Origin of the sequence: Pannonibacter sp. XCT-53 (assembly GCF_009915765.1) — a bacterium.
In the GTDB taxonomy this organism is placed as follows: domain Bacteria; phylum Pseudomonadota; class Alphaproteobacteria; order Rhizobiales; family Stappiaceae; genus Pannonibacter; species Pannonibacter tanglangensis.
This window is the reverse complement of record NZ_JAABLQ010000001.1, coordinates 2,890,567-2,945,816: the sequence shown is the minus strand read 5'-3', so window position 1 is coordinate 2,945,816 and position 55,250 is coordinate 2,890,567. Positions and strand designations below refer to the sequence as shown.

Sequence of the window (55,250 nt, the reverse complement as noted above, 5' to 3'; positions counted from 1 at the left end):
CCCGATGTCTTGAGAAAGTCGCCAGGCGCGGCGTGGTCGCTCGCATGCGCCAGGATGACGGGATACATCGAGTAGATCATTCCGCCGAAGGCCGAGACCAGCACGATGACGGCCACCGGTCCCATGCTGTCGGCCACCGACAGCGCCAGGCCGGTGACGGTGGCAAGGATGCCCATGCCGACGAGCACCGCGCGCCGGTCGACCTTGTCTGACAACAGCCCGACCGGGATCTGGATGATCGCCCCGATCAGCAGCGCCAGCGACATCATCACCGCAATGTCGCTGATCGACAGGCCGATCTTGCGGCCATAGACGGCACCCAGCGTGCCGAAGGCGCCGTTGGAGATGCCGATCAGCAGCACCGCGACCACGGCGACCGGCGAGTTGCGCCACAGCGCGCCTAGATCGAGTCTGGCCTGGGTCAGCGGGGTCGGCGTGGCGGCCGTCGACAGCGCCGTCGGCAGCAGCGACAGCGAATAGATGATCGAGCCGACGACGAAGAAGACGAAACCCGTCGCATCGCCCAGGGTCAGCAGCATCTGCCCGATGGTCGTCGCCCCGAGGTTGATCATCGTGTAGATGCCGAAGATCCGGCCGCGGGTCTGGTTCGACGCCCGCTCGTTGAGCCAGCTCTCGACGATCATCGCCGCCCCCGCGAAGCAGAAGCCCGTGACCGCCCGGAGCGGCACCCACACGGTCGGGGTCATGAACAGCAGGTTCAGCAACATGGTGATTGCTGCCACCGAGGCCAGCACGCCGAAGGTGCGGATATGGCCGACGCGCTTCACGATCACCGGGACCAGCATGCAGCCGGCCACGTAGCCCACGGCCCACCCGGCGCCGAGCATGCCGAGCGCCGTGTCGGAGAAGCCCTCCGCCAGGCCCCGGATCGGCAGCAGCAGGCCATGCAGCCCCCCGGCCATCAGGAGCAGCGCGGAACCGAGAAGAAGCGAGGCGATCGAGAGGACGGTAGACATCGGGGCGATCCGGCTGGCGGGAGGCGGGCGGAGAGGGTGGGCGAGGCGCGGGCGAAGCAGGCCCCTGCAGGCGTCGATGCTGCCCCAAGGACTGTGGCTGCGACAAGGCAGCACAGACCCTTGACGGATTTTTCAACCGCTCTGTCAGGCTTGCCCCGGGGCAGCGCTTCCCTTCGTCGCCGACTTCCGACAGAGTTTTGCACCACGCCCTGTTTCCGCCCCGTGCCCCGGTGTCCTGCCTGCGCAGCACCGGCCCGCTGCCAGCATCGGATGCTGCCTTGCCAAGTCTTGATTCCGTCGCTTCCCCGGAAAGCTCCCGCGCCCTGGCGCTTCTGTCGTCCGGTGCCGTCCGCGAGCGCTGCAACCGCCTGCTTGCACTTGGTCTTGACGGCGAGCTGCCGCATTTCACCGTCGACCTGGACCGTCTGCCCGCCGTGGCCGCCCGTGTGATCGAGGTCACCCGCCGTCGCTACCCTGATTTCGCCGTGCCGCTGCGATCCTGCTGGCGCCTGTTCGAGGCGGGCGGCGTCGATCGCTGGGACATGCTGGCCGGCGCACGCGGCTTCGCGGATGTGCGCGAGATGGGCCGCACCGCGTTCGATCTTGCCATCCTGGCAGGACTGACCGGCGCTGAGCCCGGACCGGACTGGATCTACCGCGAGGAGGTCACCGGCCTGCCGCTGGCCCGCGCCGAAGGGCTGGCGGTGGCCACGCTGGCCATGCTGGCCGGCGGCTTCTTTTCCGCAGCCCCGGCCGATCCGCTCCGGGCGGATGCCCACGCGCTGATGCGCCTCGATCTGGCCGAGCTGGCGGAGGGCTTCCAGGCCGGGGCAGCCAACCCCCTCGACGGACTGGCCGCCCGCGCCGCCCTGCTCACCCGTCTTGGCGAGGCCACCGGCCTGCGTCCGGATCTCTTTGCCAGCGCCGACGAGCCGCGCCCCGGCGGCCTCTTTGACCTCCTGCTCGACGAGGCAACGCAGGGCCCCCTGCCGGCATCCCGCCTGCTTGACCTGCTCCAGGACGGTCTTGCCCCGGTTCTGCCCGGTTCCCTCACGCTGGACGGCCTTGGGCTTGGTGATACCGGGCGGCATCCGCGTCTCGTCACGGGGGATGCGACAACCGGGCTGGTGCCGCTGCACATGCGCCTGCAGGCGATCGCCTGGTCGCTGGTCGAGCCCTTGGCCTGGGCCGGCCTCGAGGTCTGCGATCTGGACGGCCTGACCGGTCTCGCCGATGCCGACACCGCCGGGCTGTTCCTGGATGGCGGCGTGCTGGCGCTGCGCGATCCTGCGGCTGCGGCCGGTCCCCACGCGCCCGACGCCGAGCTGGTGGTTGAGTGGCGTGCCCTGAGCGTTGCCCTCCTCGACCGTCTTGCCGCCCATCTGCGCGCGGACATGGGAGCGACGGCCGACACCCTGCCGATCGGGTGCATCCTGGAGGGGGGAACCGCGGCGGCGGGCCGCGAGATTGCGCGGGAAAAACGGCCCGACGGCGCGCCCGCGCTCGCAATCCTGCGCGAGGGGACTGTATTTTGAGGCGTCCCCGGGGCATAGGGGAGCACATTGCAGGGTGACCCTGGACGGCCACCCGAAGGCTCGAACAAGGGTATGCCCGTGAGGCGCGAACAAGGCAAAAAGGAGAAGGCCACCATGTCCGGAGCGATTGTCGTCGATCACCCGCTGGTCCAGCACAAGCTGACGATCATGCGCAACAAGGCCACCTCCACCCAGGGCTTCCGCCGGCTGCTGCGCGAGATCTCGACGCTGCTGTGCTATGAGGTCACCCGCGACCTGCCGCTGACCAACATCACCATCGAGACGCCGCTGTGCGAGATGCAGGCGCCGACGCTGGCCGGCAAGAAGCTCGTCTTCGCCTCGATCCTGCGGGCCGGCAACGGCCTTCTGGAAGGCATGCTGGATCTGGTTCCGTCCGCCCGCGTCGCCCATATCGGCCTTTACCGCGATCCGCAGACCCTGACCCCGGTCGAGTATTACTTCAAGGCGCCCGAGGATCTCGGCGAGCGCCTCGTGATCGTGGTCGACCCGATGCTGGCGACGGCAAACTCGGCCATCGCGGCCGTGGAAAAGCTCAAGGGGCGCGGAGCCAACAACATCCGTTTCCTCTGCCTGCTGGCCGCTCCCGAAGGCGTTGCCAAGTTCACCGCCGCCCATCCGGACGTGCCCGTCTACACCGCCTCGATCGATGACCGCCTGAACGACCACGGCTACATCGTCCCCGGTCTGGGCGATGCCGGCGACCGCATGTACGGCACCAAGTAACCTCCGCTCTCCGCCGCCGGAAAGGGCCTGCGATGATCGTCGTCTTCGGTTCGATCAACCTTGATCTCGTCGTGATGGTGAAGCGCCTGCCCCTTCCGGGCGAGACCTCGGCCGGGCCGGACTGCCAGACCTTTGCCGGTGGCAAGGGGGCCAACCAGGCGCTTGCCGCGCGCCGGGCCGGGGCTGCGGTGCGCATGGTCGGGGCTGTCGGCACCGACGCCTTCGCCACGCCGGCGCTCGCCAATCTGGCAGCCGCCGGCGTTGATCTTTCGGCCCTGCGCCGGCTCGAGGGCTCCACCGGCATCGCCATGATCGGTGTCGAGGCCGCCGGCGAGAACCTCATCATCGTCGGCAGCGGCGTCAATGCCCGCGTCTCGGCCAACTGGCTGTCGGGACAGCTGGCTGCGGGCGAGACCCTGCTGATGCAGGCCGAGATCCCGCTGGCCGAGGCCGCGCGGGCGATCGACCTTGCCGAGGCGGCCGGGGCCCGGGTGATCTTCAACACGGCGCCGGCCACCGACCCGGCCGTTGCCCGGCTCGCCGCCCGCGCCGATGTGGTCATCTCCAACGAGAGCGAGGCGGCCGATGTTGCCGCCGCGCTCGGCCTGCCGCAGGTGGCGGCAGCCTATGCGGCCGCGATGGCCGCCACCGGGCGCATCGCGGTGGTGACCCTGGGCAGCGACGGTGTCCTGGCCCATGACGGCACCACTCTTTACAGGGTCGCGCCGCCGCAGGTTGCCGTCGTCGACACGACCGGGGCCGGCGATGCCTTCTGCGGAGCCCTCGCCACAGCCCTGGACCGCGGGGCCGATCTCGGTCAGGCGCTGGCCGAAGGCGTTGCCGCCGGCAGTCTCGCCTGCACAGCCACCGGTGCCCAGTCGAGCGCCCCGGATGCCGCCGACATCGCCCGCCTTGCCGCCACGCTCTCCGTCCGCCGCGGCTGACCTCTCCCGCAGCCGGCTGCAGGAAAGCTGACATCCGCGTTCATGGGGCGTTCAGCTTGATCGTCTATGGTCTGCCCCGGAAAGCCCTTTGAGGGGTTGGATCGGAGGCGGGATGGTCCGGTATCTTTTGCTCGTTCTGGCGCTTGTGGCCCTTGTGCCCTTCGTGCCGAAATGGGTCGAGACCTGGGTCCCCGGCCAGACGGAAACGGCAGCTCCGCAAGCGGCTGTCTCCACCTCCGCCCGAACCCTGAAGATCCCGGCCGATTCCAGCGGTCATTTCGTCACTCCGGCCGAAGTCAACGGCAAGGACGTGGAGATGCTGGTGGACACGGGCGCGACGGTTGTGGCCCTGCCGCAATCCGTGGCACGCCGTGCCGGTCTGTCCTTGAGGAAGGAGGACTTCACGGCGTCCGTTGCAACTGCCAATGGCACTGTTGCAGCGGCACCTGTCGTTCTGAAGGATCTTCGTCTTGGTGCGATCCGACTGTCCGAAGTGGAAGCCATCGTGTTACCTGACGCCTCCCTGTCTAAATCCCTGCTCGGGATGTCCGCCCTGCGCAAACTGGAGCGGTTTGACATTTCAGGTGACACTCTGGTGCTTGTTCAATAAGGTCCGTCCGACCGCCGATCCCCCGAATTGTTTAGGTTTTCCGGTCTGAAGCCCCCTGCGAGGTTTTGCATGTTTCCCAAGCCCGAAGCTCATTTGAAGCCCAACACTTACGCGTATGAATCCCGGCCGATGGTCAAGCCGACCGGCTTCCGCGAGTATGATGCGCGCTGGCTTTTTGAAAAGGAAATCAACCTGATGGGCATGCAGGCCCTCGGGATGGGCATCGGCACCCTGATGCACGAGCGCGGCGTCCGCCCGGACATCGTCGTCGGTCACGACTTCCGCGGCTACTCCGCCTCCATCAAGATGGCCGTCATCAACGGCCTGCTGGCCGCCGGCATCAATGTTCACGACATCGGCCTCGCCCTGTCGCCGATGGCCTATTTCGCCCAGTTCGCGCTCGACGTGCCGGCAGTGGCCATGATCACCGCGTCGCACAACGACAACGGCTGGACCGGCGTGAAGATGGGCATCAACCGCCCGCTGACCTTCGGTCCCGACGAGATGGGCCGCCTCAAGGACATCGTGCTGAACGCGGCCTTCACCCTCAAGCAGGGCGGCAGCTACCGCTATGTCGAGAACTTCCCGGACATCTACATCAAGGACCTGACGGACCGCGCGAAGCTGAAGCGCCCGATCAAGATCGTGGCGGCCTGCGGCAACGGCACGGCCGGTGCCTTTGCGCCGCGCATCCTGGAGATGCTGGGGGCCGAGGTCATCCCGCTCGATGCGGAACTGGACCACACCTTCCCGCGCTACAACCCGAACCCGGAGGACATGAAAATGCTTCATGCCCTGCGCGACAAGGTGCTGGAAACCGGTGCCGAGGTCGGTCTGGGCTTCGACGGCGATGGCGACCGCTGCGGCGTCGTCGACAACGAGGGCGAGGAGATCTTCGCCGACAAGGTCGGCGTCATGCTGGCCCGCGACATCTCGGCGATCTACCCGAACTCGAAGTTCGTCGTCGACGTGAAGTCGACCGGCCTGTTCAACACCGATCCGGTGCTGAAGGCCAATGGCGCCGTCACCGACTACTTCAAGACCGGCCACTCCTACATCAAGCGCCGCGTCACCGAGCTGAACGCCATCGTCGGCTTCGAGAAGTCGGGTCACTACTTCTTCAACGCCCCGATCGGCCGCGGCTATGACGACGGTCTGGTCTCGGCCATCGCCATCCTCGACATGCTCGACCGCAACCCCGGCAAGACCATGGCCGACCTGCGCCGCGACCTGCCGAAGACCTGGGGCTCGCCGACCATGTCGCCGCATTGCGACGACGAGATCAAGTACGGCATCGTCGACAAGGTGATTGCCCGCTTCCAGGACATGAAGGCCAAGGGCGAGAAGATCGCCGGCCACGCCATCACCGATCTCATCACCGTCAACGGCATCCGCGTCGTCACCGAGGACGGGACCTGGGGTCTGGTGCGTGCCTCCTCCAACAAGCCGGAGCTGGTCGTCGTGATCGAGAGCCCGGCGTCCGAGGCGCGCCTGCACGAGATGTTCAAGGCCGTGGATGCCGTGCTCCGGGAGAACCCCGAAGTCGGCGCCTACAACCAGACGATCTGAACGGGAGCGTTCCGGAATGATCCGGCCCTTTGGCACCCTTCACGGCGTGGCCGTCGATGAAGTCACCCTGCGGGCCGGGTCGCTGGAAGCCTGCATCCTGACCTACGGGGCCACCCTGCGCGACCTCCGTCTCGCCGGGCGGCCCCTCGTTCTCGGGCTGCTCACGCTCGAGGACTATCTGACCCACGGTGCCTATTTCGGTGCGCTGTGCGGGCGCTACGCCAACCGCATTGCCGGCGGGCGGTTCTCGCTCGACGGGGTGGCGCACCAGGTCACGTGCAACGAGCGCGGCCGCACCCATCTGCATGGCGGGGCCACCGGCTTCGACAAGCGGATCTGGACGGTCGAGGAACTGGCATCCGATGCGGTGCTGCTGTCGCTGGTCTCGCCTGACGGGGAAGAGGGCTTTCCGGGCACGGTGACCCTCAAGGCGCGCTTCCGCCTGCTGCCGTCCGCCGTCCTCAGCCTCACCGTCACGGCCGTCACCGATGCGCCGACGCTCGTCAACATCGCCCATCACAGCTACTTCAATCTGGACGGCTCGGCCGATGTGCTCGGGCATCGCCTGCAGATCATGGCCGACCACTACCTGCCCGTCGATGCCCTCGGCATTCCGACCGGCGAGGTGGCCCCGGTTGCCGGCACGGCCTTCGATTTCCGCACCCTGCGCGGGGTGGCGGGGCCCCGGACCTATGACCATACCTTCTGCCTCGCGCCCGAACCTGTCGCCGAGCCCCAGCTCGCCGCCGTGCTGGAGGGGGCATCGTCCGGTGTCTCGATGGAACTCTGGACGACCGAGCCGGGACTGCAATTCTATGATGCCGCCGGTCTGGGCCTGCCACAGGATGGTCCCGACGGACGCCGCTTCGGTCCCCATGCCGGTCTGTGCCTCGAGCCGCAGCGCTGGCCGGACAGTCCGAACCGGCCACAGTTCGCGGGGGCTGTTCTTCGCCCCGGCAGGACCTATCATCAGGTCACCGAGTTTCGCTTTCATCCGGGAGACTGACTGGGCATGAAGACCGTATTCTCACTCGCGCAGCTCGCCCATGCGCCGGAACTGGAAATTTCCGACGGGCAGCTCACCCCGGCCGTCGAGATCCCGTCCCGCGCCGAGATCGTGCGCGACGAGGTGATCCGCCGCCGGATCGGTCCGCTCTGGACGCCGCAGGACTTCGGCCGTGCGCCGCTGGAGCGCGTCCATACGCCCGACTATCTCGACTTTCTTGAAGGCTTCTGGGGACGCTGGACCGAGGCTGGCCGGACCCGCGACGCCTTTCCCTATGTCCTGCCGGTCCGGCAGCTGCGCCCGACCCCGACACCGCTTGCCATCGACGGCGCGCTTGGCCGCTACGCCTTCGACACCGGCACGCCGCTGACGGCCCACACCTGGGAGGCCGCCACGGCCAGCGCCAACACCGCGCTCACGGCCGCCCGCTTCCTGCGCGAGGGCGACCGCGCGGCCTTCGCCCTCTGCCGCCCGCCCGGCCATCATGCCGCCGCCGACTACTACGGCGGCTACTGCTTCCTCAACAACGCCGCCATCGCCGCCCAGTGGCTGCGCGACCAGGGCACGGCGCGGGTGGCCATCCTCGACATCGACTATCACCACGGCAACGGCACCCAGTCGATCTTCTACGACCGCTCCGATGTCATGGTTCTGAACATCCATGCCGATCCCCGGCAGGATTATCCGTTCTTCCTCGGCCATGCCGACGAGACCGGCGAGAAGGCCGGCACGGGCTACACCCACAACTGGCCGCTGCCGCTTGGCACCGACTGGACGGGCTATGCGGCCGCCCTCGAGGAGGCCTGCCGCTGGCTCGGGGTCTATTCGCCCGATGTGCTGATCGTCTCGCTCGGCCTCGACACCTACGAGGCCGACCCGATCTCGAAGTTCCGCCTCGTGTCGGACGATTACCTGCGCATCGGAGCCAGGCTGGCGCGGCTCGGCAAGCCGACCCTCTTCGTCCTGGAAGGCGGCTACGCCGTCGACGCCCTCGGCCTCAACTGCGTCAACGTCCTCGAAGGCTTCCTCGCGGGATAGGCCCGGAGCACGGCTCCGGCCTTTCGCCTCGCGCGGCTGCGGGCGGCAGCGTTCAAACGCCGAAGCCCATCCGCCGGAGTTCGACCCTGAGCGCCTCCGCACCGGTGAAGTGGATCGCCGCCATGCCGACATTGCGCGCACCTTCCACGTTCTTCAGGCTGTCGTCGATGAAGACGCAGCTGGCTGCATCGAGGCCGTTGCGCGCCAGAAGAACCTCGTAGATGCGCGGATCCGGCTTCAGCAGCCGCTCCTCCGCCGACACCACCGTGTCGCGGAAGGCGGTGCCGAGGAACGGAAAGCGCGCTCGCGCCTCGACGAATTTCTCGGCCGAGAAATTGGTGATGGCATAGAGCGGAACGCCGCGGTCGCCGAGCTCCGACAGCAGCCGGACACTGCCCGGCACCTCGCCCGGCACCATCTCGTGCCAGCCGCTGTCATAGGCCCGGATCAGGTCGGCGTGGTCGGGATAAAGCGCCACCCGCTCCGCCACAGCCTCGGACCAGCTTCGTCCGCGATCCTGCTCGAGGTTCCAGTCCGGCGAACAGACCTCGGTCAGGAAGTGCCGCCGCGCCGCCGCGTCCGGGATCAGGCGGCGGTAGAGATGCTCCGGGTCCCATTCGATCAGCACGTTGCCGATGTCGAACACGACCGTGGTCACGGGAGAGGGCATGGGAAACCTCGGGGTTGGCTGGCCGGCCCGGCATCGCCAGCGCGGGCGGGGGCAGTGTAGGATGGGGCGGGAATCAGAACTCGTGGCCGCAGCATGACCGCTTCGCTTCGCCCTGTCATCGTCGCCGTCCTGGGTCTTCTGGCCCTGCCGGTGCTCGGGCTGGCGGAGGGCCTGACGCCACTCGTCCCCGATGCCGGGGGGCTTGATCCCTCTGCCGTCGGCGACACGGGACGTCTGCCGGCAGCCGGCGCCGGGGCGCCGCTGTCCGCCGGCCAGCGCCTGCGCCTCGGTGTCGTCACCGGTGCGGAGGAGGGCGTGCGGGAGCGGGTCGAGCCGTTCCGCGAGGAGCTGCAGTACCGCCTGGCCCAGCCGGTTGACCTGTTTCTCATGGACACGCTCGGCGCGGCGACGGATGCGCTGGTGCGCGGCGACATCGACCTCATGCGCCTGTCCGCCTCGGCCTATGGCGCGGCCGAGACCGCCTGTGCCTGTCTTGATCCGCTGGTCGTGCCGCGCGACGGCGAGGGGGCGGAGGGCTTCCACGCCGTGCTCGTCACCCGCGCCGCCGAGGCTGCGACGCTGGCTGCGCTCTCCGGAGGCCGTCTCGCCATTGGCGATCCTGCCGCGACGGCCGCCTTCCGCATGCCGTTGGCCGGTCTGGCGCAGGAAGGCATCGACCCGGCCCGCTTCTTTTCCGCGCTGGTCCGCGTTGAAGGCCCGCGCGAAGGCCTGCGCGCCCTGTTCGACGGCCGCGTCGACGGGGCGCTGGTCTGGTCCACCCTGATCGGCGATCCGGAGTTCGGCTATTCCGCCGGCACGCTCAACGAGGCGTTCCTGTCCACCCGGCTCGACATGGACCGCATTGCCGTTGTCTGGCGGTCGCCGCGCCTGCCCTATGCGGTGATGGCGGCACGCACGGATCTGTCGCCGGCGCTCCGGGCAAGGCTGCGCTCGGTGCTCTCCACCCTCGCCGACGACGCGCCGGGCGCCTATTTCGCCATCGAGCCCGACTTCGGCGGCGGCTATGCCGTCACCGACGCCGCCGCCGTCGCCGGCACCTTGCTGCCCTACCGGCCGGAGGCGCAGGCCCTGCTCACCCGCCTTGCCCGCGCCGCGGCTCCCCCGCCGCCGGCCATGCCGGCCGCGCCCCAGAGTTCCGGCCAGGTCCCCGGCCAGATGCCCGGCCAGCTTCCGGGTCAGCTTCCGGGCCAGCTCCCCAGCCAGCTCCCCAGCCAGCTCCCCGGCCAGCTCCCTGCCGAGATCCCGCAAGCGACGCCGCTCGCCCAGCCGTAGCCCAGTCCCGCCCCCGGGGCCCGGAGCGCCCGGGGGAGGGGCGTCGAAGCAATGTCGCTCCCGCCCGATCCTTTGCGACAGCCGGGTCACGGTCGCCACCCGGCTCTTGCCACCCCGCTCAGGCCTCGGGGGCTCGGGCGTCCGGCGTCTCGGGTCTCAGCCTGGTGCCAGCAGTGCGGCCGTGTGGCGGCGGATCATCTCTTCCTCGTTGGTGCGCAGCGCCAGCACCTGCACCCGTGAACCGGCGCCGGAGATCACCGTCTCGCGCGCGGCGTTGCGCGCCTCGTCCAGCTCCACGCCGAGCCAGCCGAGATCGCGGCAGACGGCCGCGCGCACCGTGGCGGCGTTCTCGCCGATGCCGCCGGTGAAGACCAGCGTGTCCAGCCCCGACAGGATCGCTGCCATGGCGCCCAGTTCGCGCCGGACGCGGAAGACGAAATAGTCGATTGCCCGCTGCGCCTCGGGCGTTCCGGCCGCTTCCAGCTCGCGCATGTCCTGCGACAGGCCGGAGAGGCCCTTCAGCCCGGACTGCTTGTACAGCAGGTCCGAGATGGCGGCCGCATCCATGCCCTTTTCCTGCATCAGGTAGAGCACCACCCCCGGGTCCAGCTGGCCGCAGCGCGTGCCCATCGGCAGGCCGTCAAGGGCGGTGAAGCCCATCGTCGAGCCGATGCTGCGCCCGCCGTTGATCGCGCACATCGACGCGCCATTGCCCAGATGCGCCACCACCAGCCGGCCTGCTGCGGCCTCCGGCATCGTCTGGCGCAGATGCTCGGTGATGTATTCGTAGGACAGGCCGTGGAAGCCGTAGCGCCGCACGCCCTCGTCATAGAGCGCCAGCGGCAGGGCGAAGGTGTCGTTGACCCAGGGGTGGGCGCGGTGGAAGGCCGTGTCGAAACAGGCCACCTGCATTGCCTCGGGAAAGGCCTGCCGCGCTGCGGCAATGCCGGCGAGGTTGTGCGGCTGGTGCAGCGGCGCCAGCGGCACCAGCCGCTCCAGCTCCGCCATCACCGCCCCGTCCACGCGCACCGGGGCCTCGTGGCGGATGCCGCCATGCACCACCCGGTGCCCCACCGCCTGAACCTCAAGACCCGGCAGCGTCCCCCGGATCAGCTCCAGGAGCACGCCGAGCGCCCCGGCGTGGTCGCCGGCCTCCGCCGGGGAAAGATCCCGCGACAGGTCGGCTGCGGTGACCGTGGCGTCGCCCGGCCGCTCGGCCCTGAGCCGCGGATGGGCACCGAGACCCTCGATCTGGCCGCGGATCAGCTCGCGCGTCCCGGCATAGAGATCGAACTTGATCGAGGAGGAGCCCGCGTTGAGAACTAGGATCACGGCCGCGCCGGTCGCGTCCGCGCCGCTCATTCCGCCGCCCCCAGCTCGCCGGTCACCGCCGTCTTCCCCGTGCGCAGCCAGTGGTCGTAAAGCAGCGCCAGCGCGCAGGAGGCCAGCCGCGCCCGGTCGTCATCCGAGCGGCTGGTCAGCATCACCGGCACCTTGGCGCCGATCACCAGCCCGGCTGCTTCCGCATGGGCGATGAAGGTCAGTTCCTTGGCCAGCATGTTGCCGGATTCCAGGTTCGGCACGATCAGCACCTCCGCCTGGCCGGCGACCAGCGAGGTGATGCCCTTGGTGCGGGCGGCCTGCAGGTCGATGGCATTGTCCATCGCCAGCGGCCCGTCCACCAGCCCGCCGGTGATCTGCCCGCGCTCGGCCATCTTGGACAGCACCGCCGCATCGAGGCTGGAGGGAATGGCCGGATTGACCGTCTCGATGGCCGACAGGATGCCGACCTTCGGCAGGTCCATGCCGATAGCCAGCCCGACGTTGATGGCGTTCTGGATGATGTCGACCTTGGTCATGAGGTCGGGAGCGATGTTGATCGCCGCATCGGAGATGATCACCGGCGTCTTTCGGCCGGGCACATCCATCACGAACACATGGCTGATCCGCCGGCTGGTGCGCAGCCCGCCATCGCGCTTGACCACGTGATGCAGCAGGTGGTCTGTGTGCAGGTGCCCCTTCATCACCGCACCGACGCGGCCCTCGTGCACCATGGCCACGCCGCGCGCTGCCGCCTCGGACTCGTCGGCAATGTCGATGATCTCGATCCCGTCGAGCGTCTCGTGCAGCGCGGCGGCCGCCGCCTCGATGCGGGAGCGGGCGCCGATCAGCACCGGCCGGATCAGCCCCTCGCGCGCCGCCAGCAGCGCCCCGCCGAGCGAGTTTGCATCATCGGGGGCGATCACGGCGGTGGTCAGCGACGGCAGCAGCCGGGCATAGCCGATCAGCCGGTCGAAATGCTGGTGCCGTTCCACCAGCAGGGCCGGCAGGTCGGTCATGTCGAAGGTGATGGTCTGGTCCGGCGCGGTCACCTCCGCGAGGCCGTCGGCAACCGGCGTGCCGTCGGCCCGGCTGACCCGCGTGGCCAGCCGCACCAGCCGGTCGGCTTCCTTGGCGAGCACGGTCACCGAGACGGTCAGCGTGTCGCCGAGGATCACCCGGTTGTGGAAGGTGAAGCTCTGGCTGCGATACACCGTGCCGGGGCCCGGCAGGATGTTGCCGAGGACAGCGGAGATCAGCGCACCGATCCACATGGACGGCGCGAACGGCGGGTCGATCTTGCCGTCGCCGGTCCAGTCGGTGTTGGGCAGGTGCAGCGGGTTGGTGTTCCCCGAGGCATGGGCGAAGATGTAGAGGTCATTCGCCGTGCAGACGCGGGTCACGGTTGCGCTGTCGCCGACCGAGATCTGGTCATAGGTCTTGTTGCTGGCCATCAGCCTTGCTCTTTCGCTGTGTCACGTGCGGCGCCGGGAGGAGCGCCCGCCCGCTGTTTATCGCGCAGCTTGATTAGAGCCCCATGACACAGCGCAAAGACACAGCGCAAAGGCCCGCGATGCAATCGCGTCTTGCCGGGCAAGGGGCCAGGCGCGGGCCGGCATCGCCCATGCCGCATGGGGGAGCGGAGTGTCGCGGGCCGCCCCTGTCCCGGGTGCGCAGGGTTGCGGGCTGTGTCGGTCGGCCGCGTGCCGTGTCAGTTCAGGACCACGGCCTCGGTGAAGCGGGGCCGCAGGAAGAAGATGTCTTCCATCGGGATCGTGCCGGCGCGCGGGAAGATGTTGGTGACAAGTCCCGCAAACATCGGCGTGTAGGTGCCCTTGACCAGGCTCACGATCGTCGTGGTGTTGGGGCGGTTCAGGCCGGCCGGGATCGCGACCGGCGGCGTGCTGCCGGTGGCCCAGGGCGTACCGCCCTTCTCGTCCACGCTCCAGGCCACCCGTGCCTTGCCGGTGGCGTCAAACTGCACGCTCGCGGTCACGGTGGTGATGCCGGTGGTCGGGAAGGGGTCCATGATCCACTTGGTGGCGACGTTGAGGTCGCTGATTTCGGCCCGCGAGATCGATTCCGCCTGCGACACCAGGTCCGCGAGCGAGCTGGCCGTCTGGCCAAGCTTCCGCTTGAAGTTCAGCGCTTCGGTCGTCTCTGCCATGCCGATCAGGATGATGAGCAGCATCGGCAGCAGCAGCGCGAACTCGACTGCGGCCACCCCGCGCTTGTCGGACTTGAAACTCTTCAGTCGGCGGCGCGCACTCATGCTTCCGGACCCTTGTTGTCTGGCTCAGTTTCCGGTCTGGAACGGCTCGTTGCGGAACACTTGCGTCGAATAGAGGTAGCGCTTGCCGCCGGCATCTGCGGGGCTGGTCGCCAGCAGCGAGCTGGCCATCGGCCAGGCATAGACGGCGCGGGCCACGATGATCTGCCCTGGCCCGCTCTCGGTGTAGCCGAGCCCGGCCCCGAAATTGCCGTCGACGCCGACCATCGGCGGCAGGTTGGAGATCTGGCCGAAGTTGTCGAAGGTCCGCACGTCGATTTCCAGCCTTGCATTGTCGCACAGCATGGTCGTCAGCCGGTCGCAGACGTCGGCCTTGAAGGCGGCCTTGTCGAAGCCCATCGTCTGGGCCTGCCCCGTCTTGATCAGGCGCGCGCTTTCCATCATCGCGTTGTCCAGCGTCCGGTTGACGAGGAAGCAGACGCCGAATTCCAGGATGCCGCCGATCAGCACGAGGAAGGGAATGCCGAGAATGGCGAACTCGATCGCCGTCGTGCCGCTGCGGTCGCGGGCGAACAGCCGCCAGCGCCGCCCGGGGCGGGCGGTCGGCAGCGGCCCGGACGGGCCCTCGGGGCGGAGCGGGTCCTGCGTCATTGTCCGCCGGCGGCTCCCCTGGCCATCTGGTCGCGCGTCGTCATCTGCTTCGACGTGATCTCGAACGCGTCCTTGTCATCGCCGACCTGGGCGGTGGCGTCGCAGTAGGGCGCGCAGGCGAGGGTGGACCGCGCCGTGCCGCGCAGGACGGTGACAAGGTCGGTCGACGACGGGCCGACATTGATCAGCTCGTCGATGATCGGCTTGGAGTCCTTGTCGAGAATGATGAGGTTGGTGCTGCCGGCCGTCTTGCCCGTCACCACCACCGTGAAGCGGTCATGCATGGTGACATCGGCGATCATCGGATTGCCCACGATCACCGTGTCTGCGGGCTGCTGGATCTTGAACACCTTTGCCCGGTCGACAAAGACATTCACCGGCTCCGCGTCCGCAAGGGCAGTGCCTGCCCAGAGAGCGGGGGCGAGAATTGCAAGTGCCTTTAGGGCAGCTGGCGTCTTCGCTGGGCCAAACATGGTCGCTCCGTTAACAGCCTGGTCGTCGGGCCACGCGTCTGTGGCACCCGTTTCATCCTCCAAATCCTGACGCGGTTTGGTGAACGAAGCCCTAACGGCCGCCGGTCATTGCCCGACGAACTCCGCAACGGCTTTGATTCAATTGAGATATTTCGGACGCAGAGGCAAGATTTATCCTTAATGAATAGAAAATAAGTAAAATTCTATCATTTGAAGTAATCTAGGTTTAACCAAAACGGTAATGTCAGAAAACACAAGCATCGATGCGGACAATTTTAACGAGATCGAAAGAACTGCGGCCTATGTTGGCATCATGTTCGAACGGCTGGAGACAAGGTCGGCGGACAGAGCTGTCAAACCATGTGACTAGGAGCAAACCATGAAGAACATTTTCGCTCGCTTTGCCAAGGATGAGTCTGGCGCGACCGCAATCGAGTACGGCCTGATCGCCGCTCTGATCGGCCTGGCGATCATCGCCGGCGCCACCGCCCTCGGAACCGAGATTGGTAACCTGTTTACCCGTATCTCCGACAAGCTGAAGACCCAGGCCAAGTAAGCCGGTCGCAAGCAGTTCTCAGTCCGCCCGGTTCGCCCGGGCGGACAGGACGGCGGGGATCTTCCTCGCCTTTTTTGTCTCCGGATCCCGCATGTTGGGTTTGTCGATGCTCGAAGCTGCCATTCTCGTGATCTTTCCGACGCTGGTTGCCTTTGCTGCGGCGTCCGATTTCCTGACCATGACGATCCCGAACCGCGTCTCGCTGCTGCTGGTCGGCTGCTTCGTGGTCATGGCGGCGGCCGTCGGCATGCCGCTCGAGCAGGTGGGCTGGCATCTTCTGGCCGGCGCTCTGGTGCTCACCGTCACCTTCGGCATGTTCGCGGCCGGCTGGATGGGCGGAGGCGACGCCAAGGTTGCGAGCGCGATCGCGCTCTGGATCGGCTTCAACATCAATCTTCTTTACTTTGCTGCGCTGACGTCGGCCTATGGCTTGCTGGTGATCTTCGCCATGATTGCCTTCCGCCAGATGCCCTATCTGCCGGCGCCGCTCGCCCGTCAGGAATGGGCCTTGCGCTTCCATGACTATCGCACCGGCATCCCTTACGGCATCGCCATTGCCGCGGGCGCGCTGCACGTCTATCCGATGACGGCCTGGTTCGCGCCGCTCGCCAACTGAGACGCACCGGCCCCGGACGGCGCGCGCCGGACGCATCCTGATCCTCCCATGTCCATCGGGCGTAAAATGACCTGTCGCAATGGCAGGTCATAAGTCGTTTATCAGTATTAAGATGCGTTAACCAAATCTGATCAGTAACGATTAACCATGTTTTGACCATTTCGCACCCACATTACGACAGAACGCAATCCGTGGCGTTTTCTGTTTGGGTGGTTTGCGATGAGATATGCTCGCCTCTTGGTGCTGGGTGTCGCCTTGGGCGCTGGCCTGCTGGCCGCGCGCATGGTGATGGATTCTGGCCCTGCCGATGTGGCCGAGGACACGCAGGCCGTGGCTCCATCCACCTTGCCGGTGCTCGTCTCCACCCGTGACATCAAGCTCGGCGACCAGATCCAGGCCACGGACCTGAGCTGGGTTGACTGGCCGATCGAAGTCGTGCCGCAAGGGGCAATCACCCGCGAAAGCCAGCCCGATGCCGAGCAGACGCTGGTCGGCCAGATTGCCAAGGCCCCGATCTATGTCGGCGAGCCGATCCGCGAACAGCGTCTCATCAACACCGAGCGCGGCTTCATGGCCGCCATCCTGCCGAAGGGCATGCGGGCCATTGCGGTTGCGGTCGAAGCCGAGACGACGGCCGGCGGCTTCATCCTGCCGGGCGACAAGGTGGACGTGATCCTCACCAAGGGCTCGGAGGGCAGCTCGCGCGTGTCGTCCGAGACGATCCTCGAGAATGTCCGCGTGCTGGCCATCGACACCACCACCGCCGGCGAACAGGCAGAGAAGACGCTGCAGCCCGACCGCACCGCGACGCTGGAACTGTCGCCGCAGCAGGCCGAGACCGTCTCGCTGGCGCAGCAGCTCGGCAAGATCTCGCTCGCCCTGCGCAGCGCCCAGGATTCCGCCGACAGCGGGCCGGAACAGACCACCGGCCGCGGCGGCGTCAGCTTCGTCAAGTACGGGGTCTCGAGCCAGGCAGGAGCCCAGTGACATGGCCGCAGCCCCGCACACATGTGCAGCACAGAAAAGGGACCGGACAATGGCTCTGAAGCGCGTCTCCACGCTGGCCCTTGCCGCATTCGCCCTGCTCGGCGCCTGTCTCGTGGCACCGCAGCCGGTCCGTGCCGAAGACTTCCCCAAGACGGTCTATATCGCCGCAGGCGAGCGGGCGGGCGAACGGTCGCTCCGGGTCGGCAAGGGCCGGTCCGTGGTGCTCGAGGTCGCCGAGCCGGTGGCCGACGTGCTCATTTCCAATCCCGAGATTGCCGATGGCGTGGTCCGCAGCCGCAACCGCGTCATCCTGCTCGGCCGCCAGTTCGGCCAGTCCAACGTCGTCCTGTTCGCCGCCACGGGTCAGGAGATCGCAAGCTTCAGCGTCCGTGTCGAGCCGGACACCTCGGATCTCAATGCCATCCTGCGCCGGATGCTGCCGGGGGCTGACATCCGGGCGGAATCCATCAACGGCAACCTGGTCCTGACCGGCACGGCGCCCTCCACCGGTGACGCCCAGCGGGCCATGGACCTTGCCAACCGCTTCGCCCGCCAGGCCTCGGACGGCAGCAGCGGCGCCGCCGGCGCGGCTCAGGACGACAACCAGTCCGTGCTGAACCTGATCACCGTGGCCGGCAAGGACCAGATCCAGCTCAAGGTCACCGTGGCCGAGGTCGAGCGTTCGATCATCAAGCAGCTCGGCGTGTCCCTGTCCGGCGCCATTTCGGCCGGCAACTTCACGCCTGCGTTCAATTCGCCGGCTCAGTTTCCCGTCAATTCGGGCTCTCTCGTCCAGTCGGCCACCGGCCTCGGCTTTCTTGCCGGCGGCACCAACCTGAACGCCCAGATCCGCGCGCTGCAGCGCGACGGCGTCATCCGCACCCTGGCCGAACCGACGCTCACCGCGATTTCCGGCGAGAACGCCAGCTTCCTGGCAGGCGGCGAGTTCCCGATCCCGGTCAGCCAGGACAACGACACCATCGGCGTGGAGTTCAAGTCCTTCGGTGTCGGTCTCGATTTCACACCCGTGGTGCTGAACGAGGGCAACATCAGCCTGCGCATCAAGACCGAGGTCAGCGAGCTCTCCGACGAAGGGTCGGTCAACATCGGCTCGCTGGTGATCCCCGCGATCAAGGTGCGCCGGGCCGAATCCACCGTGGAGTTGCCCTCCGGCGGCACGCTCGTCATGGCCGGCCTGCTGCGCGAGAGCTACAAGCAGAGCATCAGCGGCGTTCCGGGGCTGATGCAGCTTCCCGTCCTGGGCGCCCTGTTCAAGAGCCGCGACTTCCTGCGGCAGCAGACCGAACTGGTGGTCTTCGTCACGCCCTATGTCGTCCAGCCCGTGGCGGCCAGCCAGGTGGCCCGTCCGGACCAGAACCTCGCGCCGGCCAATGACGCCGAGACGGTGTTCCTCAATCGCCTGAACAAGGTCTATGCCGCTCCGGGACTGCGCGGCACCTATCACGGCCAGGTTGGCTTCATTTACGAGTAAGGAGCGGTCGATGCGCATCCCGATGAAGGCCCTGATCCTGAGCGCCGGCGTGGCGGCCGTCCTGGGCGGCTGCCAGAGCCAGCAGACTGCCGCGTCCCTGGCAACCACCGACTATCGCCTGCGGCACCCGATCCTGATCACCGAGCAGCCCGAGACGCTCGATCTGCCCGTGGCGCCCGGCACGCGCCAGCTGAGCCGCGACTACACCAGCCGCATTGCCGCCTTCGGCAGCCAGGCGCGGGCCTCCGGTGCCGGATCGGTCGAGATCCTGGTGCCGTCCGGGGCCGCGACGGAATCCGCCGGTCACGCGCTGGCACCGCAGATCCGCAGCGCCCTCGCCAAGGGGGGCGTGCCGGCCCGCAGCATCTCCACCTCGTCCTATCCGGTCGGCGATCCCTCGGCTGCCGCGCCGATCCGCATCGGCTACAGCCGCGTCAAGGCGAGCGCCGGCACCTGCGGCCACTGGCCGGACAACCTCGGCGGCGGCATCGGCGCCAATGTCGACAACTACAATTTCGGCTGCGCCACCCAGTCCAACCTCGCTGCGATGGTCGCCAATCCGGCCGACCTGCTCGGGCCGCGTCCGCAGGGCGCCGCCGACCAGAACCGCCGCGCGGTCGTCTTTGCCAAGTATCGCAACGGCGAGCGCACGGCCTCCGAATACAAGGAAGGCGTCGGCGCGCAGATCAGCAACGTGGGCGGTGGCAACTGATGACGAGCGGGGAGACAGGCCGATGAGCAGCGCCCTCAGCGAGAGACTGGCCGACGACGTCGAGGACCTGCCGGCCGGCACGCCGGTGAGCTACCAGAGCCATGACGTGCGCCCGGTGCCGCGCATTTCCGTCCAGGCCTTCTGCATGGACGCCGACACCGCGCGCATGATCGAGGCCGCCGGCGAGGACCGCCGGATGACCAAGGCGCATGTGAAGGTGCACATGGGCGGCATCCCCGGCGCCATCGAGTTCTACTCCCAGGCGCCGACGCCGAACCTCATCATCCTCGAGGCCGGTGCCTCGGTCGGCTCGCTCATTCCCGATCTCGACCGTCTCGCCGAATACTGCGATTCCGGCACGAAGGTGATCGTCATCGGCCGCGTCAACGACGTCTCGCTTTACCGCGAGCTGATCTCGCGCGGCGTCAGCGAATATCTGGTCGCTCCGGTCTCCATCCTGCAGGTGATCGGAGCCATCGGCGCGCTCTACGGCAATCCGCAGGCCGAGCCGCTCGGGCGCACCATCGCCTTCTTCGGCGTCAAGGGCGGGGCAGGGGCCTCCACCATCGCCCACAATGTCGCCTTCGGCATTGCCCGCGCCTACCAGAACGAGGTGGTGCTCGCCGATCTCGACCTGCCGTTCGGAACGGCCGGACTGGATTACAACCAGGATCCGCTGCAGGGCGTTTTCGAGGCCGTCTCCGCGCCGGAGCGTCTCGACGAGACCTTCCTGGACCGTATCCTGTCGCGCTGCTCGGAGCATCTGAGCCTGCTCGCCGCTCCGGCCTCGCTGGAGCGCACCTACGACTACACCGACAATTCCTTCGACCAGCTCGTCGACGTCATGCGGCAGGGCACGCCCTCCATCGTGCTCGATCTCCCGCATGCGTGGAACGGCTGGGTCCGCCACCTGCTGCTGACGGCCGACGAGGTGGTGATGGTGGCCGAGCCGGATCTGGCGAACCTGCGCAATGCCAAGAATCTCGCCGACACCCTGCGCCAGCTCCGGCCCAACGACCATGCGCCGCATCTGGTCCTCAACCGCGTCGGCATGCCGAAGCGGCCGGAGATCAAGCCGGACGAGTTTGCCAAGGCCCTCACCCTGCCGGTGCTGGCGTCGATCCCCTTCGATCCGCACCTGTTCGGCACGGCGGCCAACAACGGCCAGATGATCGCGGAGCTGGATGGCCGGCACGCGGTAAACGAATTGTTGAACCACGTGGCGCAGGTTGTTTCGGGCAAGTCCGATGTGCGCAAGGGGCGTCGCTCGCCCCTCGGCGCGCTGATGGGCCTGCTGCGCAAGGGCAAGGGCGCCTGAGGCGCCGCTGAAGGGAAACGGTGGAAGCCATGTTCGGCAGACGCGGAACCACGACGACAGGACCGGTGCCCGGCGCGCGCCCCGCGCCGGCGGCTGCGCCTCAGCGTGACGTGGCCGCCCAGCTTGTTGCCGACATGCGCCAGACCGCCGCCCAGCCGGAGCCGGCCCAGGTCAAGGCCGCCACGCCGCCCCCGCCGCCTCCGCCGCCGAAGAAGGAAGAGGAGCCGGTTCGCCGGCGCTCGCAGGAATACTACGACACCAAGGCCTCGATCTTTAACGCCCTCGTCGAGGCGATCGACCTGTCGCAGCTGAGCCGTCTCGGGCCGGAGGATGCCCGTGACGAGATCCGTGATGTCGTCAACGACATCATCGCGCTGAAGAATGTCGTCATGTCCATCGCCGAGCAGGAGGACCTGCTCGAGGACATCTGCAACGACGTGCTGGGCTATGGTCCGCTGGAGCCGCTGCTCGCCCGCGACGACATTGCCGACATCATGGTCAACGGCGCCCACACGGTCTACATCGAAACCGAAGGCAAGATGCAGAAGACCGGCATCGCCTTCCGCGACAACGCGCAGCTGATGAACATCTGCCAGCGCATCGTCAGCCAGGTCGGCCGCCGCGTCGATGAAAGCTCGCCGATCTGCGACGCGCGCCTGCCCGACGGCTCGCGTGTCAACGTCATCGCCCCGCCGCTGGCCATCGACGGCCCGGCGCTGACCATCCGCAAGTTCAAGAAGGACAAGCTGACCCTCGACCAGCTTGTCCGCTTCGGCTCGATCACGCCGGAAGGCGCAACGGTCCTGCAGATCATCGGCCGCTCGCGCTGCAACGTGCTCGTGTCGGGCGGCACCGGCTCGGGCAAGACGACGCTGCTCAACTGCCTGACCGCCTACATCGACACGACCGAGCGCATCATCACCTGCGAGGATTCGGCCGAACTGCAGCTGCAGCAGCCGCATGTGGTGCGTCTGGAAACCCGCCCGCCCAATCTCGAGGGCGAAGGCGAGATCACCATGCGCGATCTGGTCAAGAACTGCCTGCGCATGCGTCCCGAACGGATCATCGTCGGTGAAGTGCGTGGCCCGGAGGCCTTCGACCTCCTCCAGGCCATGAACACCGGCCACGACGGCTCCATGGGCACCCTGCACGCCAACTCCCCGCGCGAGGCGCTCTCGCGTGTGGAATCGATGATCACCATGGGCGGGTTCTCGCTGCCGTCGAAGACGCTGCGCGAGATGATCTGCTCCTCCATCGACGTCATCGTCCAGGCGGCGCGCCTGCGCGACGGGTCGCGCCGCATCACCCACATCACCGAGGTGATGGGCATGGAAGGGGATGTGATCATCACCCAGGACCTGTTCCTCTACGACATCATCGGTGAGGACGCGAACGGCAAGATCATCGGCCGCCACCGCTCGACCGGCATTGGCCGGCCGCGCTTCTGGGACCGCGCCCGCTACTATGGCGAGGAGAAGCGCCTGGCAGCCGCCCTCGATGCCGCCGAAGCGGTGGAGCCCGTCTGATGGATCTCCTGCAGTCCTTCCTCACCCCGGGTGTCACCACCTTCGCCGTTGCCGCCCTCGTCGCGCTCAGCATCGGCGGCATCATCTACGCGCTGTTCGAGCCGATCCTGTCGGGATCGAAGAAGCGGGACGAGCGGCTGGGCCAGATCTCCGCCCGCCCTGCCACGGCGGCCGACCGCCGCCCGGGTCGCGACGCCGACCGGCGGCGCAAGTCCGTGCAGGATCAGCTCAAGGAGCTGGAAGACAAGCAGAAGGCGCGGGCAAAGCAGGTCAGCAAGCTCAGCCTCAACGCCCGCATCGAGCAGGCGGGCCTGAACTGGGAACGCAAGCACTTCATCTATTTCAGCGTGGCCAGCGCGGTCGTGTTCTTCGTCCTCGGCCTTGTCATCACCGCGTCGATGCTCGGGTCCCTTGCCTTCGCCTTCGTCGGCGCCTTCGGCTTCCCGCGCTGGTATCTCGGTCACCGCCGCAAGAAGCGCTTCGACGCCTTCCTCAACGAGCTGCCGAATGCCGTCGACATCATCGTCCGCGGCGTGAAGTCCGGCCTGCCGGTCGGGGACTGCATCAAGGTCGTGGCGGCCGAGGTGCGCGATCCGGTCGGCAGCGAGTTCCGCAAGATCGTCGAGGCGCAGATGATGGGGATCACCCTGTCGGAGGCCGTCGGGCGCCTGCCGGACCGCATTCCGCTGCCGGAGGCGAACTTCTTCGCCATCGTGATTGCCATCCAGCAGCAGGCCGGTGGCGGCCTGGCCGAGGCGCTCGGCAACCTGTCCAAGGTGCTGCGGTCGCGCAAGTCGATGAAGGGCAAGATCAAGGCGCTCAGCACCGAGGCAAAGTCCTCGGCCATGATCATCGGTGCCCTGCCGTTCATCATGACCGGCCTGCTGTTCATGGTCGCCCCGGACTACATCGGTGTGCTCTTCACCGAAACCGTCGGCAACTACATTCTCGCCGTCTCGCTGTTCTGGATGTTCATCGGCGTGATGGTCATGCGCAAGATGGTCAATTTCGACTTCTGAGAAAGGCAAGCACATGGATTTCGCCGCTCTCAGCGACAGCCAGCTGGCCATCGCCGCGCTCACCCTCGTGGCCGTGGCCGGCACGCTCTTCACCCTCGTCATGCCGATGTTCGAGCGCGACGGCCTCAAGGCGCGCATGAAGTCGGTGGCGCTGGAGCGCGAGAAGCTGCGCGCCCGCGAGCGTGCCCGCATGGCCACCGAAAAGGGGCAGGACAGCCGCACCGCCTTGCGCAATCAGCCCAAGCAGCACGTCAAGAGCGTGGTGGACCGGCTGAACCTGAAGACCGCGCTGGCTGACGAGAAGACGCAGGACAAGCTGCGCATGGCGGGCTTCCGCGGCGTCGGGCCGCTCTATACCTTCCTCTTCGCGCGTGTCGTGGCGCCGATCGTCCTGTTTGCCTTCGCGCTGTTCTATTCCTTCGCCATCATGCCGGCCGACATGCCGGGCATCACCAAGGTGTCCATCGCCCTGTTCGTCGGCGGCATCGGTGTCTTCGCGCCGAACATCTACCTGCAGAACCTCATCGCCAAGCGGCAGCAGTCGATCCGCCGGGCCTGGCCGGATGCCCTCGACCTGATGCTCATCTGCGTTGAATCCGGCATGTCCATCGAGGTTGCCTTTCGCAAGGTTGCCGACGAGATCGGCATCCAGTCGGTTCCGCTTGCCGAGGAACTGACGCTGACCAATGCGGAGCTGTCCTATCTGCAGGAGCGGCGTCAGGCCTACCTGAACTTCGCCAAGCGCACCGGCGTCGACAGCGTGAAGAACGTGACCATGGCGCTCGTCCAGGCCGAGCGCTACGGCACGCCCATCGGTCACGCCCTGCGCGTCATGTCCGACGACATCCGCGAGCAGCGCATGCAGGAAGCCGAGAAGAAGGCAGCCGCCCTGCCGCCCAAGCTGACCGTGCCGATGATCCTGTTCTTCCTGCCGGTGATCTTCTGCATCGTGCTCGGTCCGGCCGCGATCAAGGTCATGGCCGCCATGTAGGCGGCCCCCGGCCACGGCCGTGTCAGGTCTCAGCCGCGACGCGGCGGCTGGGCCGTGCTGGTCTGGCTCTGCTGACCCTGCTGCCGGCTTGCGGCCAGCATGGCCTTCACATAGGCGATGTTGGCCGAGGCCTGCTCCGGATCCAGCTCCGTCATCGCCACCTGTTCCGCTTCGGCGAACTTGCCCTGCAGCGCGAGCGCGAGCGACAGGTTCTGGCGGATGCGGCTGTCGGCACGCGGGCTCTGGGCGGCACGACGCAACGTGTATTCCGCTTCGGGCAGCTGCGCCGACAGCAGATAGGACAGGCCCATGTTGTTCAGGATCGTCGGCTCGTCCGGCGCGATCTTGAGGGCCTGCGCATAGAGCTGCCGCGCCCGGTCGTGGTTGCCCATCTGGTCATGCACCGCAGCTTCCGCCGACATCAGCCGCCAGTCTGGCTGGGCCGGGTTCTGCGCGTCCTGCAGCACGTTCAGCGCCTCGGGGAAGTTGCCGTTCATGGCCAGCAGCTTGCCATAGGCAGACGAGACCTCGCGGTCGTTGCCGTTCTTGATGATGAACTGGCGCAGCACGGCAGTGGCCTGCTCCAGCTGGCCGTTGCGCCGCAGCGCGTTGGCGTAGCCGACGGCAGCGTCACGGTCGGCCGGGTTCGACTGGTAGGCGCTGCCCCAGCGCTCGACTTCCGCGCGGGCCTGCGACGAGCCGGGGGCGACATAATTGACGTCGGGCGCCGCATGGGTCCCGGTGGTGCCACGCGGTGACTTGGCGCAGCCGCCGGCCAGCGTCACGGCCACCGCCACGGCAGCGAGGGTGAGGATCCGGTGCGATCGGCCCCGATGGTTCGCGGCGCGGTTGGACATGTCGGGCTCCTGAGACGGCTCCTGGTCGGATGCGCGGGCGCATCCCTTGCCGAAGCAATAACTCGTTAACCCTAATGCTTTGTTAATTCGCTGCAGTTTGCGAAACGGCAGCGGGCCGGCCCGCGCGACGGCCCCGTCGCCTTGCCCCATGGCCCTGCCCCGGTGGATTGCAAACCGGCGGGCAGGGGATTACCTCTGGTGTCCCACCCCCCTGACGCCCGAGGAGCGTTCCCGTGTCCGTCCTGCCTTCTGCCCCCGCAGATCTCCTGCGCCTTGCCGATGTTGCCGTCCAGCCGGTGCTGATCCATCCGGTCACGCCCGCCACCCTTGCTGCCGTGCTCGACACGTTGGGCGGCGCTGCGGCCGGCTGGGCTGCCGTGCAGGGGTACAAGGCGGCAGCGGGCAGCGTGCTGCTGGTTCCAGGCCCCGGCCCTGCGCCGGCCGCGGTTCTTTTCGGTGTCCCGGACGAGGGCAAGGGCGACCTGCTCGCCGGCGGGGCCCTCGCCGGTCTTCCGGCCGGTGACTATGCCTTTGCGCCCGGCTTTGCCGCCGAGGAGCAGGCGGCCATCGCCTTCGGTCTCGGCGCCTACCGCTTTACCCGCTATCGTTCGGGCGAGCAGAAGGAGCAGCCGCGGCTGCACCTGGCCGATGCCGCGATGCTTGTCCGCGTCCGCCGCATCGTCACCGCCGTCGCCTTCGCCCGGGATCTCGTGAACACGCCCGCCAACGACATGGGGCCGGCCGAGCTGGAGACAGCCGCCACCGGTCTCTTCGCCCTGCATGGCGGCCACGCCCGGGTGCTGCGCGGCGACACGCTGCTGAGCGAGAACTTCCCCCTGATCCATGCCGTCGGCCGGGCCGCCGACAGCGCCCGCGCGCCGCGCCTCATCGACTGCACCTGGGGTGACGAGACGCATCCGCGCGTGACGCTGGTCGGCAAGGGGGTCGTCTTCGACACCGGCGGCCTCGACATCAAGCCGTCCAGCTCCATGCTGCTGATGAAGAAGGACATGGGCGGCGCGGCCAATGTCCTGGGTCTGGCCCACCTCGTCATGGATGCCCGCCTGCCGGTGCGTCTGCGGGTGCTGGTGCCGGCCGTGGAGAACGCCATTGCCGGCAACGCCTTCCGGCCCGGCGACATCCTGCCGAGCCGCAAGGGGCTGACCGTCGAGATCGGCAACACCGACGCCGAGGGGCGCCTCATCCTCGCCGACGCGCTGGCGCTGGCCGACGAGGAAGCCCCCGAGCTGCTGCTCGACATGGCCACGCTGACCGGTGCCGCCCGCGTCGCCCTCGGTCCGGACCTGCCGCCCTTCTACACCGCCGACGAGGGTCTGGCGGCGGCCCTTGCCGCCCACGCCGACAAGGTGGCCGACCCGCTGTGGCGCCTGCCGCTGTGGCAGCCCTACATGAAGTACCTCGACAGCAAGGTGGCCGATCTCAACAACGTCAACCAGTCCGGCGCCGGCTTTGCCGGATCGGTCACGGCGGCGCTGTTCCTGTCGCGCTTCGTCGAGAAGGCGGGGGCCTGGGCCCATTTCGACATCTTCGCCTGGACGCCGGTCGAGCGTGCCGGCAAGCCGGCCGGCGGCGAGGGACAGGCGCTGCGGGCGCTGTTCTCGCTTCTGTCCGAGCGCTATCCGGCAAACTAATAACGCGGCCGAAACGATTTCATGCTCAACTTGACGGTATCGATTCTCGATCCGGGAGCGCGCCAGGTCCATGGCGGTGGAGATCCGCGCCTCGCAGGCGCTCAAGCTCTGGCATGACGTCAACCTCGCCCTGGTCCGGGACGGGGAGCAGGATCTGTCGGCCCGGCAGATCACCATCCTGCTCACCGTCTATCTCGAGCCGCCGCCGCACACGGTGCGGGGGCTGGCCGCCCGCCTCGGCGTCACCAAGCCGGCCATCACCCGCGCGCTCGACACGCTCGGAGGGCTGCGGCTGCTGTCGCGCAAGCGCGACGAGGCCGACAAGCGCAACGTCATCATCACCCGCACCGTCGAGGGCGCCCTCTATCTCGACGCGCTGGGCGATCTCGTGGTTGAAAAGGCCCGCGCCCTGCCACGCTGAAGGAGACCGCACATGACCGCGACCCTTGACCGCCGCCGCCATCCGGTGCGCGCGGACCTTGCTGCAACGCGCTATCGCGGAGAGGTCGAGGCCGCCCGCTTCGTCGATCCCCAGCCCTTCCGCGTCACGGCGGCGACGACACCGCTGCGCCGGGATCCGCGTCCCGACTGCGGCATCGACACGGAAGCCCTCGCCGGCGAGATCGTCGACGTCTACGAGACCACCATGGAAGGCTGGGCCTGGGGGCAGCTGCGCACGGATGGCTATGTCGGCTGGTTGTCGTCCGACGACATCGCCCCGCTCGACGCCGCCGCGCCGGTGGCGACCCATCTGGTCCGGGCGCTCAGGACCTTCCGCTATCCGGGGCCTGACCTGAAGCTGCCGCCGCTCGGTCTCCTGTCGCTCGGCGCCCAGGTCGCTGCCGGCGCGATCACCGAGACCCGCGGCCTTGCCTACGCCCGCCTCCCGGACGGGTCTTTCGTCGTCGCCCGTCATCTGGTGCCGGTCGGCCATGTGGAGCCTGACTGGGTCGCGGTGGCGGAAAGCCTCGTCGGCACGCCCTATCTCTGGGGCGGACGCTCCTCGCTGGGGCTCGACTGTTCCGCTCTGGTGCAGCTCGCCGCGGTCTTCGGCGGCCATGCCCTGCCGCGCGACAGCGACATGCAGGAGGCCGAGGCCGGCACGTCGCTGGGGTTCCGCGAAGGGGACCCGTTGCCGCAGGACCTGCGTCGGGGCGATCTCCTGTTCTGGCGCGGCCATGTCGGGGTCCTGTCCGCGCCGGACCTGCTCACCCACGCCAACGGCTTCACCATGACGGTGTCGCAGGAGCCCCTTGCCGCCGCGCTTGCCCGCATCGGGGCCAAGGAATACGGCGCACTGACCGCCATCCGCCGGCTCTGACCCGGACGTCCGGACCAGCCCTGCGCGCCGGCGGCGGCCCGGCTCCGCCTCTGGCCCGGCCTATTCTTCCCCGGCCATCAGCCGCAGCCGTTCGCCGGCCGCACCGCCGCCGGGGCGCGCCTCGGCGGTCACTTCGCCGAGGTCGAGGTCCTCGATCTTGCGCCCGCGCTTGCCGATCTTCTCGGTCGAGATCAGGATCTGGTCGATGTCCTTGTTGGCCTGCGCGAAATGCGACTGCAGCTTGCCGACCCTCTCGTTCAGGCGGGTGATGTCATCGGTCAGATGCCGCACCTCCGCCTGGATCAGATGCGCCTGCTCCCGCATCCGGGCGTCGCGCAGCACGGCCTGGATCACCTGGATCGACAGCATCAGCAGCGACGGCGAGACGATCACCACCCGCGCCCGGTGCGCCTTCTGGATCAGGTCCTCGAAATTCTCGTTGAGCTCCGCGAAGATGCTTTCCGAGGGCACGAACAGGAAGGCGGTGTCCTGGGTCTCGCCGGGGATCAGATAGCGGTCCTTGATGTCGCCGATGTGCTTGGAGAAGTCGCGGCGGAACTGAGCCTGCGCCAGCTTCAGGTCCTCGTCGCTGGCCGACTGGCGCAGCAGGTTGAAGGCTTCGAGCGGAAACTTGGCGTCGATCGCCAGCGGCGGCGCGCCGTTGGGCATGTGCACCAGACAGTCCGGCCGCGATCCGCCCGACAGCGTCGCCTGGAAACTGTAGCCGGAGGGCGGCAGCTGGTCCTGGATGATCGCCTCCATCCGCGCCTGGCCGAAGGCACCGCGGGTCTGCTTGTTGGAGAGGATCGCCTGCAGCTGGCCGACCTGGCCGGAGAGGTCGGAGATCGTGCGCTGTGCCCGGTCGATCACCGCCAGCCGTTCGTGCACCTGGCGCAGGCCCTCGTGCGTCTGCCGGGTGGTATCGGCCATCGACAGGCCCAGCTTGTGGCCCATGCCGTCCAGCCGTTCGTTGACGGCCCGCATCATGTCGGACTGCCGCGATCCGAACACCTCGGCCATGGTCTGCATGCGCCCGGTCATCTCGCCCTGGGATTTCAGCATCTGGGCGAGATGCCCTTCCAGCTCCTGGATCCGCTCTGCCGCCATGGCTTCGCTGGCGGCGCGGGCGCGCATCTGGCTCAGGGTCCTGAACACGAGGGCAAGGATCACGGCGAGCAGCAGCAGCGCCGCGAAGACGGTGGCTTCCAGCACGCTGACGGGCCGGTTGCCGAAGATGAACAGGGTCTCGGACATGAAAACAAACATAGAACGATTCGGCGCCGCGTGCAGGCATCCCGTTGCGAGGCCGCCTGTTGCGTCGAATCGGTCCGCCAGACCCTTGCCGGATAAGGAAGGACGTTGACCGTGAGCCTGGCTTTGCCTATCTCCTCAGCCATGAGCAAACGCGACATCCTCATCCTTCCGGACCCGGTCCTGCGCCAGGTCTGCGCCCCTGTCCCCGCCGTGGATGACAGCATCCGTCAGCTTGCCGACGACATGCTCGAAACCATGTATGCGGCGCCCGGCATCGGTCTGGCTGCCAGCCAGATCGGCGAGCTCAAGCGCATGTTCGTGGTCGACGTGGCCAAGGAGGACCAGCCGCGCGAGCCGCTGGTCTTCATCAACCCGGAAGTGGTCTGGTCGTCGGACGCGCTGTCGGTCTACCAGGAAGGCTGCCTGTCGATCCCCGACTATTACGAGGAGGTCGAGCGTCCGGCCGAAGTGAAGATCCGCTTCCTCGACCGAAACGGCGGCGAATGCGAGATCCACGCCGACGGGCTGCTCGCCACCTGCATCCAGCACGAGCTGGACCACCTCAACGGCCGTCTGTTCATCGACTACCTGTCGAAGCTCAAGCGCGACCGTGTCCTCAAGAAGTTCCAGAAGCAGGCCCGTCACGCCGAAAAGGCGTGACAGAGAAATCTGTCCACGCCGAAAAGGCGTGACAGGGAAAGCTGCTCACGCCGAAAAGGCGTGACAGGGAAACCTGCCCACGCCGAAAAGGCGTGAGGGCAGGGGCGTCTGTCGCGCGCGTGGCGCTCGTCGATCGCGCGGCTGCTCCGGCCCCCGAGGATCCGCCGACATCCCCGCTTGGTGTTCGGCAAGGCAGCGTGTACACCGGAAGGGATGCTGTGTGCGCCCGCGTTCTTCCAGAGCGCGGGCGTTGTTGCTCCGGAGCTGTCATGGATCAGGCCTTCTTCCTGAAAATGTTCGCCGCGCTGATCGCCATCGTCAGTCCGCCGGCCAATCTGCCCGTGTTCCTGACGCTTACGGCCGGTCGCACGCCCGCCGAGCAGCGCACGGTGGCGATCACCGCCATTGCCGGCCTGACGATCGGGGCCGTGGTCGTGTCGCTCACCGGCGAGGCGGTCCTGACCCTGTTCGGCATCTCGCTGGATGCCTTCCGGCTTGCCGGCGGGTTCCTCATCCTGCTGATCGCCATCAATCTGGTCTCCGGTGAGCAGAGCAATGTCCATCATGGCACCGACGCGGAGCGCCGCCGGCAGGCCTTTGCCGGCAATCCGGGCATCTATCCGCTGGCCGTGCCGATGCTGCTGGGGCCTGGCACCATCACCACGCTGATCATCTTCCGTGGCGAGGCGGTGGACCGGGCCGACGAGATCGCCTACGCGGCCGCCCTCGGGCTGACCATCCTGCTCATGGCGGCAACACTTCTGGCCGCGCCGCTGCTCGGCCGCATGATGGGCGAGACGGCCACCAGCATCATGAGCCGCATCATGGGCATGCTGCTCGCGGCCATCGCCATGGAAATGATGGTTGCCAGCCTCAAAGTGCTGTTGCCGGGCCTTGCCTGACTGCGCCATAAGGGCGGCACTCCGAACCGGGACGCGCACCGCACATGACCCTTCGCATCGTCTTCATGGGCACGCCGGACTTCTCCGTGCCCACCCTCATGGAAATCGTCGGCCAGGGCCATGACGTGGTCGCCTGCTACAGCCAGCCGCCGCGCCCCGCCGGCCGCGGCATGGAGCTGAAGAAGTCGCCTGTCCATGAGGCTGCCGAGGCGCTCGGCATCCCGGTCTTCACGCCGAAGTCGCTGAAAGGCACCGAGGAACAGGACGTCTTCGCCAGTCACGATGCTGACGTCGCCGTGGTGGTTGCCTATGGGCTGCTGCTGCCGCAGGCGGTGCTCGATGCGCCGCGCGAAGGCTGCCTCAACCTCCATGCCTCGATGCTGCCGCGCTGGCGCGGAGCCGCCCCGATCAACCGCGCCATCATGGCCGGCGACACCGAAACCGCCGTTCAGGTCATGCGCATGGAAGCGGGCCTCGACACCGGTCCGGTCTGCATGTCGGAGACGCTGGCCATCGGGCCGGACATGACCGCCGGCGACCTGCACGACCGTCTCTCGGCGCTGGGCGGCGACCTGATGGTCCGTGCCCTGGCTGCCCTGTCGCGCAACGCGCTCGGCCAGACCCCGCAGGCGGAAACCGGCGTCACCTACGCCTCCAAGCTCACCAAGGACGAAACGCGGATCGACTGGACGCGACCGGCTGCGGAGGTCCACAATCACATTCGCGGCCTGTCGCCCTTCCCCGGCGCCTGGTGTGAGCCTGTGCTCGCCGGCAAGGGGGAACGGGTCAAGGTCCTGCGCTCGAAGCTGGCCGACGGGGCCGGTGCACCTGGAACCGTGCTGGATGTCTCCGGCGATCCGGTCATCGCCTGCGGCTCCGGCGCCATCCGTCTGGTCACCGTCCAGCGCGCCGGCAAGAAGCCGATGCCGGGCGAGGAATTCCAGCGCGGCGCCAAGCTGGCCGAGGGCGACGTGATCGCCTGATCGGGGCGAGAACCGAAAGCGCCTGGGTCATGTGGCACAGCCTCTCGTCCTCTCCCCCCTTGAGGGGGAGATGCCCCCGGCAGGGGGCAGAGGGGGGGGAACGGCCTCACGGACTGTCGCAGCGCTGGAATGATCGGAAGCGCCGCTCACCCCCTCTGTCTGCTGACGCAGACATCTCCCGCTGATGGGGAGAGAAGGAGCGCGGCGGCAGGCGGAATGAGGAAAAGGGACACCGCATGAGCGATCTCAGCAACACGCCGACGGTCAGCATTCGCCCGGTCGTCGCCGGGGACGAGCCGGCCGTCGCGGCGGTCATCCGGGCCGCATTCGGTCAGGACACCGAGGCGCGGCTGGTGCACAACCTGCGTCATTGCGGGGCACTGGAGCTGGAGCGTCTCGCAGAGACGGCGGACGGGCGCATCGTCGGTCATGTGGCCTTCAGCCGGGTCACGGGCGCCGGGGCCGGGCACCGGCTGCAGATCGTCTGCATGGCCCCTGTCTCCGTGGTGCCCGACCTGCAGCGCATGGGTGTCGGCTCCGCCCTCATCACGGCCGCGCTCGCCGATCTGCGGGCGCGCGGCGAGGATCTGGTGCTCGTTCTGGGGCCGCCGGCCTATTTCCCCCGCTTCGGCTTCGACGCCGGGCTCGCCCGTCAGGTTCAGGCGCCCTATGCGGGGGCGGCCTTCATGGCGCTTGCCCTGACCGAGGCGGGGCGCCGTGACCTTCCCGTCGAGGTCAGCTTCGCCACGCCCTTCGAGGAGTTTGAATAGGCGCATGCCCCGCTACAAGCTGACCATCGAGTATGACGGCCGTCCCTTCGTCGGCTGGCAGCGCCAGGCCAACGGGCCGTCCGTCCAGGCGGTGATCGAGCGGGCCGTGAAGGCCTTCTGCGGCGATGAGGTCACCATCGGCGGCGCAGGCCGCACCGACACGGGGGTGCATGCGACCGGTCAGGTCGCCCACGTCGACCTGACGCGCGACTGGCCGGCCGAGACGGTCATGGGAGCGCTCAACTTCCATTGTCTGCCGGATCCGGTGGCGATCATGGCCTGCGAGAAGATGCATGAGGGGTTCGATGCCCGCTTCTCCGCCATCCGCCGTGCCTACCGCTACCGCATCATCAACCGGGTTCCGCCGGTCACCTTCGAGCGCGGACTGGTCTGGCACGTCAAGCCGGATCTCGATGCCGAGGCGATGCACGCCGCCGCCCAGGTCTTCGTCGGCCACCACGACTTCACCACCTTCCGCCACTCGCGCTGCCAGGCGAAGAGCCCGGAAAAGACGCTGGAGGTCTTCACCGTCCGCCGGGAGGGGCACGAGGTCATCGCCGAATGCGCGTCGCGCTCGTTCCTGCACAACCAGGTCCGGTCGATGGTCGGCACGTTGCGGCTGGTGGGGGAGGGGCGCTGGACGGCTGACGACGTGCGCGCGGCCCTGGCGGCGCGCGACCGCAAGGCCTGCGGCCCCGTCGCGCCGCCTGACGGTCTCTATCTGACGCGGGTCGACTACCGCCCGGCCGAGGTCGACACCGCCGCCCGCGCCGCTTGGCTTTCGGGCGGCGGGTCGGCCGGCCCGGGGGATCAGGCGGGGGCCGAGGACGACGACGGCGAGGGCTCCGGCGACTGAAGCCCGGCGCCGCCGCTCGAGACGGCGGTCCGGTCCGGCAGCACGCAGCTGCGGTAGATGTGCCAGGTCGTGTGGCCCAGCACCGGCAGGGTGATCAGGAGGCCCATGAAGGCCGGGATCATCGAGACGATCAGGGTCACGGTCACCACCAGTGCCCAGCCGATCATCGGCACCGGCGAGGCCACCACCGCCCGCACGCTGGTGATCATCGCGGTGATGAAGTCGCGGTCCTGGTCGAGGAGCAGCGGGAACGAGATCACCGTCAGCGAGAACAGGATCACCGACAGCAGGGCACCGACCACGTGACCGACGGCGAGGAACATGAGCCCTTCCGGCGTCGACACCACGGTTTCCAGAAACGCGCCGAAGGAGCTGAACGATCCGAAGCCCAGGAACAGTGCCAGCAACAGGCGCACCTGGTACATCCACATGATCGTCACGAACAGGACGACGAAGGCCATCCAGGAGATTTCGCGCCCGCGCTGCGCCCACACCGCTCCGAGGATTGCCGGCCAGGTGAGCGGCTCGTTGCGTTCGATCCGCCGGCTCACCTCATAGAGGCCGCAGGCAATGAACGGGCCGACCAGCGCAAAGCCGGCGGCGAGCGGATAGCTGAGGTAGCTCATGTGCAGCGCCGAGGCGGTCAGGATGATCGCCAGGCCGCCAAGCGCATAGATCGCGCCGAAGAACAGCCCGAACTTCGGCGCTCGCCGGAAGTCGCGCAGGCCCTCCGCCAGCGCGTCGACGATGTCCTCCACCTGGATCACCATCACCACCGGGTCCGGCCGGTGGCTCTGGGCGGGCGGCGTGGTCTGCTCCGGCATGCGTCCTTCTCCCTGTCCCTGACCCTGTCCCGTCGCGTGGGCCGCACTCCGCGCCGCGCCTGCGTCATCCATCTGCATGGTGCCGTGTCCTCCCGGGTTGACCGCATCCAGTCAAGATTGACGCGATTTCCGCGCGAGGCCAACCGTAGTTTCCGGTACGCGGGCGCTCTCTTTTGGCCGAAGCGGAGAGTTGTGCTTGATCCCGGCGCATCTTGGCACTACCTGCGGGGTGACGACCTCGCGACGTGATCAGGTATTCATGCAGACCAACCTTCCCCCGGCCAATCTCACCCCCGGCTTTGTCTGGCTGTTCCTCAGCCCGATCGGGCGTCTCGGCCGCAAGCCCTACTGGCTCGGGCTGCTGCTGCTGTGGATCGTGGTCGCGATTGCCGCCAACATGTGGGCCCGCTCGCTGCCGGCCGACGCGGATTTCGCCACGCTGCAACTGTCCGATTTCGTCAGCTCCAACCCGCTGTTCCCGTTCCTCTTTCTGCTGGTGACCGTGGTCGAGCTGGCACTGGTCATCAAGCGGCTGCAGGACATCGGCCTGCCGGGTCTTCTGGCGCTGCTCGCCTTTGTTCCGGTGATCAACGTCATCGGCATCTTCGCGGTCGGCTTCATTCCGAGTTCCGAAGGACCGAACCGCTACGGACCGGAGCCGAACAGCTATTTCCGTCGCGGCTAGGCCCTTGCCGCGATTGACGGGCAGGCGCAGCCGGGGCTACAGCTTGCCATCATGACCGAAGTCCTCTCCTCCGCCGTCACCATCGCCCGCGACCTGCTGCGCTGTCCGTCTGTCACTCCGGCGGAGGGTGGGGCCCTGCAAGCGCTTGAGAAGACGCTGCAATCCGCTGGCTTCGCGGTCTCGCGCGTCACCTTTTCCGACACCGGCACACCGGACATCGAGAACCTCTTCGCCACCATCGGCGAGGGCCGGCCCCACTTCGTCTTCGCCGGCCACACCGATGTCGTGCCCCCTGGCGACCTCGCCGCCTGGCGGCACGGTCCCTTCGACGGCACCATCGAGGACGGGGTCCTCTACGGCCGTGGCGCCGTCGACATGAAGGGCGGCATCGCCTCCTTCGCCGCAGCCGCGCTTGCCTTCCTGGCTGATCGCGGCCCGGCCTTCGGCGGCACGATCTCGTTCCTCATCACCGGCGACGAGGAGGGGCCGGCCGTCAACGGCACGGTCAAGCTGCTCGACTGGGCGAAGGCGCAGGGACACCGGTTCGATGCCTGCATCGTCGGCGAGCCGACCAACCCGGCGGCGCTGGGGGATGCGATCAAGGTCGGCCGTCGCGGTTCGCTGTCCGGCACCATCACTGTCACCGGCACGCAGGGCCACGTCGCCTATCCCCACCTGGCGCGCAACCCGATCCCCGGCCTGCTGCAGCTCCTGGCCGCGCTGGACGGCCTGACGCTGGATCAGGGCAACGACCGTTTCGAGCCCTCCAATCTGGAAATCGTCTCGGTCGATGTCGGCAACCCGGCCTTCAACGTCATCCCGGCGCGCGCCGAAGGCCGCTTCAACATCCGCTACAACGACATCTGGACGCTGGCCGGTCTCAAGGACAGGATCACCGCGACCCTGCAGGCGGCTGCCCCGCAGGGGCTCGCGTACACGCTCGACTTCAAGCGCGACGCCAGCGAGTCCTTCCTCACGCATGACGAGACGCTGATCCGCAGCCTGTCCGACGCCGTCGAGGCGGAGACCGGGCGTCGCCCGGACCTGTCCACCGGCGGTGGCACCTCGGATGCGCGGTTCATCAAGAACCATTGCCCGGTCGTCGAGTTCGGGCTGGTCGGTCAGACCATGCACAAGGTCAACGAATGCGTGGCGCTGGACGATCTCGATCGCCTGGCGGCCATCTATCTCCGCTTCCTGCAGGCCTACTTCCCGCGCAGGGAGGGCTGACCCATGCTGTTCCGCCCCGGGGAACTGACCATGGCCGTGACGGCGAGCTGGGCCCTGTTCCGGGGCGATGCGCGGGCCATCGCTGCCTTCGACATGTCGGCCTCCGGCTTCTGGCGCTCCTTCCTCGCCATCGTCGTGCTGGTGCCGCTGTTCTTCCTGTCCTGCCTGTCCGACCGCAAGCTCCTGCTTGCGGACACGGGCATTCCGCCGGAGCAGTTTCCCGAAACGCTGTACTGGACGACCCAATACGTGACCCTCGGCATCGACTGGCTCGTGCTGCCGGCGGTGCTTGCGGTTCTGGCGCGCCCGCTCGGCCTGTCGGCCGGCTATGTGCCCTTCGTCGTCCTGCGCAACTGGACCAGCATCCTGTCGGCGCTGCCCTTTGCGGCACTCGGCCTGCTGCATGTGCTGGGGCTCATGTCCGATCAGGCGCTGCTGCTGCTCAATCTGGTGCTGCTGTCGGTCGTGCTGCACTTCCGCTACCGCATCGTCCGGCTCGCCTTCGGCACGCCGGTCAGCGTCAGCATCGGCCTCGTCGTGCTCGACTTCCTGCTGTCGATCATGATCAACGCCCTCGTCGTCCGGGCCTGATTGGGCCTGAGCCGCGCTGTTAATCGGGAATTATCCCGGGGCTGCTAAGACCTCCGCATGGGGCGGGGAAGTTTTCCTTGCTGTGTTTTTTCAGTTTACCGCCGGATGCGTGCGTCCTCCGGCGGCCCGTTGATGTGTCAGGAGTTCAACGTGCTCGATCTGTCGCCCGTTTCCGCGCAGAACAGCTTCCGCAAGAAGCGCATCCAGTCGCTGGCCCGCATGATTGACGACGTGATCCGCGACAAGGGCCATTGCCGCATCATCGACATCGGCGGCGTGCGCGGCTTCTGGCTGGTCTGGCGCGACGAGCTCGACTTCGCCAACATGACGGTCGACTGTGTCAACCTCTTCCCCGAGACCGATCCGCTGCCGGACGACCTGCCGAACGTCACCATGCGGCTCGGCAATGCCTGTGATCTCGCCGATGTCGCCGACAACGCGTATGACATCGCCTTTTCCAACTCCGTGATCGAACACGTCGGCTCCTGGAGCAACAAGCGTGCCTTTGCCCGCGAGGCGCGCCGGGTGGCCCCCTCCTATGCCATCCAGACGCCCAGCTTCGGCTTCCCCGTCGAGCCGCATGCCCGCACGCCGTTCCTGCACTGGTTGCCCGACCCGGTCCGCTATCGCATCCATCTGGCCATGACCACCGGCTTCTATCCCAAGGCCGACACGCTGGACCAGGCCATGGCCTCCCTCGAGGACGCCCGGATGCTTGACCTGCGCCAGATGCGTTACCTGTTCCCGGATGCCGAGATCGAGAAGGAAAAGTTCTTCGGTCTCACCAAGTCCTTCACGGCCGTCCGCCACGGCCGGAACCGGGTCTGAGCCGGCGCGGCATCCGGCCAGCGCCAGAAATGCGAAAACCGCCAGCGCCGGGCCCGGCTCTGGCGGTTTCCTGTTGGTCGGGGTCCCTGCCCGTTGCCCGTGCCCTCTCCCGGGTCTCGGGCCGACAGGCGGCGCCGGTCAGTCGCGCAGCAGCTCGTTGATCGCGGTCTTGGCGCGCGTCTGGGCATCCACGCGCTTGACGATGACGGCGCAGTAGAGGCTCGGGCCCGGCGTGCCGTCCGGCAGCGGCTTGCCCGGCATGGAGCCCGGCACCACCACCGAATAGGCCGGCACCTCGCCGACGAAGACGTCGCCGGTCGCCCGGTCGATTATCTTGGTCGAGGCGCCGATGAACACGCCCATGGACAGCACGGCGCCCTCGCGCACGATCACGCCCTCGACGACTTCCGAGCGGGCACCGATGAAGCAGTTGTCCTCGATGATGACCGGGCCCGCCTGCAGCGGCTCCAGCACGCCGCCGATGCCGACGCCGCCGGACAGATGCACGTGCTTGCCGATCTGGGCGCAGGAGCCGACGGTGGCCCAGGTGTCGACCATGGTGCCCTCATCGACGAAGGCGCCGAGATTGACGAAGGACGGCATCAGCACCACGCCCTTGCCGATGAAGGCCGACCGGCGGACGATCGAGCCCGGCACGGCACGGAAGCCGGCTTCCTCGAAGTTCACGCCGCTCCAGCCGTCGAACTTGGACTGCACCTTGTCCCACCAGGTGGCCTCGCCCGGGCCGCCCTTGATCACGTCCATCGGGTTGAGGCGGAACGACAGGAGCACCGCCTTCTTCGCCCACTGGTTCACGTGCCAGGACCCGTCCGCCTGCTTGACCGCCACGCGCAGCTGGCCGCGGTCGAGCAGGTTCAGCGTGGTCTCGACGGCGTCGCGGATCTCACCCTTGGTGTGGGTGTCGATGGTGGCGCGGTTCTCGAACGCGGCATCGATGACGGCGGCAAGCTGGGCAAGATCGTGCGACATGGGTCTGTGCGGCTCCGGAGAGGTTGGAAATCGGTTCGCGCGGATAAAAGGCGTGCGCGCCGTTTGAGTCAATGGCTGTTGCGACTTGAGAAGCGCTCAAGTGCGGCAGGGCCGGCCGGCAGATAGGGTGGGCATGCCGGATCGCGTCCTTCGCCGCGGCCGGCCGGAGCCTTGCATGGACCTTTGGATCCCCATCACGCTGTTTGCCGCCTTCTGCCAGAACCTCCGCTCGGCCTTGCAGAAGCACCTGAAGGGTCGGCTCGGGACGACGGGCGCGACCTTTGTCCGGTTCGGCTACGGCTTTCCCTTCGCGCTTCTCTATGTCGGCGTGCTGCACTGGGGCTTCGGCATGGCGCTGCCGGTGCCGGGGTCGGACTTTGCGGTGGCGGCGGTGCTGGGCGGGCTGGCGCAGATCGGCGCGACCTTCCTGCTGGTGCACCTCTTCTCGTTACGCAACTTTGCCGTCGGCACGGCCTACAGCAAGACCGAGCCGGTGCAGGCGGCGCTGTTCGGCGTCTTGCTCCTCGGCGAGCATGTGGATCTTGCCGCCGGCACGGCCATCGCGGTCGGCGTGATCGGTGTCATCTTCATTTCCATGGCCCGGGTGCCGCTGACCCGTCGCGCGGTTCTTGCCTCGCTTGCGGGCCGGCCGGCGCTGATCGGGCTTGCCAGCGCGGCGCTGTTCGGCGCGTCCGCCGCCTTCTATCGCGCCGCGTCGCTGGCGCTCGAGGGGCCCGGCTACCTGATGCAGGCCGCCTATGCGCTGGCGGCGGTGACCCTGTTCCAGACCGTGACGATGGCACTCTGGATGGCCCTGCGCGAGCCGGACCAGCTCAAGGCCAGCCTGGTGCACTGGCGCCAGTCCGTCTGGGTGGGGCTGGCCGGCGTTGCCGGGTCTGCAGGCTGGTTCACGGCCATGACGCTGCAGCAGGTTGCCTATGTGCGGGCGCTGGCGCAGGTGGAGCTGGTGTTCACGCTGGCTTTCTCCTGGTTCGTCTTCCGGGAGCGGATCAACGGCCGCGAGCTGGCCGGCTGCGTGCTGATCGTGGCCGCGATCCTTGGCCTGCTATGGGGCCGGACGGGCTGATCCGCCGGCGTCCGCATCACGGCTCGCCGTGGCGAACAGCCAGTCGCGGAACCCCGACACCGGTCGGCTCAGCGGCCGGGCGGGCGACCGGACGAACCAGTAGCCCGTGTCGAGTTGCATCACCGGCCAGTCCGGCATCACCAGATGTCCGGCGGAGAGTTCGAGCGCCACGAAGCGCCGGTCGATGACCACCGCTCCCATGCCGGCCACGGCCGCCTGGATGGCAAGGTCGCGGCTTTCCAGCACCATGCCCGAGCTGGCATCGGCGTGTTTCAGGCCGGCGTGGACCAGCCACTTCGGCCAGTCGTCCCGCCGCGAGGCGCTGTGCAGCAGACGCAGCCCCTTCAGCCCGTCCTGCGGTGTTTCCGCCTCCGCGCGCAGGAGCCGCGGCGCCATTGCCACCGCCAGATGCTCCCGCCACAGCAGGTTGGCCTCGATGCCGGGCCAGTCGCCGGTGCCGAGGCGGATGGCGCAGTCGTAGTTCTCGCGGTCGAGATCAATGACGCGGGTCGTGGCCGACAGCAGCAGCTCCACATCCGGCTGCACCGCCTGGAAATCCGGCAGGCGCGGGATCAGCCAGCGGGTGGCGAAGGTGGAGACGGTGGAGATGCGCAGCTCGGTCCTGCCCCGGCGGCGGAAGCTGTCGACGGCGGTCTCGATGCGCTCGAAGGCATCGCCGAGGCCAAGGGCGAGACGCTTGCCTTCCTCGGTGAGCGTCAGGCCCCGGCCGTCGCGCAGCACCAGCGTCGCCCCCAGCTCGCTCTCCAGCTTGCGCAGGAGATGCGACAGCGCCGAGGGCGAGACCCCCAGGTCGTCCGCCGCCTGAGCCGCCCGGCCATGGCGGGCGAGGAGGGCAAAGGCATGAAGGGCACGCAAGGAGACCATGGTGGCTTTCGGCTGTGGTGACTTGACGTTTTCTCAATACAGCCAGGGACCGTGGCGCGTCCATGGGTGGCGTTTGGGGCCGGCTCAGCCGGCCTTCAGCGCTCCCAGCACCGCCTCAAGGAACCCGCCGAGATCATCGGTGGCGAAATCCACATGCGGCGCGTCCTGCCCTTCCATCTCCCAGGCCTCGCGGAACACCTCGCGCGTGCCCTGCGGCACGATCAGCACCGTGCGCATGCCGAGCTTGTGCGGCACCAGCAGGTTGCGGGTGAGGTCCTCGAACATGGCCGCGCGGGCCGGCGCGACGCCGGTCTTCTGCAGGAACAGCTCGTAGCTCTCGCGGTTCGGCTTGGGCATCAGGCCGGCAGCGACGATGTCGAAGATGTCCTCGAAATGGTCGGTGATGCCGAGCGCCGCGGCGGTCCGTTCCGCATGGGGGCGGTCGCCGTTGGTGAAGATGAACTTGCGGCCGGGCAGGGCGGCAATCGCCGCGCCAAGCTTCGGGTCCGGCTGCACCGGCGAATAGTCGATGTCATGGACATAGGCGAGGAAGTCGTCGGGCTCGATCTGATGTTCCATCATGAGCCCGCGCAGCGTCGTGCCGTAGTCGCGGTAATATTCCTTCTGGCGGATCCGCGCGGTTGCCTCATCCATCGACAGGAGCCTCGCGATATACTCCGAGATGCGCTTGTCGATCTGGGCGAACAGGTTGACATGCGCCGGGTACAGCGTGTTGTCGAGGTCGAACACCCAGGCCTCCACGCCGGTGAAGGCGCGAAGGTCGTAGGTGTGGGCGTGCCGGCCCTCGCCGGATCCGGGAGCGCCGCTCACTTGCACAGCAGCGTGCCGACGCCGCGGTCGGTAAAGAGTTCGAGCAGGACGGCATGCGGCACCTTGCCGTCCAGGATGACGACGCCTTCGACGCCGCGCTCGAGCGCCTCGATGCAGGTCTCGACCTTCGGGATCATGCCACCCGAGATGGTCCCGTCGGCAATGAGCTCATGCGCGCGGGCAACGGTGAGCTGCTTGATCAGCTTGCCGTCCTTGTCGAGCACGCCGGGCACGTCGGTGAGGAACAGCAGGCGCGAGGCATTCAGCGCCCCGGCAATGGCGCCGGCAAAGGTGTCGGCGTTGATGTTGTAGGTCTCGCCGTCCTCGCCGGGGGCGACGGGCGCCACGACCGGGATCAGGTCTTCCTTCAGCATCAGCTCCAGCATCGTCGGGTTCACCGTCGAGGGTTCCCCGACGAAGCCGAGGTCGACGATCTGCTCGATGTGCGAATTGGGATCGACCATCGTCCTGGTCAGCTTGCGGGCCTTGACGAGGTTGCCGTCCTTGCCGCACAGGCCGACCGCGCGCCCGCCCTCTGCGTTGATCGACTGGACGATTTCCTTGTTGATCGAGCCGGCGAGCACCATCTCGACGATCTCGACGGTGGCCTTGTCGGTGACACGCAGGCCGCCCTTGAACTCGGAGACGATGCCGAGGCGCTTCAGCATGCTGCCGATCTGCGGCCCGCCGCCGTGGACGACCACCGGATGCACGCCCGACTGACGCAGCAGCGTGATGTCGCGCGCAAAGGCCCGGCCAAGCTCGGCGTCGCCCATGGCGTGGCCGCCGTACTTCACCACCACGCGCTTCTTGTCGTAGCGCTGCATGTAGGGCAGGGCCTGGGCGATGATATGCGCGTTGCTGAGGTAGTCCGGGGTGGTCATGGGCGGTGGCGCTCGCTGCTGCGGTGGCGGGACCGGCGCAAGGGCGCCGGGGCGGACCGGTTTGGCCGGTCAGCGTCTATAGCCCGTTTGACGGGGCTACTCAACGCGCTTTGCCCGGAGCCCCTGCGGCGCGGCCGGGCTACATCGCGGAGGCGGTGGCGACGGGGGCGTCCAGGCCGCCGTCCTGGCGCGACAGGAGGCGCAGGAAGGCTGCCTGCGGCTTCAGCGGTGCGGTGGTCGCCAGCAGGAACTCGTCGGCACCGGCCAGCGCCAGTGTCCGCTCCTCGGCCCGCGAGGTCACGCCATCGGCGCTCACGGCAATCCCCAGGTCCAGCGCCAGCCGCGCCAGGGCCTGCGCCAGGCGATGCGGGTCGCTGTCGACGGTCTGGCCTGCAGACGTGAGGTTGAGGCCGACCCGGTCCACCCCGGCAGCGAGAAGCTGCGCTGCCGTGGTCGCACCACGGCCATAGCCGGTCAGACCGATGCGGACACCATCGGCCTTCATCTGCCGCAGGCTGGCCTGCATGTCCGGGGTCAGGGCAGCCAGCATTCCGGCGCTGAGGTCGATCTGCAGCGTCTCGGGCGCCAGTGTCGCGCGGGCGAGGATGGCCCGCACCCGCATCGGCAGGCCGGGCTCGGCGAGCTGCGCCGGTGCAAGGCCCACGCGCAGCCGGAGCGGCCGGCGCGCCACGGCCTGCCAGGCGCGGGCGAGCATCGCCGATTCCTCCAGCAGCCAGCATCCCAGGTCGAGCGCCTCGCGGGAGGAGCCCAGCTCATCGTGCAGCTGGTCCAGCACACGCCGGCTGCCGTCGGGGCGGTTCCAGACGGCCACCGCATGGGCACCGATCAGGCTGTTGTCTGCAAGGGACCGGATCTCGCGCAGCCCGATGTCGAGCGCCCCGTCCTGCCGCGCCCGCAGCACGCCGCGTTTCAGCCGGTCGAGGTTGTCGATGCGTTCGCGCATCGGCAGCTGGAACTGCTTGAAGCGGCCGCGCCCCTCCGACTTGGCGGCGTAGAGTGCCAGATCGGCGTTGCCGAGCAGCTGGTCGGGCGTGCCGCCGTCGCGCGGCAGCAGGGCGATGCCGATGCTGACACCGCAGCTCACGCTGCGGCCGTCGACATGGACCGGATCCGACAGCGCCCGCACCAGCGTCGCGGCGCAATCCTCGATGCCCAGATCGCTGCGCAGCGCCGGATCAAGGATGGCAAACTCGTCGCCGCCCAGACGGGCGATCGTTGCATCCGAGGACACGCAGGCCTGCAGCCGCCCGGCAAGCACCTTCAGCAATTCGTCGCCGGCCGCATGGCCGTAGGTGTCGTTGATCACCTTGAAGTTGTCGAGGTCGAGCAGCAGCAGCGTCGCCGGGTCACCGCTGTCCTGCCACTCCGAAAAGGCAGCATCGACGGCGCTTTTGAAGCCGATGCGGTTGGCAAGCCCGGTCAGCGGGTCATGCCGGGCGAGATACTCCATCTGGCGCCGGCTTTCCTCCTCGACGGTGACATCGCGGCAGATGCCGCGGTAGCCGAGGAAGCTGCCGTCGCGGCCGTAGCGCGCCCGGGCGGTGATGCTGATGCTGTGCATCTGACCGCGGTGCATGGTCTGATAGCGCCGGTCGCGCAGCGGCTGGGCCGGATCATGGTTGGCAAGGAGGGCGAGAAGCTCCGGGCTTGCCTCGTAGGTCAGCGGTTCGGCGTCTCCTTCGGACTGCGCCTTCCGCGCGGGGGTGTTGACCTCCGTGGGCAGGAACGTGATGCCATGCACCGGGTCATGTTCCCACACCCAGTCCGAGGCAATGTCGAGGAAGTCGCGCAGCCAGGTGGTGTGGTTGCGCGTGATGAGGACGCGCGACGCGATCAGGCCGAGATGCGAGAGCATGGCGCGCGTGCCGTCGTCCAGTCCGCCCGGTCGGGGCGCATGGTCCTGCACGCAGAGCGAGGCGATGATGTCGCCGTCCACGTCGCGCAGCGGGAAACCCGCATAGAAGCAAAGCCCCGCCGCGAGGCTCGGGTGATCGGCCAGATGGGGTTCGAGCCGCAGGTCGGGATACTCGACCGGCTTGCCCTGCCGCACCACATGGCTGCACAGCGTCTCGCTGGTGTTCAGGACCAGGGTGCCGCCGGCGCCGGCGTTGACGACGATCGTCTGCGCCCCCTCCAGGATGGCAACGAACCCGCGCGCACAGCCGGCGATGCCCCGGGCCAGTTCTGCCAGGGCCTTCAGGTCGATGTCGCCCTGATCCTCGAGGGCGGCAAGCAGGCTCTGGACGCGTCCGTTCTGGGACGTCTCGGCCGGCCGGCCGGCAGCGGTCCCGGCAGCAGGTGCCTGGGGGCTTTTGTCGTCCGTCGGGAAAGGGTGCCGCTTCACGTCGCCTGGGTCACAGTCTGGTTACAACGGCTCCAGTCTTGTCTGCTGCTCGTTAAAGTTACGTATATGACATCCGCTCAATGCCGCTGAACCGGAGAAAATCGGCACAAAACCCTACGGAAAATTACGAGGGTAACGGTCAGTAGCTCACCAGGTTTGCAATTTCTGCGCGCAGGACGTCGAGCCCCAGTCCCTTCTCGGAAGACGTCTCGATGATCATCGGATAGGCGGCCGGGCGCTTGCGCAGGATCTCGGCCGTGGCGTCCAGGAGACGCGACATCTGGCCGGTCTTGATCTTGTCTGCCTTCGTCAGGACAACCTGATAGACCACAGCCGCCTTGTCGAGCAACTGCATGGTCTCCAGGTCATTGGCCTTGATGCCATGCCGGCTGTCGATCAGCAGGAACACGCGGCGCAGGTTCGGGCGGCCGCGCAGGTAGGAAAACACCAGCGCCGTCCAGGCATCGACCATCGCCTTGGGGGCTTCCGCATAGCCATAGCCGGGCATGTCGACCAGTGTGAGGCCGGACTCCGGCGCCGTAAAGAAGTTCAGCATCTGGGTCCGGCCGGGCGTGTTCGAGGTCCGCGCCAGGTCGCGGCGCCCGGTCAGGGCGTTGATCAGGCTTGACTTGCCCACGTTGGAGCGGCCCGCGAGCGCGATCTCGAGACCCTCCGAGGCCGGCAGCTGCCGCATGTCGGCGATGCTGGTGACGAAATCCCAGGGCCTGGCAAACAGGAGACGGCCCGCTTCCAGCTGCGCGTCGGTGAATTCGGGTGTGTGCGTCATGTCTGTTCGGTTCCTAAGCACGTCTTGCCGGCCCGAGCCGTTCGGGCGGCGGTTGCGCGGGGCACGTCAGCGGTCGGTCATCCGGGCGAGAGTCTCCACGTCGCCGCCGCGCAGCAGCGGGATTGCCGCAGTAATACGGCCAATCGGCCAGTCCCACCATGCAATTTCCAGCAGTCTCTGCCGGACCTTTGGCGGAAAGCGGTAGCGGATCACCCGTCCCGGGTTTCCCGCCACGATGGCATAGGGCGGCACGTCGCGCCCCACGACGGCGCGCGCGCCGATGATCGCGCCGTGGCCGATCGTGACGCCCGGCAGGATCATGGCGTCCCGCCCGATCCAGACATCATGCCCGACCGTCGTGTCGCCCCGCAGCCCTTTTGCATGGTCGGCAAGGTCGAAGCCCTCGCTCCAGCCGTGTCCGAAGATCTCGAAGGGATAGGGCGACAGGCGCGACATGTCATGGTTCGCCCCGTTCATGATGAACTGGACGCGGCTGGCGATGGCGCAGAAGCGGCCGATCACCAGGCGGTCGCCCATGAAGTCGAAGTGATAGAGGACGCAGGTGTCCTCGAAGCGCTCCGGCTCCACCGGGTCATGGTAGTAGGTGTAATCGCCGACCTCGATGGTCGGGCGGGTGACGACCGCCTTGAGAAAGACGATCTCCTGCGTGCTGGCGAAGGGGAAGGGCGTCAGCGGGTCCGGTCCGTGCATGTCGTGTCTCCTGGGCTGCAATCAGGCCGGGATGCCTGGCGCTGCTCCGGCGCACGGCATGTCCGGCCACGGCGTCCTTCAGCTGATCACGACACGGTCCTCCGCAGGCAGGGTGGGTCAAACGACGTTTCCCCGCCGGCGGTCCGGCGGGGAAACGGGAGTGTCGCAGGCTGGCCGCGGGAGCCGGCCGGGAGGAGACCTGTCTCAGGCTCCTGTCTCGCCCTTCTTGCGCTTGAAGGTCGTCGACAGGTTGTCCCACAGCTCCACCTTCACGCCCTGCCGGCGCATGATCACGTACTGCTGGGCGATCGACAGGGAGTTGTTCCAGGCCCAGTAGATCACCAGACCGGCCGGGAACGAGGCCAGCATGAAGGTGAACAGCACGGGCATCCAGTTGAAGATGATCTGCTGCGCCGGGTCGGTCGGTGCCGGGTTCATCTTCATCTGCACGAACATGGTCACACCCATGATGAGCGGCCAGACGCCGAGCATCAGGAAGGTGGGCGGATCCCAGGGGATCAGGCCGAACAGGTTGAAGATCGTGGTCGGGTCCGGCGCGGACAGGTCATGGATCCAGCCGAAGAACGGCGCATGGCGCATTTCGATGGTGACGAACAGCACCTTGTAGAGCGCGAAGAACACCGGGATCTGGATCAGAACGGGAAGACAGCCGGCCAGCGGGTTGATCTTCTCTGTCTTGTACAGCTCCATCAGGGCCTGCTGCTGCTTGGCCTTGTCGTCCTTGTACTTCTCGCGGATATCCATCATCTGCGGCTGCACGAGCTTCATCTTGCTCATGGAGACGTAGGACTTGTTGGCCAGCGGGAAGAAGATGAGCTTGACGAGAACCGTCACCAGCAGGATCGCCACGCCGAAGTTGCCGACGAGGTGGAACAGCCAGTCGATGACGAAGAACATCGGCTTGGTCAGGAAGTAGAACCAGCCCCAGTCGATCAGCAGCTCGAAGCCTTCGATCTTCAGCGTGGCTTCATAGGAGTCGATCAGCTTCGTTTCCTTCGCGCCGGCGAAGAGATACGACGCTGCATCACCCGAGGCGCCCGGCTGCACCGTGACGACGGTGCCGAGGAAGTCGGCCTGGTAGATGTCGGTGGCGGCGTTGTAGCTGAAGCTCGGCTCGAAGGTGCTGCCGGCAACCGGCGCAAGCGTCGCGGCCCAGTACTTGTCCGTGATGCCCAGCCAGCCCTTGTCGGACTGGCCCGGCTTGATCTGCTTCTCTTCCTGCGCTTCGCTGTAGTCGACTTCCGTCAGGCCCTTCTCGCCGAGCACGCCGATCAGGCCTTCATGCAGGATGTAGAAGTTTTCCGTCTTCGGCGTGCCGCGGCGGGCAATCAGGCCGTAAGGGTAGAGCGAGACCGCTGCGGCGCTGGTGTTGGTGACGCCCTGCGTGACCGTGAACATGTAGTTCTCGTCGATCGCGAAGGTGCGGGTGAAGACCAGTCCGGCGCCGTTGTCCCAGGTCAGGGTGACCGGCGTCTGCGGGCTGAGCGCCGTGCCGCTGGCGGTCCAGACGGTGTCCGGCCCCGGCAGGGCAACCGTGGCGCCGGGCTCGGAAACCCAGCCGTAATCGGCGTAATAGGCGTTCTGGCTGCCCTTGGGCGAGAACAGCACGATGGTCGGGCTGCTGCGGTCGACCGTCTCGTGATAGTCCTTGAGACGGATGTCGTCGACGCGGCCACCGGACAGGCTGATCGAGCCGGACAGGCGCGGCGTGTCGATGGTGACGCGCGCGGAACTGGCGAGGGCGGCATCGCGGGTGAGCACGCCGGAGGCCGCACCGGCCGTCGAACCTGGGATGCTGGCGCTGCCGGCGGCGGCACCGGGAACGGGAGCCTGGGCGTCGGCGGCCTGCTGGGCCGCAGCCTGCTGCTGCTCCATTTCGATGCGCTGCTGTTCAAGCTGCGGGCCGACGACAAAATACTGCCAGCCCAGAACGATGATCAGCGACAGAACGATGGCGATGATCGTATTGCGGTTGTCAGCCATGAGCTGCCGTCACCCCTTGTTTTTGTCCGGACCCGGCCCTGCAGACCGCCCCTTGCCTGCGGTCGGGCGCCCGCCGTGCCGTGGCCGTGCGCCCTTTGGATCGAGGGCCGGTTTGAGCCCTGAGATAAGATCACGAACGAGATCGGAGAAGGGCTGCGACAGTGCGGCCCTGCGGCCGATGATCACATAGTCCGCGCCCTGGGGCACCACGTCGGTGCCGAGTTCGGCGACCGCGGCGCGCAGCCGGCGGCGGATCCTGTTCCGCTCGACCGCGTTGCCGGTCTTCTTCGTGACCGTGTAGCCGACGCGCGAGCCCGCATCCCCGTCACCGCGTGCGAGGCCCTGCAACGCAAAAGCGCGCCGGTCTGTCCGTCCACTGGTGGCGACGGCCAGAAACTCGGAGCGCTTCTTGAGAGTCTTCATGTGGCTGCGGCGGCGTTGTTGGTCCATGTCCCGAAAGGTCCGGTCACAAGCGCCGCTGCCGGGCGCCTCAGGCGCTCAGACGCTTGCGGCCCTTGGCCCGGCGACGGGCGAGAACCTGACGGCCGTTCTTGGTCGCCATGCGGAGACGGAAACCATGACGGCGCTTGCGAACGAGGCGGCTCGGTTGATACGTACGCTTCATTTTTGTTATCCGCGCCGTCGCGCGGCCCTTTTTGAATACGAAAGTCTCAGGCTGGAAGCACCGTCAGTCCGGACGTCCGGGCACAGACCCGAGCGTTCGGACATGATCATCCTGTCTGGACAAGATGGTGCAGGTCCGGGTCGAGCGCGCTTATACGGGGGCTCCGTGGCCAAGTCAACGCGTTCCGCGCGCTTTCCGGCGCAAACGGACCGGACGGGAGGGCCCGCGCCCCGCCCGATCCCTCGTCAGTCACGACATGGTGAGGCCGGGACTTGTCCCGTGTCAAATGTCGGTGACAGCAAGGTTTTCGCCAGAGATCGGCGCTATTGTCCGCTTCTGTTCATCGCCTTGCGCCAGCCGGACCAGCCATCCGGAGCGCGCGGGGAAACTCCTGTCGCGGCAAAGTCATGTGACCCCTGCCGCCGGTTCGGACCATCCGGCTCATGACTGATCACGCCGAAGCGCCCCGATTCCCGATCCGATCCGCCCTGCGCTGGAGCGCCTTGCTCGCGCTCGCCGGCGTGACGCTCGCCGGTTATCTCGGCGGCTGGCACGAGGACCTGTCGCTGTCCGGGCTCATCCGGCATCGCGGCGACCTCGCCACCCTCGTCGTCGAGCATCACGTTGCCGCGCTCGCCCTGTTCACCGGCCTCTATGCCACCGTCGTCGCCCTGTCCTTTCCGGGGGCTTCGCTGCTGACGGTGGCCGCCGGCGTGCTCTTCGGCTGGATCGAGGGCGGCCTCGCCGCGCTGCTTGGCGCGACGGCGGGGGCAACGGTCGTCTTCCTGGTGGCGCGCTCGTCGGTCGGGGCCGTGCTGGCGGTCCGGGCGGGTCCGTTCCTGCGCCGTCTGTCCGACGGCTTCCGCAGGGATGCGGTCAGTTACCTGCTGTTCCTGCGCCTGACGCCCGTCTTTCCCTTCTGGCTCGTCAACATTGCGCCGGCGCTGTTCCAGGTTCCGCTGCGCGTCTATGTGCTGACAACGGCAGTCGGCATCTTGCCGGGCACCTTTGCCTTCGCCATGGTCGGTTCCGGCTTCGACAGCGTCATTGCCGCCCAGGAGGCGCTGGATCCCGGCTGTGCCGGACGCGGCACCTGCCGGGTCAGCCTGATGGCGCTGCTGACGCCGGAACTGCTCGCGGCACTGGCCGTGCTGGGGGTCGTGGCGCTTCTTCCGGTCGTGGTCCGGCTGCTGCGGTCGCGCCGCAAGCCGGCGAAGCCGTCGGGCGGTGGCCCGGGGGCCTGAGCCATCCCGCCGCTGGCGCGCGGCCGCCGGGCCGGATCCTCAGCACAGGGCCGCTTCTGGTGACGGGGCCAGTTTCTGGTGACAGGGCCCGTTTCGCGTGACAGGGCATGGACAAGCACCGGGCCGGCGACGCAGACTGGAAGGCCGGACGCCCCTCGGGTGTCCCCCGGACCAGATCCGGGACCGGACCCCGGATCGTGCCGTCGGGCGCGTCGGTGCCGCAGCAGATCGGGGGCGTGCCGGACCGGACGAACCGGGAGCACGGGAGGCAGGCGGACGGGCCTGCAACCCGGGCCAGGTCCGGCGATGAGAACGGAAGCCATGGAGGGGCAATGTCGCGGCAACTGACGCCTGATATCTGTGTCATCGGAGCCGGCTCGGCCGGTCTGTCGGTCGCGGCCGGGGCTGCCGCCTTCGGCGTGCCGGTCGTGCTGGTCGAACGCGCGGCCATGGGCGGTGACTGCCTCAACACCGGCTGCATTCCCTCCAAGTCGCTGCTGGCGGCTGCGGGCATGGCGGCGAGCCGGCGGGCAGGGGCTGCGTTCGGCGTTGCGCCCGTCGACCCTGCAATCGATTTCGCAGCCGCAAAGGCGCATCTGCGCTCGGTCATCTCGGCCATCGCCCCGCATGATTCCGTGGAACGGTTTGAAGGTCTCGGCGTGACCGTGGTGCAGGGGGAGGCCCGCTTCACGGGCCGTGACACGCTGGCGGTGGGCGAGACGACGATCCGGGCGCGCCGGTTCGTCATTGCCACCGGCTCGCATCCCTTCCTTCCCCCGGTTCCCGGGCTCGAGACCGTGCCCTTCCTCACCAACGAGAGCATTTTCGGCCTCGAGGCCTGCCCGGAGCACCTGCTCATCCTGGGCGGCGGCCCGATCGGCCTGGAGATGGCCCAGGCGCACCGGCGTCTCGGGGCGCGCGTCACGGTCCTGGAGGCCGGCCGGGCCCTGAGCCGCGACGATGAGGAACACGTGCCGCTGGTGATCGAGGCGCTCAAGGCCGAGGGCGTCGAGTTCCTGGAACGCACCCATGTCGCCCGCGTCGAGCCCGGCGAGGCCGGCGTCGTGCTCACCGTCGAATGGCCGGAGCAGGGCGGCCGCTCCGACGGCGCCGGGCGGATGGGGCGGATCGAGGGGTCGCATCTGCTCGTCGCCACGGGCCGCGCTCCCAGCATTGCCGGTCTCGGGCTGGATCTGGCCGGGGTCGAGTTCAGCGCCCGCGGCATCAAGGTGGACGAGGGGCTGCGAACCTCCAATCGCAGGATCTACGCCATCGGCGATGTGGTCGGGGGGCTGCAGTTCACCCATGTCGCCAACTATCACGCCGGGCTCGTGCTGCGCTCGGCGCTGTTCCGCCTGCCGGCGAAGGAAAACCGCGAGATCGTGCCCTGGGTCACCTACACCACGCCGGAGATCGCCCAGGTCGGGCTGCTCGAGGCGGAGGCCCGCAAGCGCTACGGCACCCGGCTCCGGGCGGTCCGCGTCGACTATGCCGCCAATGACCGCGCCCAGGCCGAGCGTCGCACCACCGGCAAGGTCAAGCTGCTGGCCGGCCCCGGGGGGCGGCTGGTCGGCGCCTCCCTGGTGGGGGCCAATGCCGGCGAGATGGCCAACCTTCTGTCGCTGGCGGTGTCCCAGGGCCTGACGATGAAACAGCTTGCCGGGTTCATTGCCCCTTATCCCACCTATGGCGAGATCCTGCGTCGCGCGGCCCTTGCCTATTACGCGGAGGTGCCGAAACGCGGGCTGGTCAGGGCAGTGGTGCGAATCCTGCGTCTGTTCGGCTAGACTGCCAGGGCAACCGCAGCGCGCTGCAAGGGAGCAGAACCGATGAGACAGGACGCAGCCGACCGGTTTGCTCCCCTGTCGCCGGGACAGGGGACCGGCGAGGGGCCAGAGCCTGACCTGACGGCTGACCTGAAGTCCGGCCTGACAGACGGGCTGACAGACGGGCTGACGGCAGGACCAGACGGCGGACCGGAGCCCCGGGCGCGCTCGGACGCCGCCGACGGGCCACGGGCGGATCTTGTCCAGGCCCAGCGGCGCATCAGCGGCCTGTCCGGCAAGCTGCTGCTGCTCACCGTGCTCTTCGTCATGCTGTCGGAAGTGTTCATCTTTGTCCCGTCCATCGCCAATTACCGCAATACCTGGCTGAACGACCGCCTGACCACCGCCGGCGTGGCGGCCTCCGTTCTGACCGAGACCAACACGATTGCCCCGCGGCTCCAGGAGGAGTTGCTGCGCACCACGGGCGCCCTCGCCATTGCCCTGGTCGAAGGCCAGCGCCGCAGTCTCATCGCCATGAGTGCGCTGCCGCAGGATATCGACATGATCATCGACATGCGGGCCGTCTCGCCGATGAATGCCATTGCCTCGAGCTTCGCCGTGCTGCTGTCGCCGGGCGAGGGGCTGATGCGCGTCATCGGGGCCGGGCCGATGGCCGGCGGCGGGCGCGGCATCGAGCAGGTCGACATCGTGCTGCCCATCCGGTTGCTGCGCGAGGACATGCTGGCCTTCTCCGGCCGCATCCTCGCCCTGTCCCTGTTCATCTCGGGCCTGACCGCCACCCTCGTCTACATCACCCTCCGCGCGCTGTTCGTGCGGCCGCTGCAGCGGCTGACGCGCGCCATGCAGGCCTTTGCCGAGGCGCCGCAGGATGCGACCCTGCTCCTGCCGCCCAGCACCCGCGCGGACGAGATCGGCGATGCCGAGCGCCGCTTCGTCGACATGCAGCAGACCCTGGCCCGGACGCTGCACCAGAAGCAGAGACTGGCCGACCTCGGGCTTGCGGTGTCGAAGATCAACCACGACCTGCGCAACCTGCTTGCCTCGGCCCAGCTCTTCATCGAACGTCTGGAGAACGTGCCCGACCCCACCGTGCGGCGTCTGGCGCCCAAGATCCTGTCGACGCTGGACCGGGCGGCGGCCTACACCCAGGCGGTGCTGGCCTATGGCAAGGCGCAGGAAGCCACGCCCAGCCGCCGGCTGGTGCGGCTGGCGCGGGTCGTCACCGATGTCGGCGAGCTGCTGGCCCTCGCCGAACGGGCAGACATCGCCTTCGAGGTCGAGGTCGACGAGGCGCTGGAAATCGACGCCGATCCGGAACAGCTCTTCCGCGTGCTGCTGAACCTGCTGCGCAATGCCCTGCAGGCGCTGGAAGGCGAGACCGATGAGGCCGTCATCCGCCGCATTGCCGTGCGGGCGGTGCGGCGCGACGGGCTGGTGACGATCCGTGTCAGTGACACGGGGCCCGGCATCCCGCCTGCCATCCGCAACAATCTCTTCCGGGCCTTCCAGAGCGCGGCCCGCAGCGGCGGTACCGGGCTCGGGCTGGCGATTGCCGCCGAGCTGACCCGGGCCCATGGCGGCACCATCGCGCTGGAAGATCGCGGGGCAGGGGCCACCTTCCGGCTCGACTGGCCAGATCGACCCTCTGGTCGCGCGTCTGACCGGCTGACCTGACCGTCTCACCTGACCGGCGCACCTGCGTCGCGGCCGATCCCCGCTCGCGGACGGCGGACGTCCGGCTCGTTTGCCGGTCAAGGTTTTCCACCGTTGTGCACAAGCCGGAAGCGGCGGAATTCTGCGCTGTCAAAAAAAGTTTCAAATGCCCGCTTGCCAAGCGGCTCAGGTTTGAGTAGGTACGGCGTCGTTCGGAAGCGCCTCGCACCGAGGCGCCGACGACCTGTTCCCGACAGGATCCACGAAGCCTCGCTTCCAGGCCCTGACGGAAACACGAGGCCCCTGCCTCAGGGGTCCATATCGCCGCAAGGCACAGCGCGCCCGTAGCTCAGCTGGATAGAGCACCAGACTACGAATCTGGGGGTCAGGAGTTCGAATCTCTTCGGGCGCGCCATTTCTCTTCCGTCTAATCTCTCTCTTCTGTCGCGTCGCCTGGCTCTTCTGTCTCGCGGCCATGCCGTCATTGCGCTGTTGCGTGCCGTCCGGGCGCAGCAGCGCGGATTGCGCGCGCCCGCCCGCCACGCCCGGACGGCCACGGCGTCAGGTCCGTGGCCCGGACGGACGGCACGCGTGACCGGGGTCTCTCAGGCCGGGCTGTCGGTGTCGCGGCGGCTGTTCTCGCCGAGCGTCCGGTTGCGGCCGGAGGCCTTGGCGTTCAGCAGGGCAATGTCGGCACGGGTGCGCAGGGTGTTGACCGGGCCGCCGGCCGGGCTCAGGGCAAGGCCGATGGAAATGGTGACGGTGCCGAGGATGCGCCCGCGATGGGTGAGCGGCGTGGTCGCCACGCGGTTGCGGATCTGCTCGGCGAGCTGCCAGGCCACCGCGCCGGTCGTGTCCTCCATCAGCACCGTGAACTCCTCGCCGCCGAACCGGTAGGCGCGACCGGCAGTGCCCACCAGCTCGACGATGACGCCAGCCACCGTCTGCATCACGACGTCGCCGGCGTCGTGACCGAACTCGTCATTGAAACGCTTGAAGTGGTCGATGTCGATCATCAGGCAGGCCAGCGCCCGGGCGTCCGCCTCCCCGTTCCCGCCCGCAGGACCGCTGTCCTCGCCGGCAGGGCTCTCCGTCTGGCCCGGAGCTTCGGCGGCGGCCCGCAGGACCGGATGGGGGGCCGGATGGGGGGCCGGATGGGGGGCTTGCGGATGGTCCTGTGCCAGGGCGTGCAGCGCCTCGTCCAGCGAGCGGCGGTTCAGGAGACCGGTCAGCGAATCCTGCACAGCCAGCCGCATCAGCCTTTCCCGCAGCTGCAGGTTGGCAATGGCGAGGCCGAGATTTTCCGCGATGATTTCCAGATAGAGCCGGGCGTCCTGCACCTCGGAGGCATCGTCGCTGCGGCCCTCGAGATAGAGCAGGCCGATGGTGTCGCCCTGGGCGGTCAGCGGCATGCACAGGCTCGGCAGGTCGTCCTGCTGCACGTGGCCGCAGGGCACGTCGTTCTCGCTGTCCTGCGCCGCATGCGGACGGCCCCGGCGCAAGCCCCAGCAGTCGCGGGTCTGGAACCGGTCGACCACGCCGCGCGGACCAAGCCAGGAGCCCAGCGGCGCCAGCGACATGCGGCTGTTGCTGACCACATAGAGCGCGCCGGGCAGATGCGGGAACAGCTGCGGCAGGAACCGGCTGACCACCTCGGCCAGCTCGTCCAGCTTCTCGCAGGCCTGCAGCCGGTGCATCATCTGCAGG

54 protein-coding genes and 1 tRNA gene (2 of these 55 only partly in view) are annotated in these 55,250 nt (G+C 67.9%); 34 read left to right on the top strand and 21 right to left on the bottom strand.

All coding sequences use genetic code 11. The features are described 5' to 3' along the window. Positions 1–977: the 5' portion of an MFS transporter gene (locus GWI72_RS13090; protein WP_161676634.1), read on the bottom strand. The gene continues 268 nt to the left of window position 1, outside the view; the window shows 977 of its 1,245 coding nt (coding positions 1–977); the start codon lies at positions 975–977; its stop codon lies off the left edge, out of view. 278 nt (positions 978–1,255) lie between these two features. Here GWI72_RS13090 and GWI72_RS13085 point away from each other — a divergent pair, with 278 nt between their 5' ends. The 7 genes from GWI72_RS13085 (at position 1,256) to GWI72_RS13055 (ending at position 8,423) form a co-directional block, all read left to right on the top strand. Beyond that, positions 1,256–2,512, top strand: coding sequence for a DUF1688 family protein (locus tag GWI72_RS13085; RefSeq protein WP_179956071.1), 1,257 nt, complete (start codon positions 1,256–1,258; stop codon positions 2,510–2,512). Positions 2,513–2,626: 114 nt separating this feature from the next. Beyond that, a complete protein-coding gene (gene upp / locus GWI72_RS13080) occupies positions 2,627–3,256 on the top strand; it encodes a uracil phosphoribosyltransferase (protein ID WP_161676633.1) in 630 nt (209 codons plus the stop codon). A gap of 32 nt (positions 3,257–3,288) precedes the next feature. Then, the gene (locus GWI72_RS13075) at positions 3,289–4,200 is read left to right on the top strand and encodes a ribokinase (protein WP_161708870.1); all 912 of its coding nucleotides are present in this window, start codon (positions 3,289–3,291) and stop codon (positions 4,198–4,200) included. A 112-nt stretch (positions 4,201–4,312) separates the two neighbouring features. Continuing rightward, a complete protein-coding gene (locus GWI72_RS13070; protein WP_161708869.1) occupies positions 4,313–4,810 on the top strand; it encodes a retropepsin-like aspartic protease family protein in 498 nt (165 codons plus the stop codon). A 69-nt stretch (positions 4,811–4,879) separates the two neighbouring features. Next, positions 4,880–6,379 carry a phosphomannomutase/phosphoglucomutase gene (locus GWI72_RS13065; RefSeq protein ID WP_161676630.1) on the top strand — a complete coding sequence of 500 codons (1,500 nt, stop codon included), beginning with the start codon at positions 4,880–4,882 and terminating at the stop codon, positions 6,377–6,379. 16 nt (positions 6,380–6,395) lie between these two features. Next, positions 6,396–7,385 carry an aldose epimerase family protein gene (locus GWI72_RS13060; protein WP_161708868.1) on the top strand — a complete coding sequence of 330 codons (990 nt, stop codon included), beginning with the start codon at positions 6,396–6,398 and terminating at the stop codon, positions 7,383–7,385. 6 nt (positions 7,386–7,391) lie between these two features. Beyond that, positions 7,392–8,423, top strand: coding sequence for a histone deacetylase family protein (locus GWI72_RS13055; RefSeq protein WP_161676628.1), 1,032 nt, complete (start codon positions 7,392–7,394; stop codon positions 8,421–8,423). Positions 8,424–8,475: 52 nt separating this feature from the next. Here GWI72_RS13055 and GWI72_RS13050 read toward each other — a convergent pair whose 3' ends face one another. Next, a complete protein-coding gene (locus GWI72_RS13050; RefSeq protein ID WP_161676627.1) occupies positions 8,476–9,093 on the bottom strand; it encodes an HAD family hydrolase in 618 nt (205 codons plus the stop codon). Positions 9,094–9,186: 93 nt separating this feature from the next. Here GWI72_RS13050 and GWI72_RS13045 point away from each other — a divergent pair, with 93 nt between their 5' ends. Continuing rightward, positions 9,187–10,386, top strand: a complete 1,200-nt coding sequence (locus tag GWI72_RS13045) for a phosphate/phosphite/phosphonate ABC transporter substrate-binding protein (protein WP_161708867.1) — start codon at positions 9,187–9,189, stop codon at positions 10,384–10,386. Between the two features lie 156 nt (positions 10,387–10,542). Here GWI72_RS13045 and GWI72_RS13040 read toward each other — a convergent pair whose 3' ends face one another. The 5 genes from GWI72_RS13040 to GWI72_RS13020 form a co-directional block, all read right to left on the bottom strand. After that, a complete protein-coding gene (locus tag GWI72_RS13040; RefSeq protein ID WP_161708866.1) occupies positions 10,543–11,748 on the bottom strand; it encodes an acetate/propionate family kinase in 1,206 nt (401 codons plus the stop codon). After that, positions 11,745–13,160 (bottom strand): bifunctional enoyl-CoA hydratase/phosphate acetyltransferase, encoded by a 1,416-nt coding sequence (locus GWI72_RS13035; protein WP_161676624.1) that lies wholly within the window; start codon positions 13,158–13,160, stop codon positions 11,745–11,747. The genes GWI72_RS13040 and GWI72_RS13035 overlap by 4 nt, the downstream gene beginning before the upstream one ends. A 257-nt stretch (positions 13,161–13,417) precedes the next feature. Then, positions 13,418–13,978, bottom strand: coding sequence for a TadE/TadG family type IV pilus assembly protein (locus GWI72_RS13030; RefSeq protein WP_161676623.1), 561 nt, complete (start codon positions 13,976–13,978; stop codon positions 13,418–13,420). Positions 13,979–14,002: 24 nt separating this feature from the next. After that, positions 14,003–14,587: a TadE/TadG family type IV pilus assembly protein gene (locus GWI72_RS13025; protein WP_161708865.1), complete on the bottom strand. Its 585-nt coding sequence runs from the start codon at positions 14,585–14,587 to the stop codon at positions 14,003–14,005. Further along, positions 14,584–15,060: a pilus assembly protein N-terminal domain-containing protein gene (locus GWI72_RS13020; protein ID WP_161676621.1), complete on the bottom strand. Its 477-nt coding sequence runs from the start codon at positions 15,058–15,060 to the stop codon at positions 14,584–14,586. Before GWI72_RS13020 ends, GWI72_RS13025 begins: the two co-directional genes overlap by 4 nt. Before the next feature lie 379 nt (positions 15,061–15,439). Here GWI72_RS13020 and GWI72_RS13015 point away from each other — a divergent pair, with 379 nt between their 5' ends. From GWI72_RS13015 to GWI72_RS12975, 9 genes are all read left to right on the top strand, one after another. Further along, entirely contained in the window at positions 15,440–15,616 is a 177-nt protein-coding gene (locus tag GWI72_RS13015; RefSeq protein ID WP_161676620.1) for a Flp family type IVb pilin, read from the top strand. A gap of 91 nt (positions 15,617–15,707) precedes the next feature. Beyond that, positions 15,708–16,232, top strand: coding sequence for an A24 family peptidase (locus GWI72_RS13010; protein ID WP_244314238.1), 525 nt, complete (start codon positions 15,708–15,710; stop codon positions 16,230–16,232). A gap of 219 nt (positions 16,233–16,451) precedes the next feature. Further along, entirely contained in the window at positions 16,452–17,219 is a 768-nt protein-coding gene (cpaB, locus tag GWI72_RS13005; RefSeq protein ID WP_161676619.1) for a Flp pilus assembly protein CpaB, read from the top strand. A 49-nt stretch (positions 17,220–17,268) separates the two neighbouring features. Then, positions 17,269–18,711 (top strand): type II and III secretion system protein family protein, encoded by a 1,443-nt coding sequence (locus tag GWI72_RS13000; protein ID WP_161676618.1) that lies wholly within the window; start codon positions 17,269–17,271, stop codon positions 18,709–18,711. A gap of 10 nt (positions 18,712–18,721) precedes the next feature. Beyond that, positions 18,722–19,423, top strand: coding sequence for a CpaD family pilus assembly protein (locus tag GWI72_RS12995; protein ID WP_161676617.1), 702 nt, complete (start codon positions 18,722–18,724; stop codon positions 19,421–19,423). Positions 19,424–19,445: 22 nt separating this feature from the next. Next, positions 19,446–20,741, top strand: a complete 1,296-nt coding sequence (locus GWI72_RS12990) for an AAA family ATPase (RefSeq protein WP_161708864.1) — start codon at positions 19,446–19,448, stop codon at positions 20,739–20,741. 29 nt (positions 20,742–20,770) lie between these two features. Next, entirely contained in the window at positions 20,771–22,267 is a 1,497-nt protein-coding gene (locus tag GWI72_RS12985; RefSeq protein WP_161676615.1) for a CpaF family protein, read from the top strand. Beyond that, the gene (locus GWI72_RS12980; RefSeq protein ID WP_161676614.1) at positions 22,267–23,286 is read left to right on the top strand and encodes a type II secretion system F family protein; all 1,020 of its coding nucleotides are present in this window, start codon (positions 22,267–22,269) and stop codon (positions 23,284–23,286) included. Before GWI72_RS12985 ends, GWI72_RS12980 begins: the two co-directional genes overlap by 1 nt. Before the next feature lie 13 nt (positions 23,287–23,299). Next, positions 23,300–24,277 (top strand): type II secretion system F family protein, encoded by a 978-nt coding sequence (locus GWI72_RS12975; protein ID WP_161676613.1) that lies wholly within the window; start codon positions 23,300–23,302, stop codon positions 24,275–24,277. 29 nt (positions 24,278–24,306) lie between these two features. Here the strand turns inward: GWI72_RS12975 and GWI72_RS12970 are convergent, their stop codons facing one another. Next, positions 24,307–25,134 (bottom strand): tetratricopeptide repeat protein, encoded by an 828-nt coding sequence (locus GWI72_RS12970; protein WP_161708863.1) that lies wholly within the window; start codon positions 25,132–25,134, stop codon positions 24,307–24,309. 296 nt (positions 25,135–25,430) lie between these two features. Between GWI72_RS12970 and GWI72_RS12965 the strand changes: the two genes are divergently transcribed. The 3 genes from GWI72_RS12965 to GWI72_RS12955 all read left to right on the top strand — a co-directional run bounded on the left by GWI72_RS12965 (position 25,431) and on the right by GWI72_RS12955 (position 28,107). Next, positions 25,431–26,786: a leucyl aminopeptidase family protein gene (locus tag GWI72_RS12965; protein ID WP_348272694.1), complete on the top strand. Its 1,356-nt coding sequence runs from the start codon at positions 25,431–25,433 to the stop codon at positions 26,784–26,786. A gap of 70 nt (positions 26,787–26,856) precedes the next feature. Next, on the top strand, positions 26,857–27,207 hold the full coding sequence (locus GWI72_RS12960; protein ID WP_161676611.1) for a MarR family transcriptional regulator: 351 nt from the start codon (positions 26,857–26,859) through the stop codon (positions 27,205–27,207). A 12-nt stretch (positions 27,208–27,219) separates the two neighbouring features. Beyond that, positions 27,220–28,107 (top strand): C40 family peptidase, encoded by an 888-nt coding sequence (locus tag GWI72_RS12955; protein WP_161708862.1) that lies wholly within the window; start codon positions 27,220–27,222, stop codon positions 28,105–28,107. A gap of 60 nt (positions 28,108–28,167) precedes the next feature. On the opposite strand, the gene GWI72_RS12950 is transcribed toward GWI72_RS12955, so the two are convergent. Continuing rightward, positions 28,168–29,361: a DNA recombination protein RmuC gene (locus GWI72_RS12950; RefSeq protein ID WP_161708861.1), complete on the bottom strand. Its 1,194-nt coding sequence runs from the start codon at positions 29,359–29,361 to the stop codon at positions 28,168–28,170. Between the two features lie 141 nt (positions 29,362–29,502). On the opposite strand from GWI72_RS12950, the gene def reads away from it, so the two are divergent. From def to truA, 5 genes are all read left to right on the top strand, one after another. Continuing rightward, positions 29,503–30,021 carry a peptide deformylase gene (def, locus tag GWI72_RS12945; RefSeq protein WP_161676608.1) on the top strand — a complete coding sequence of 173 codons (519 nt, stop codon included), beginning with the start codon at positions 29,503–29,505 and terminating at the stop codon, positions 30,019–30,021. A 269-nt stretch (positions 30,022–30,290) separates the two neighbouring features. Further along, the gene (locus GWI72_RS12940) at positions 30,291–30,923 is read left to right on the top strand and encodes a MarC family protein (RefSeq protein ID WP_161676607.1); all 633 of its coding nucleotides are present in this window, start codon (positions 30,291–30,293) and stop codon (positions 30,921–30,923) included. A 44-nt stretch (positions 30,924–30,967) separates the two neighbouring features. Further along, complete coding sequence (gene fmt / locus GWI72_RS12935; protein WP_161676606.1) at positions 30,968–31,906, top strand: methionyl-tRNA formyltransferase; 939 nt, start codon at positions 30,968–30,970, stop codon at positions 31,904–31,906. A 236-nt stretch (positions 31,907–32,142) separates the two neighbouring features. Further along, the gene (locus GWI72_RS12930) at positions 32,143–32,676 is read left to right on the top strand and encodes a GNAT family N-acetyltransferase (protein ID WP_161676605.1); all 534 of its coding nucleotides are present in this window, start codon (positions 32,143–32,145) and stop codon (positions 32,674–32,676) included. A gap of 4 nt (positions 32,677–32,680) precedes the next feature. Further along, the gene (gene truA, locus GWI72_RS12925; RefSeq protein WP_161708860.1) at positions 32,681–33,532 is read left to right on the top strand and encodes a tRNA pseudouridine(38-40) synthase TruA; all 852 of its coding nucleotides are present in this window, start codon (positions 32,681–32,683) and stop codon (positions 33,530–33,532) included. On the opposite strand, the gene GWI72_RS12920 is transcribed toward truA, so the two are convergent. Beyond that, the gene (locus tag GWI72_RS12920; RefSeq protein WP_161676603.1) at positions 33,487–34,356 is read right to left on the bottom strand and encodes a DUF2189 domain-containing protein; all 870 of its coding nucleotides are present in this window, start codon (positions 34,354–34,356) and stop codon (positions 33,487–33,489) included. The genes truA and GWI72_RS12920 overlap by 46 nt on opposite strands. 259 nt (positions 34,357–34,615) lie before the next feature. Here GWI72_RS12920 and GWI72_RS12915 point away from each other — a divergent pair, with 259 nt between their 5' ends. The 4 genes from GWI72_RS12915 (at position 34,616) to GWI72_RS12900 (ending at position 37,690) form a co-directional block, all read left to right on the top strand. Next, positions 34,616–35,041, top strand: a complete 426-nt coding sequence (locus GWI72_RS12915) for a DUF805 domain-containing protein (RefSeq protein WP_161676602.1) — start codon at positions 34,616–34,618, stop codon at positions 35,039–35,041. Positions 35,042–35,092: 51 nt separating this feature from the next. Further along, on the top strand, positions 35,093–36,271 hold the full coding sequence (gene dapE, locus GWI72_RS12910; RefSeq protein WP_161708859.1) for a succinyl-diaminopimelate desuccinylase: 1,179 nt from the start codon (positions 35,093–35,095) through the stop codon (positions 36,269–36,271). Positions 36,272–36,274: 3 nt separating this feature from the next. After that, positions 36,275–36,862 (top strand): hypothetical protein, encoded by a 588-nt coding sequence (locus GWI72_RS12905; RefSeq protein ID WP_209000108.1) that lies wholly within the window; start codon positions 36,275–36,277, stop codon positions 36,860–36,862. A gap of 150 nt (positions 36,863–37,012) precedes the next feature. Further along, complete coding sequence (locus GWI72_RS12900) at positions 37,013–37,690, top strand: methyltransferase domain-containing protein (protein ID WP_161676600.1); 678 nt, start codon at positions 37,013–37,015, stop codon at positions 37,688–37,690. A gap of 138 nt (positions 37,691–37,828) precedes the next feature. Here the strand turns inward: GWI72_RS12900 and dapD are convergent, their stop codons facing one another. Next, positions 37,829–38,680, bottom strand: a complete 852-nt coding sequence (dapD, locus tag GWI72_RS12895) for a 2,3,4,5-tetrahydropyridine-2,6-dicarboxylate N-succinyltransferase (RefSeq protein WP_161676599.1) — start codon at positions 38,678–38,680, stop codon at positions 37,829–37,831. A gap of 175 nt (positions 38,681–38,855) precedes the next feature. Here dapD and GWI72_RS12890 point away from each other — a divergent pair, with 175 nt between their 5' ends. Then, entirely contained in the window at positions 38,856–39,767 is a 912-nt protein-coding gene (locus GWI72_RS12890; RefSeq protein WP_161708858.1) for a DMT family transporter, read from the top strand. On the opposite strand, the gene GWI72_RS12885 is transcribed toward GWI72_RS12890, so the two are convergent. The 9 genes from GWI72_RS12885 to rpmH all read right to left on the bottom strand — a co-directional run bounded on the left by GWI72_RS12885 (position 39,747) and on the right by rpmH (position 48,859). Continuing rightward, on the bottom strand, positions 39,747–40,652 hold the full coding sequence (locus GWI72_RS12885; RefSeq protein WP_161676597.1) for a LysR substrate-binding domain-containing protein: 906 nt from the start codon (positions 40,650–40,652) through the stop codon (positions 39,747–39,749). The genes GWI72_RS12890 and GWI72_RS12885 overlap by 21 nt on opposite strands. Before the next feature lie 84 nt (positions 40,653–40,736). Then, positions 40,737–41,483 (bottom strand): pyrimidine 5'-nucleotidase, encoded by a 747-nt coding sequence (locus GWI72_RS12880; protein ID WP_161708857.1) that lies wholly within the window; start codon positions 41,481–41,483, stop codon positions 40,737–40,739. Then, positions 41,480–42,367 carry an acetylglutamate kinase gene (argB, locus tag GWI72_RS12875; protein ID WP_179956069.1) on the bottom strand — a complete coding sequence of 296 codons (888 nt, stop codon included), beginning with the start codon at positions 42,365–42,367 and terminating at the stop codon, positions 41,480–41,482. Before argB ends, GWI72_RS12880 begins: the two co-directional genes overlap by 4 nt. 139 nt (positions 42,368–42,506) lie before the next feature. Next, a complete protein-coding gene (locus GWI72_RS12870) occupies positions 42,507–44,732 on the bottom strand; it encodes a diguanylate cyclase domain-containing protein (protein ID WP_161708856.1) in 2,226 nt (741 codons plus the stop codon). A 139-nt stretch (positions 44,733–44,871) separates the two neighbouring features. Beyond that, positions 44,872–45,519: a ribosome biogenesis GTP-binding protein YihA/YsxC gene (gene yihA / locus GWI72_RS12865; RefSeq protein ID WP_161708855.1), complete on the bottom strand. Its 648-nt coding sequence runs from the start codon at positions 45,517–45,519 to the stop codon at positions 44,872–44,874. Between the two features lie 66 nt (positions 45,520–45,585). After that, on the bottom strand, positions 45,586–46,230 hold the full coding sequence (locus tag GWI72_RS12860; RefSeq protein ID WP_161708854.1) for a CatB-related O-acetyltransferase: 645 nt from the start codon (positions 46,228–46,230) through the stop codon (positions 45,586–45,588). Positions 46,231–46,434: 204 nt separating this feature from the next. Further along, complete coding sequence (yidC, locus tag GWI72_RS12855; protein WP_161708853.1) at positions 46,435–48,234, bottom strand: membrane protein insertase YidC; 1,800 nt, start codon at positions 48,232–48,234, stop codon at positions 46,435–46,437. A 9-nt stretch (positions 48,235–48,243) separates the two neighbouring features. Next, a complete protein-coding gene (gene rnpA, locus GWI72_RS12850) occupies positions 48,244–48,684 on the bottom strand; it encodes a ribonuclease P protein component (protein WP_209000107.1) in 441 nt (146 codons plus the stop codon). Positions 48,685–48,724: 40 nt separating this feature from the next. Beyond that, positions 48,725–48,859, bottom strand: coding sequence for a 50S ribosomal protein L34 (rpmH, locus tag GWI72_RS12845; protein ID WP_106753960.1), 135 nt, complete (start codon positions 48,857–48,859; stop codon positions 48,725–48,727). A 443-nt stretch (positions 48,860–49,302) separates the two neighbouring features. Between rpmH and GWI72_RS12840 the strand changes: the two genes are divergently transcribed. From GWI72_RS12840 to GWI72_RS12825, 4 genes are all read left to right on the top strand, one after another. Then, on the top strand, positions 49,303–50,103 hold the full coding sequence (locus tag GWI72_RS12840) for a TVP38/TMEM64 family protein (protein ID WP_161708852.1): 801 nt from the start codon (positions 49,303–49,305) through the stop codon (positions 50,101–50,103). 332 nt (positions 50,104–50,435) lie between these two features. Then, positions 50,436–51,890 carry a dihydrolipoyl dehydrogenase family protein gene (locus GWI72_RS12835; RefSeq protein ID WP_161708851.1) on the top strand — a complete coding sequence of 485 codons (1,455 nt, stop codon included), beginning with the start codon at positions 50,436–50,438 and terminating at the stop codon, positions 51,888–51,890. A 42-nt stretch (positions 51,891–51,932) separates the two neighbouring features. Continuing rightward, positions 51,933–53,564 (top strand): sensor histidine kinase, encoded by a 1,632-nt coding sequence (locus GWI72_RS12830; RefSeq protein WP_161708850.1) that lies wholly within the window; start codon positions 51,933–51,935, stop codon positions 53,562–53,564. A gap of 317 nt (positions 53,565–53,881) precedes the next feature. Beyond that, positions 53,882–53,958: transfer RNA gene (locus GWI72_RS12825), tRNA-Arg, on the top strand. 190 nt (positions 53,959–54,148) lie between these two features. Here the strand turns inward: GWI72_RS12825 and GWI72_RS12820 are convergent. Further along, positions 54,149–55,250: the 3' portion of a diguanylate cyclase gene (locus tag GWI72_RS12820; protein WP_244314237.1), read on the bottom strand. 824 nt of this gene lie beyond the right edge of the window; only the last 1,102 of its 1,926 coding nucleotides appear in the window; its start codon lies off the right edge, out of view; its stop codon occupies positions 54,149–54,151.

What these genes read in the sequence shown, in the direction of transcription:
- GWI72_RS13055 (WP_161676628.1), top strand. Translation starts at nt 7,392, where the DNA reads ATGAAGACCGTATTCTCACTCGCGCAGCTCGCCCATGCGCCGGAACTG.
- GWI72_RS13010 (WP_244314238.1), top strand. Translation starts at nt 15,708, where the DNA reads ATGTTGGGTTTGTCGATGCTCGAAGCTGCCATTCTCGTGATCTTTCCG.
- GWI72_RS12915 (WP_161676602.1), top strand. Translation starts at nt 34,616, where the DNA reads ATGCAGACCAACCTTCCCCCGGCCAATCTCACCCCCGGCTTTGTCTGG.
- dapE (WP_161708859.1), top strand. Translation starts at nt 35,093, where the DNA reads ATGACCGAAGTCCTCTCCTCCGCCGTCACCATCGCCCGCGACCTGCTG.
- GWI72_RS12840 (WP_161708852.1), top strand. Translation starts at nt 49,303, where the DNA reads ATGACTGATCACGCCGAAGCGCCCCGATTCCCGATCCGATCCGCCCTG.
- GWI72_RS12890 (WP_161708858.1), top strand. Translation starts at nt 38,856, where the DNA reads ATGGACCTTTGGATCCCCATCACGCTGTTTGCCGCCTTCTGCCAGAAC.
- GWI72_RS12930 (WP_161676605.1), top strand. Translation starts at nt 32,143, where the DNA reads ATGAGCGATCTCAGCAACACGCCGACGGTCAGCATTCGCCCGGTCGTC.
- GWI72_RS13000 (WP_161676618.1), top strand. Translation starts at nt 17,269, where the DNA reads ATGGCTCTGAAGCGCGTCTCCACGCTGGCCCTTGCCGCATTCGCCCTG.
- GWI72_RS12950 (WP_161708861.1), bottom strand. Translation starts at nt 29,361, where the DNA reads ATGTCCGAGACCCTGTTCATCTTCGGCAACCGGCCCGTCAGCGTGCTG.
- rpmH (WP_106753960.1), bottom strand. Translation starts at nt 48,859, where the DNA reads ATGAAGCGTACGTATCAACCGAGCCGCCTCGTTCGCAAGCGCCGTCAT.
- GWI72_RS12835 (WP_161708851.1), top strand. Translation starts at nt 50,436, where the DNA reads ATGTCGCGGCAACTGACGCCTGATATCTGTGTCATCGGAGCCGGCTCG.
- GWI72_RS12940 (WP_161676607.1), top strand. Translation starts at nt 30,291, where the DNA reads ATGGATCAGGCCTTCTTCCTGAAAATGTTCGCCGCGCTGATCGCCATC.
- GWI72_RS12970 (WP_161708863.1), bottom strand. Translation starts at nt 25,134, where the DNA reads ATGTCCAACCGCGCCGCGAACCATCGGGGCCGATCGCACCGGATCCTC.
- GWI72_RS13060 (WP_161708868.1), top strand. Translation starts at nt 6,396, where the DNA reads ATGATCCGGCCCTTTGGCACCCTTCACGGCGTGGCCGTCGATGAAGTC.
- GWI72_RS12830 (WP_161708850.1), top strand. Translation starts at nt 51,933, where the DNA reads ATGAGACAGGACGCAGCCGACCGGTTTGCTCCCCTGTCGCCGGGACAG.
- GWI72_RS12995 (WP_161676617.1), top strand. Translation starts at nt 18,722, where the DNA reads ATGCGCATCCCGATGAAGGCCCTGATCCTGAGCGCCGGCGTGGCGGCC.
- GWI72_RS12860 (WP_161708854.1), bottom strand. Translation starts at nt 46,230, where the DNA reads ATGCACGGACCGGACCCGCTGACGCCCTTCCCCTTCGCCAGCACGCAG.
- cpaB (WP_161676619.1), top strand. Translation starts at nt 16,452, where the DNA reads ATGAGATATGCTCGCCTCTTGGTGCTGGGTGTCGCCTTGGGCGCTGGC.
- GWI72_RS13065 (WP_161676630.1), top strand. Translation starts at nt 4,880, where the DNA reads ATGTTTCCCAAGCCCGAAGCTCATTTGAAGCCCAACACTTACGCGTAT.
- rnpA (WP_209000107.1), bottom strand. Translation starts at nt 48,684, where the DNA reads ATGGACCAACAACGCCGCCGCAGCCACATGAAGACTCTCAAGAAGCGC.
- def (WP_161676608.1), top strand. Translation starts at nt 29,503, where the DNA reads ATGAGCAAACGCGACATCCTCATCCTTCCGGACCCGGTCCTGCGCCAG.
- GWI72_RS13030 (WP_161676623.1), bottom strand. Translation starts at nt 13,978, where the DNA reads ATGAGTGCGCGCCGCCGACTGAAGAGTTTCAAGTCCGACAAGCGCGGG.
- GWI72_RS13015 (WP_161676620.1), top strand. Translation starts at nt 15,440, where the DNA reads ATGAAGAACATTTTCGCTCGCTTTGCCAAGGATGAGTCTGGCGCGACC.
- GWI72_RS12990 (WP_161708864.1), top strand. Translation starts at nt 19,446, where the DNA reads ATGAGCAGCGCCCTCAGCGAGAGACTGGCCGACGACGTCGAGGACCTG.
- yidC (WP_161708853.1), bottom strand. Translation starts at nt 48,234, where the DNA reads ATGGCTGACAACCGCAATACGATCATCGCCATCGTTCTGTCGCTGATC.
- GWI72_RS12955 (WP_161708862.1), top strand. Translation starts at nt 27,220, where the DNA reads ATGACCGCGACCCTTGACCGCCGCCGCCATCCGGTGCGCGCGGACCTT.
- GWI72_RS12920 (WP_161676603.1), bottom strand. Translation starts at nt 34,356, where the DNA reads ATGCCGGAGCAGACCACGCCGCCCGCCCAGAGCCACCGGCCGGACCCG.
- GWI72_RS13020 (WP_161676621.1), bottom strand. Translation starts at nt 15,060, where the DNA reads ATGTTTGGCCCAGCGAAGACGCCAGCTGCCCTAAAGGCACTTGCAATT.
- GWI72_RS13070 (WP_161708869.1), top strand. Translation starts at nt 4,313, where the DNA reads ATGGTCCGGTATCTTTTGCTCGTTCTGGCGCTTGTGGCCCTTGTGCCC.
- GWI72_RS12980 (WP_161676614.1), top strand. Translation starts at nt 22,267, where the DNA reads ATGGATCTCCTGCAGTCCTTCCTCACCCCGGGTGTCACCACCTTCGCC.
- GWI72_RS13035 (WP_161676624.1), bottom strand. Translation starts at nt 13,160, where the DNA reads ATGGCCAGCAACAAGACCTATGACCAGATCTCGGTCGGCGACAGCGCA.
- upp (WP_161676633.1), top strand. Translation starts at nt 2,627, where the DNA reads ATGTCCGGAGCGATTGTCGTCGATCACCCGCTGGTCCAGCACAAGCTG.
- dapD (WP_161676599.1), bottom strand. Translation starts at nt 38,680, where the DNA reads ATGTCGCACGATCTTGCCCAGCTTGCCGCCGTCATCGATGCCGCGTTC.
- GWI72_RS12960 (WP_161676611.1), top strand. Translation starts at nt 26,857, where the DNA reads ATGGCGGTGGAGATCCGCGCCTCGCAGGCGCTCAAGCTCTGGCATGAC.
- GWI72_RS12985 (WP_161676615.1), top strand. Translation starts at nt 20,771, where the DNA reads ATGTTCGGCAGACGCGGAACCACGACGACAGGACCGGTGCCCGGCGCG.
- GWI72_RS13025 (WP_161708865.1), bottom strand. Translation starts at nt 14,587, where the DNA reads ATGACGCAGGACCCGCTCCGCCCCGAGGGCCCGTCCGGGCCGCTGCCG.
- GWI72_RS13075 (WP_161708870.1), top strand. Translation starts at nt 3,289, where the DNA reads ATGATCGTCGTCTTCGGTTCGATCAACCTTGATCTCGTCGTGATGGTG.
- truA (WP_161708860.1), top strand. Translation starts at nt 32,681, where the DNA reads ATGCCCCGCTACAAGCTGACCATCGAGTATGACGGCCGTCCCTTCGTC.
- GWI72_RS12975 (WP_161676613.1), top strand. Translation starts at nt 23,300, where the DNA reads ATGGATTTCGCCGCTCTCAGCGACAGCCAGCTGGCCATCGCCGCGCTC.
- GWI72_RS13040 (WP_161708866.1), bottom strand. Translation starts at nt 11,748, where the DNA reads ATGAGCGGCGCGGACGCGACCGGCGCGGCCGTGATCCTAGTTCTCAAC.
- argB (WP_179956069.1), bottom strand. Translation starts at nt 42,367, where the DNA reads ATGACCACCCCGGACTACCTCAGCAACGCGCATATCATCGCCCAGGCC.
- GWI72_RS13045 (WP_161708867.1), top strand. Translation starts at nt 9,187, where the DNA reads ATGACCGCTTCGCTTCGCCCTGTCATCGTCGCCGTCCTGGGTCTTCTG.
- yihA (WP_161708855.1), bottom strand. Translation starts at nt 45,519, where the DNA reads ATGACGCACACACCCGAATTCACCGACGCGCAGCTGGAAGCGGGCCGT.
- GWI72_RS12905 (WP_209000108.1), top strand. Translation starts at nt 36,275, where the DNA reads ATGCTGTTCCGCCCCGGGGAACTGACCATGGCCGTGACGGCGAGCTGG.
- GWI72_RS12885 (WP_161676597.1), bottom strand. Translation starts at nt 40,652, where the DNA reads ATGGTCTCCTTGCGTGCCCTTCATGCCTTTGCCCTCCTCGCCCGCCAT.
- GWI72_RS13050 (WP_161676627.1), bottom strand. Translation starts at nt 9,093, where the DNA reads ATGCCCTCTCCCGTGACCACGGTCGTGTTCGACATCGGCAACGTGCTG.
- fmt (WP_161676606.1), top strand. Translation starts at nt 30,968, where the DNA reads ATGACCCTTCGCATCGTCTTCATGGGCACGCCGGACTTCTCCGTGCCC.